Source organism: Saccharopolyspora hirsuta (assembly GCF_008630535.1).
Lineage (GTDB): Bacteria > Actinomycetota > Actinomycetes > Mycobacteriales > Pseudonocardiaceae > Saccharopolyspora > Saccharopolyspora hirsuta.
This window is the reverse complement of sequence record NZ_VWPH01000011.1, coordinates 1-55,301: the sequence shown is the minus strand read 5'-3', so window position 1 is coordinate 55,301 and position 55,301 is coordinate 1. Positions and strand designations below refer to the sequence as shown.

The window sequence follows — 55,301 nt, the reverse complement described above, 5'->3', positions numbered from 1 at the left end:
GACCGAGTCGGTGCCCAGGTCCACCGCCAGCACGAACCGGCCCGCGGGGTCGGGCAGCACCTGGTGCGCGTGCGGGCCCTCCTGGCGCTGCGGGTTCGGACCGCTGCCGCTGTGCTGCACCACGTGGCACGGCTCGCGCAGCACGCCACCGGCGTCGATCGGGTGCACCACCACGTTGCCGGACTGGTAGTTCGCGGTCAGCAGGTACTTGCCGGACGGGTGCACGCTCAGGTGGCACGGGGCCGCGCCGAGCGTCGGCTGCGAGTTGAGCTCGCGGAGGGTTCCGTCGTCGCGGACCTCGAGCGAGAAGACCCGGCCGTCGGGCTGCTCGCTGACCGCGAACAGCGTCGACCCGTCCGGGGCGAGCGCCAGGAACGACGGGTCGTGGACCTCGGCGACGCTCTCGGTGCACCGCAGCGCACCCGTGCCGTCCGCAGTGGCCAGCCGGATGCCGTCGGCAGCGGAATCCGCGCCCGTGTAGGCACCCAGGTACACCCGGTACTCGTCCGGCATGGACGTCCCACCTCCCGCAGCCGCGGACCACCCGCCGCCCACATGATGTCAGTTCTCCCGCCAAAACAACGAACGGACGATGTGGACGCCCAGCACGCAACGAAGTGCCGCCGCAAGCACGCCTCGCGGCTGAAATCTCCGCTGCCCGCGACATAACCTTGTGTCCATGACTGCCGTTCCGTCGCACCTCGAGACCTCGTCGAAGGCCGCCGACCTCCGCGCCCTCGACGATCAGTACAGCGCGCACAACTACCACCCGCTGCCGGTCGTGATCTCCGAGGCGTCCGGCGCCTGGATGACCGATGTGGACGGACGGCGCCACCTGGACTTCCTGGCCGGGTACTCGGCGCTGAACTTCGGCCACCGGCACCCCGCGCTGGTCGCCGCCGCCACCGAGCAGCTCGGCCGGGTCACGCTGACCAGCCGCGCGTTCCACCACGACCAGCTCGGCCCGTTCTGCCGCGAGCTCGCCGAGCTCACCGGCACCGACCGGGTGCTGCCGATGAACTCCGGCGCGGAGGCCGTCGAGTCCGCGATCAAGATCGCCCGCAAGTGGGCCTACCAGGTCAAGGGCGTGCCGGAGAACCAGGCGGAGATCATCGTCGCCGGGTCCAACTTCCACGGCCGCACCACCACCATCGTGTCGTTCTCCACCGACCCGGTCGCGCACGACGAGTTCGGGCCCTACACGCCGGGCTTCCGCATCACCGACTACGGCGACGCGGCCGCGGTGGAGGCCGCCATCACCGAGCGCACCGCGGCGATCCTGGTGGAGCCGATCCAGGGCGAGGCGGGCGTGATCGTGCCACCGGCCGACTACCTGCCGCGGTTGCGGCGGCTGTGCGACGAGCACGGCGTGCTGCTGATCGCCGACGAGATCCAGTCCGGGCTGGCCCGCACCGGGGAGCTGCTGGCCAGCGAGCACGACGGCATCCGCGCCGACCTCTACACCCTCGGCAAGGCGCTCGGCGGCGGCATCCTGCCGGTGTCCGCGGTGGTCGGCCGGGACGACGTGCTCGGCGTCCTGCGCCCCGGCCAGCACGGTTCCACCTTCGGCGGCAACCCGCTGGCCTGCGCCGTGGGCCGGGCGGTGGTCCGCCTGCTGAGCACCGGCGAGTTCCAGGAGCGCTCGCGCGAGCTCGGCGCGCACATGCACGCCCGCCTCGGCGAGCTCGTCGGCCGCGGGGTGCTGGAGGTCCGCGGCCGCGGCCTGTGGGCCGGGGTGGAGCTCGCCCCTGGCGGGCCGACCGGCCGCCAGGCCAGCGAGGCCCTCCTCGAGCGCGGCGTCCTGTGCAAGGAGACCCAGGACACGACGCTGCGCCTCGCCCCGCCGCTGGTGATCACCCGCGACGAGCTGGACACCGGTCTCGACGCGATCACCGAGGTCCTGGCCCGCTGACACCGCTCCCGTGAGCAACTTCGGCCGAAGTTGCTCACGGGTCCGGTCAGGAGGTGGCGAGGTCGCGGGAGAGGGCCGTCAGGCGGCTGATCGCGCGGAGGTACTTCTTGCGGTAGCCGCCGTGCAGCATCTCCTCGGTGAACAGCGCCGACAGCGGTTCGCCCGAGACCCGCACCGGGATCGAGCGGTCGTAGAGGCGGTCGGCCAGCGCCACCAGGCGCAGCGCCACGTCCTGGTCCGGCGCCGCGTGGACGCCGCTGAGGTGGACCGCGGTCACGCCGTCGACCAGGCGGCCGTACTTCGAGGCGTGCAGCCCGGCGAGGTGGGCGCACAGCTCGTCGAAGTCGTCCAGCGTCGAGCCGTCGGTCGCCTCCGCGAGGCGGACCAGCTCGTCGTCGCTCATCGGCGGGGGCGCCTCGGGCAGCCCGCGGTGCCGGTAGTCCGGGCCGTCCACCCGCACCACGCCGAACCGCGCCGACATCGCGTGGATCTCGCGGAGGAAGTCCGCCGCCGCGAACCGGCCCTCGCCGAGCTTGTCGGGCAGCGTGTTGGAGGTGGCCGCCACGTGCACGCCCGCGTCGGTGAGCTTCGCGATCAGCTGGGTGACCAGCATCGTGTCGCCGGGGTCGTCCAGCTCGAACTCGTCGATGGCCAGCAGCTTGTGCTCGGACAACCGCCGGACGGTCTCGGCGAAGCCCAGCGCCCCGACCAGCCCGGTCACCTCGACGAACGTGCCGAAGGACTTGCGGCCCTCGGTGGCGTGCCACAGCGAGGCGAGCAGGTGGGTCTTGCCGACGCCGAACCCGCCGTCGAGGTAGAGCCCCCGCTTGCCGCCGTCGGCCTTCTTCCGGCCGAACATCCCGCGCAGCCACGACCCGCCGCCGTCGGCGTTGATCCGCTCGGCGAACGCCGCGCACTCCCGCACCGCCGCCGCCTGGCTGGGCTCGTCGGGGTTCGGGATGTAGCTGTCGAAGCTCACCGCGTCGAACATGGGCGGCGGGGTCATCGCCTCGACCAGCTCGTCCGGAGTCAGCTCAGGACGGCGGTCGGAAAGGCGCGGAAAGCTCATGCGCCGACTCTATAACCGGGTGCCCCGCCGCCCGGGCGTGCGGGCACGTGCTCCTGCTCACCCGCCGAGGCCCCGGACGTGGTGGGATTGACGCGTGGTGGACGAACTCTGGCCGGTGGACGGCGCGCGGCAGGTGGACGACGAGCTGGAGCGTTTCTACGCCTACCCCGAGCAGCTGGAACGACCGTGGGTGCGGGTCAACTTCGTCTCCAGCCTGGACGGGGCGGTCACCGTGGGCGGCCGGTCGCGCGGCCTGTCCGCGCCGGTGGACCAGCGGGTGCTGGGGCTGATCCGGGACCTCTCCGACGTGGTGCTGGCCGGGGTGGGCACCGCGGTGGTCGAGGGCTACCGCGGGATCAAGCGCACCGAGGTCCGCGCGGAGCGCCGGAAGCGCCACGGCCTGTCCGAGGTCCCGCCGATCGCGCTGGTCACCGCCCGCGCCTCGCTGCCCCCGGACTCGCCGCTGCTGACCGACACGGTGGTGCCGCCGATCGTGCTCACCACCGAAGCCGCGCCCGCGCAGCGCCGGGCCGAGCTCGCCGACGCCGGGGCCGACGTCGTGGTGACCGGCGACGCCGAGGTGGACCTGCGGGTGGCGCTGGACGCGCTGGCCGAGCGCGGGCTGCGCCGCATCGGCTGCGAAGGCGGCCCGCGGTTGTTCGGCTCGCTGGTCGACCAGGACCTCGTCGACGAGCTGTGCCTGACCCTCTCCCCCCTGCTGGCCAGCGGTGACGCCGGGCGGATCGCCGCGGGCGCCGGTGCCGAGCCGCCCCGGGCGATGCGGTTGGAGTCGGTCCTGCACGCGGAATCGCTGCTTCTGCTGCGTTACGCGAGAATGCGCGAGTGACTGTTGGGGCCAGCACCGACGAGGCGCTCGTGGCCGCCGCGCAACGCGGCGACCCGACCGCCTTCGACCAGCTGGTGCGCAGGCACACCGCCACCATGTACCGGGTCGCGTTCCGGATCCTCGGCAACTCGGCGGAGGCCGAGGACGCGGTGCAGGAGGCGTGGGTGTCCGCCTGGCGGGGGCTGGCCCGGTTCCGCGGCGACTCCGCCCCGACGACCTGGTTGTACCGGGTGGTCACCAACGCGGCCCTGGCCCAGGTGCGGCGCCGCAGGCCCACCGTGCCGCTCGAACCGACCGCCGAGCTGATCTCCGACGGCGGCACGGTCGACCCCGAGGGGCAGGCGGTCCGCAACGAGGAGGCCGCGCTCGTGCACCGGGCCATCGAGACGCTCGAGCCCTCGCAACGCGTGCCGCTCGTGCTGCGGGAGTTGGAGGGCATGAGCTACGAGGAGATCGCGGAGGTGCTCGAAGTGCCGGTGCCCGCGCTGCGCTCCCGGCTGCACCGGGCGCGCACGACGCTGCTGGCCAGGTTGCGGGAGATGCGCGATGGCTGATCACTCCGCCGCGGCACTGCCCTGCGGCCACACCGACGCCGAACTGCTCGACGTGCTCACCGACAGCGCCTCGCCCGAGCTCGCCGAGCACGTCCGGACCTGCCCGCACTGCCAGGCCGAACTCGCCGAGCTGGAAGCGGTCTGGGCACCCGTGCAGCGCGCCGCGCGAATCCCAGTCGAACCACCGCACGGCCTGGTGGAACGCGCCCTGATGACGGTCCGCGGCGTGCGCGGCGGACTCGGCGCCGCACCGGTCGAGCTCGCACAGGAGGGCGGCACGCTGCGCATCCACCCGCAGGCGGTGGTGCTGCTGACGCGCCAGCTGTGCGCGGAGATCCTCACCCGCCACCCGGGCACGCACCTGCGCGGCTGCGTCGGGGACGCCGACGAGGTGCAGGTGGACCTGGCGGTCCGCTACCTGCTCCCGGCGGCCCTGGCCGAGGAGGTCCAGCAGGAGCTGGCCGCCGCGCTGCAGGACGTCCTGGGCGCGGGAGCGCCCGCGGTGTGGGTGCGCATCGCCGACGTCGAACCGCCGAGGACGACATGACAATGGTGATGTGGCCCACAGCCGCGCAAGATCAGGTCGGGTGCGCGCATCCGATTCGTACCAGATCACGCCGGGCCGCTGCGGCCCCGGCGCAACCGGGAAGGAGCGTCATTTCCATGGCCCAGAACAGCGGCAGCACGCAGAACGCGCAGTCCACGACCGAACGCGGCACCGAGGACCGGCGGATCCCGGAGACCCGGACCGGCACGGCACCGGCCCGGCTGGCCGACGACACCGCCCAGGGCAAGACCACCATCGCGGCGTCGGTGGTGCAGAAGATCGCCGGGATCGCGGCCCGCGAGATCTCCGGGGTGTACGCGATGGGCGGCGGGGTCTCCCGGGCGTTCGGCGCGATCCGGGAGCGGATCCCGGGCGGCAGCGGCACCTCCTCCACCTCCGGCGTGCAGGTCGAGGTCGGCGAGAAGCAGGCCGCGGTCGACCTGGACATCGTGGTCGAGTACGGGGCGTCCATCGTGGACCTCGCGCGCGCGGTGCGGCGCAACGTGATCACCGCGGTCGAGCGGATGACCGGGCTGGAGGTCATCGAGGTCAACATCGCGGTCAACGACATCCACCTGCCCGACGAGGACGGCGAGGAGAGCGCCCAGCCCGCCGCCTCGCGCGTCGAATGACCGCGCGGTAGCGCCGGAAACGCCCGGTGGCCCGGTCGTGGACCGGGCCCCGCCACCCCCAGGAGGACGTCCACCGAATGCCGGAGCAGGTTTTCGCCAGCGAACTGGCCGACCGGGTGCTGGCCCACCCCGCGGTGGTGCGGTTGCACGGCGGGCAGTTCGGCGAGATCGCCACCTACCAGCCCGGGCGGCGGATCACCGGGGTGCGGGTGGGCGACCGCGCGGTCGAGGTCGCGGTGGTGCTGCGGCTGGACCGGCCGCTGCCGGAGGTGCTGGCCGAGCTGCGCGGCGAGCTGACCGCGGCCGCCGGCGGGATCCCGGTGGACATCACCGTGGCCGACGTGATCACCCCTGCCGATCCGCCGGAGGGCGCATGATGGTCGCTGTGCCGCAGGATCCGGACACCCGCCGCGCGATCCGCGCGTTCGCCCGGGCCCACCACCCCGATGTCGGGGGCGACCCGGAGGTGTTCGCCGCCGGGCTCGCCGAACTGCGCGCGGGCGCGACCCGCGACCGCTACGACGCGCCGGTCGTCGTGGTGCACCGCCCGCGCGGGATCCGCGGCCTGGCGCACCGGTTCCGCGACTGGCGCGCCCGCCGCACCCGACCGCCCCGGGTCCGCTGAGCGGACCCCCGACAAGCCGACAACCGAGCCCTTGGAGGGTTTGCCAGATGAATTGGACACAGACCGGTCTGCTCGCCGGGCTCATCCTCGGTGCGGCCGCCGCGCTCGGCGGATTCACCGGCTTCCTGATCGCCCTGCTGGTCGGCGCGCTCGGGCTGGTGGTCGGTCGGCTGCTGGACGGCGAGCTGGAGATCGGCGACATCCTCGGCCGCGGGCGGGACCGATGAGCACCGAGGCCGCCGAGCGCGCCGACCCGGGCGAGCGGGGCCGGTTGCACATCAGCCGCTCGGTCCTGCGCAAGATCGCCGAGCACACCGCCGAGCAGGACCCGGGTTGCGCGCGGACGCGCCGCCGGATCGCCGGGCTCGGCCTCGGCGAGCACGGCGCGAGCGCCCAGGTGTCCGGCCCGGACGACGCGCTGCGCGTCCGGCTGGACGTCGCGCTGCGCTACCCGGCGCCGGTCCGCGACGCCGTCGCGGCGCTGCGCACCCGGATCGGCGAGGAGCTGACGCGCCTGGCCGACTGCCAGGTGCGCACCGTCGACGTGACCGTGTCCGCCTTGGTCGCCGCGGACGCGCCACCGCGGGTGGAGTGAGGACATGCGCTTTCTGGTTCGCCTGATCACGACGTTGCTCGGCCTCGCCGTCGCCGCTGCCGGGGCGCTGCTGGCGATCGAGGCGGTTGCCGCGCTGGTCCGACCCGGTGCGGGCGGTCTGGTCGTCCCCTGGGAGCGGGTCCACGCCGCGCTGAGCGTGGTGTCGTGGGACGACGCGCCGGTCCGGGTGAGCGCCGCGGTGCTGGTCGTGGTCGGGCTGCTCCTGCTGCTGATCGCGACCACCTCCGGTCGGCGGGACATCCGGCTGCACGACCCGGCCCCGGAGGTCACCGTGACGACCGATCCGCGCTCGCTGGCCCGGCTGGTCGGCCACCAAGTGCGCGACCAGGACGGGGTCGCCACCGCCTCGGTGACCGCGAGCGCCAAGCGCGTGCAGGTCAGGGCCAGCTCCCAGTTCCGCGAGGCCGGGGACCTGCGCGGCCGGTTGACCGAAACCGCCGAGCACGCCGTCCAGGACCTGCCGCTGCGCAGCACCCCGAAGGTGCTCGTGCAGGTGAGCACGCCCAAGGAGCGGCGATGACACCCCTGGTACCGAGTCCCGCTCAACCGCACCTCAGGGGACCGTGATGCAAACCAGCCACAAGAAACCCCGAAACGCGAGATCAACCTGGACGCAACCACCGCTGAAAGGCGAGGAGGGGCGGGACAGCGGGACGGGACGGCCCGAGATCAAGCCGAGCACCACCCCCACCGGGCGCGGCCTGGGCTTCGAGCGCGGCGTGGTCGTGGTGGTCGCGCTGCTCGCCGTGCTGATCGGCGCCGCCGTGCTGCTGGTCGGGACCGGCTGGCTCGGCCTGTTCCGGGCGCAGCGCCCGCTGGCCGACCCGATCCTGGTCGAGTGGCTGAGCGCCAACTCCCGGCTCGCCCTCGCGGTCGCGATCGTGCTCGGCATCGTGCTGTTCGTCCTGGGCCTGTGGTGGGTGGTCCGGGCGCTGCGCCCGGAATCCCGGCCGGACGTGCGGCTGGAGCGCGGCAGCGGGGAGCTGACGGTGACGGCCGCGGCGCTGACCGAGGCGGTGCGCGCGGACGCCGAGCAGGTCACCGGCGTCAACCGGGCGCGAGTGCGGATGGCCGGTTCCGAGCAGCGCCCGTCGCTGCGGCTGACGCTGTCGCTGCAGGAGGGCACCAACGTCCGGCAGGTGTGGGAGGAGCTCGACGGGAAGGTGCTCTCCCGCGCTCGCGAAGCGCTGGGCACGGAAACGCTGCCCACGGCGATCCGCCTGCAACTGGACCGGGCGCCGCGCCAACGCGTCCGCTGACCGAGGAGGTCCGCTGTGCTCCCCCTGCAGCCGCCGGTGAAACCGATGCTGGCCAGCCCGACCGACGGCATCCCGCGCCGGGGCGACCTGCTGTTCGAGCCCAAGTGGGACGGCTTCCGCTGCCTGGTGTTCGCCGACCCGCAGGCCGACACCCCGGTGCGGCTGCAGTCCCGCACCGGCCGGTCGCTCGACCGCTACTTCCCCGAGGTGCTGACCGCCGTCGCCGAGCACCTCCGGCGGCCCGCGGTGCTGGACGGCGAGCTGGTGGTGATCCGGCGCGACGAGGTGGGCGACCGGCTGGACTGGGACGCGCTGGGCGAGCGCATCCACCCGGCCGCCAGCCGCGTCCGGGTGCTCGCCGAGCAGACCCCGGCCACCTTCATCGCCTTCGACCTGCTCGCGCTGGACGACCGCGACCTCACCGGAGCCCCGCAGACCGAGCGCCGCGAGCTGCTCGCCGGGCTCGGCCTCGACCACGCCCGGCTGCGCACCACGCCGGTCACCGACGACCCGGACACCGCGGCGGAGTGGTTCCGGGTGTTCGAGGGCGCGGGCCTGGACGGCATCATCGCCAAGCCCACCGGCGGCACCTACCAGCCCGGCAAGCGGACCATGCTCAAGATCAAGCACTCGCGCACCGCCGACTGCGTGGTGGCCGGGCTGCGCTGGCACGCCAAGACCGAACCCGGCACCGCGGTGGGGTCGCTGCAGCTCGGCCTGCACGACGAGCACGGGGTGCTGCACCACGTCGGCGTCGTGGGTGCGTTCCCGGCCGCCCGGCGGCGCGAGCTGGCCACCGAGCTCGCCGAGCTCATCACCGACGGCGAGCACCCGTGGGTGGGCCCGAACGCGACGGGCCGTCGGCTGCCGGGCTCGGTCAACCGCTGGAACAGCAGCGAGCAGCCGTGGGTGCCGCTGCGACCGGAGCGGGTCGTCGAGGTCTCCTACGACCACACCGAGGGCGGGCACCCCGCCCGGTTCCGCCACACCACCCAGTTCGTGCGGTGGCGACCGGACCGCGACCCGGAGTCCTGCCGCTACGACCAGCTGGACGAGCCCGCGCGCTACGACCTGGACGCGGTGCTGCTCGGCGACGTGGACCGCGAAACTCGTTCGAACGGGTAATGTCCGTGCCGTGCACATCGCGGTGATCGGTTCGGGCGGTATCGGCGGGGTTCTCGCGGCGGCGGCGCACGCCGCCGGGCACGAGGTGACGTTGTGCGTGCGGACCCCGTTCGACCGGTTGACGGTGGAGACCCCGGAAGGCACCGGGGAGGTCCCGGCGGCGGTGGTGACCGACCCCGGCGCGGTGGGCCCGGTCGACTGGGTCCTGCTGACCACCAAGGTCCAGGACGTGCCGAGCGCGGCGGGCTGGCTGCAGCGGCTCGACGACGGCCGCGCGCCGATCGCGGTGGTGCAGAACGGAGTCGAGCACCGCCAGTCGGTCGCCGGGATGGGCCTGCGCGGCCCGGTGCTGCCCGCGCTGATCTACGTCGCGGCCGAGCGGGTGCGCCCCGGCCACGTGGTGCGCCGCTCCCCGGTGACCGTGCAGGTCGAGGCCGGGCCGGTCGGCGAGCGCTTCGCGGAGCTGATCTCCGGCGGACCGCTGACCGTCCGCACCACCGGGGACTTCCGCACGGCGGCCTGGCGCAAGATGCTGACCAACCTGGGGCCGAACCCGATCACCGCGCTCACCCTGCGCCGCCTCGACGTGCTGGCCGACCCCGACGTCCAGGAGCTGTGCGCCGGGGTGCTCGCCGAAGCCGTCGAGGTCGCGCGCGCCGAAGGTGCCGAGCTGACCCAGGCCGACGCGAAGCAGGTGCTCGCGGACTACATCGAGAAGTTCCCGCCGACCAACGGCACGTCGATGCTCTACGACCGGATCGCGGGCCTGCCCACCGAGCACGAGCACATCACCGGCGCCCTGGTCCGAGCGGCAGCCGCCCACGACCTCCCGGTCCCGCTCAACAAGACCCTCCTGACCCTGATGCGGGCCCTGCGCCCGACGAAGCTCCCGGCGGTGTGACTCCACGCGATTTCCATTGAGGTTTTTCCAGCCTCGTTCTGCGTGGCGGTGCCGGTGGCGGTGCAAGCTGCGAGGGTGGGCTATGCGCCTAGCGGCGCATGCGACACCTGCCGACCGGTGCCGGACGCCCTTCGCAGCTGCGGTCCACGGACAGGATGAACAAGTTCAATGGAAATCGGACCTCCGATTTCCATTGAAATCGCGTTCCGGGCGGTCAGTTGGCGCCGGTGTCCTCGGGTTTCGGGCCGGACTTCGTCGTGCCGACCGAGCCGACCGAGGCGATGACCACGCAGGCGATCGCCACCCACTGCCAGGTGCCGAGGAGCTCGCCGAGGACCAGCAGACCCGCCAGGGCCGCGACCGCCGGTTCGAGGCTCATCAGCACGCCGAAGACCCGCGGGGGCATGCGGCGCAACGCTTCGAGCTCCAGCGAGTACGGGATCACCGAGGACATCAGCGCCACCACCAGACCGGCGACGAGCACCGCCGGGTGCAGCAGCGACGTGCCCGCCTCGGCGATGCCGAACGGCGCCGCCACCAGGGCGCCGAACGCCATGCCCAGGGCGAGACCGGAACCACCGGTGGTCCGGCTGCCGAGCTTCGCGCCGACCAGGATGTACCCGGCCCACATCGCGCCCGCCAGCAGCGCGAACCCGACGCCGATCGGGTCCAGGCCGCCCTCGACGCGCGCCAGCAGGAACACGCCGAGCCCGGCCAGCACCGCCCACAGCACGTCCAGCTTGCGGCGCGAGCCGAACACCGCCACCACCAGCGGGCCGAGGAACTCGATGGTCACCGCCGCGCCCAGCGGGATCCGCTCGAAGGCCTGGTAGATGCAGACGTTCATGCCCGCCAGCACCGCGCCGTACCCGGCCACCACCGCCAGCGTCCGCCGGTCCATCCGCAGCGACGGGCGCCAGACCGCCAGCAGGATCAGCGCCGCGAAGGTCAACCGCAGCGCCACCACCCCGGACGCGCCCGCCATGGTGAACAGCTGCTTGGCGAAGGCGGCACCGACCTGCAGGCTGATCACGCCCACCAGCACCAGCATCGGCGGCGGGATCGCCCCGAGAGCTCGCGCCGGGGCCTGCCCCCAGCTGAACAGCGGTCGCCTGCCCGACGATGCGCCCGAGCCGATCTGCGCGACGTGCACGTTGCCCCTTCGCACTCCGAGATTCGCCTACTGCCGCACGTTAACGCGGCGGATCCCGGACGCCCAGCGGATTGTCAGGCCCCTCACCGGGGCCTCACCTCGATCATGCGATGCTGACCGGGTTCCGCCACCGCGCTTCGCCGAGGAGTACCCGTGCCGCGCACCACTCACCGGGCCGGGGCCGCGCTGCTGCCGTTGCTGCTGGTGGTCCTCGCGGCGTGCTCCGCCGGCCCGTCGGACCGCCCGGCGGTCGCCTTCCAGGACGGCGATCAGCAGGTCGCACCCGCGCCGCAGCCGCCGAAACCGGCCCCCGTCCCGGAGCTCGGCGGACCCAGCGACGACATGCTGCTCTGGTCGGACTGCACCGACCAGACCCGCGCGGAACTCGGCGGTCTGCCCCCGGGCATGACCGCCAGCTGCTCGCAGCTGCTCAGCACCCTCGACTCGCCGGAGGCCCCGGAGCGCGGCACCGCGCGCAACGCGCTGCTGCGCATCGGCTCCGGCGAGCGCGTGCCGCTGGTGGTGGTCGGCGACGTCGGCGGCGAGCCCGGCACCACGTTCGCCGCGCGCATGGCCACGCAGCTGCCCGAGCTGCTGAACACCTTCGACATCATCGGCATGGACCGGCGCGGGACCGGCGAGTCCGATCCGGCCGCCTGCGTGCCGCAGCCGCAGCGCGAGGCCATCGTCGACTTCGACGCCCGCGCCACCGACCGCGCCGACCTGGACCGGCTGCTGGACTCGGTGCTGCAGGCCAGCCAGGAGTGCCTGCTCGACCTCGACGAGCGGCTGCAGGCCTACGACACCTGGCGGGCCGCGTCCGACCTCGAAGAGCTGCGCCTGGACCTGGGCGTGCCGAAGCTGCACGCGATCGGCCGCGGCGAGGCCTCCCGGCTGCTGACCACCTACGCCGAGCGCTTCCCGACGTCGGTGGGCCGGATGGTGCTCGACGGCGCGCCGGACCCGACGCGCGATGCGATCGGGCAGGCAGAGCACCAGGCGCAGACCGCCGAGCAGGTCTTCGACGTGTTCGCGGCGGACTGCGTCAGCCGCGGCTGCCCGCTGGGTCCGGAGCCGCGCAAGGCGGTCAGCGACCTCGTCGAGCGCACCCGCCACCAGCCGCTACCGGCGCCGGGGACCTCGGTCGGCAGCGGCCGCGTGGTGCAGGCGATCCTGCTCGGGCTGTCGGACCGCAAGACCTGGCCCGCGCTGGCCGACGCGCTTGCCGCGGCGAACCGCGGGGACGGCGCGGGGCTGGCGGGGATCAGCGCGCCGCTGGTCACCGCGCAGGGCAGCAACCCGCCGTGGCTGGACGGCGAGCTGATCACCAGCTGCAACGACACCACGCTGCGGGTGCCGCCGCAGCGCAGCGGCGAGCTCGCGACGGACTGGGTGAACAGGTTCCCGCTGTTCGGCGGGGCCGCCGTGCAGCGGCTCGTGTGGTGCGGGTCGTGGCCGGTTCCGCAGCAACCGCTGCCCGCGCCGCGCCGCCCCGACCTGCCGCCGATCCCGGTGATCAGCACCGCGAACGACCCGCTGGTCCTCGAGGCGGGCAGCGAGCACATGGCCGAGCAGCTGCCCACCGGGGTGCTGGTCCGCTGGCAGGGCTCCGGGCACGGCGCCGTCGGCCGCTCCCGGTGCGCCACCGACGCTGTCACGCGCTTCCTGCAGCAGGGCACCGTGCCGACCGACGGCATGGCCTGCCCGGAGTGATCCCGCAAGCACCCCGGGCAGACCCGCGCCGCTCAGCCGCAGCTGGAGCAGCAGCCACAGGAGGGACCGGTGCAGCTGCCGCAGCAGCTGCAGCCACCCTGGGCTTGCGGAGCGCGCTCGACTTCGGTGCGGACCATGTTGGCCTCCCGCTTCGTGGCGAATACCAGCAGTTGCGATGGTGCTCGCCAACGGAGCAACGCCGATACCGCTGCCCGAGCGAACCGGTGTCCGCCAACGAGCTGATCAGGATCTATCAATCCATTGCAATCCGTAGTCGGTCACGAAACGCGCGCGACGAATCGGACATCCGGGTGACATGATCGGGTCCCCGACCGAAGGAGCGCCGTGCTCGACCGCGCCATCCTGCTGATCACCGGCATCCAGGCCGCAGGCAAGTCCACGATCGCGCAAGGCATCGCCGAACGGCTGCCGCGCTCGGTGCACCTGCGCGGCGACACCTTCCGCCGCATGGTGGTCGGCGGCCGCGAGGAGATGTCCGGGGCGCCGTCCGACGAGGCGCTGCGCCAGCTGCGGCTGCGGTACCGGCTGACCGCGCAGACCGCGGACGCCTACTTCGCCGAGGGCTTCGCGGTCGTCGCCCAGGACGTCGTGCTCGGCGAGCACCTGGCCGAGCTGGTCGAGCAGGTCCGCAGCCGCCCGCTGCTGGTGGTCGTGCTCGCGCCCGACGTCGAGGCGATCGCCGAGCGCGAAGCGGGCCGCGGCAAGTCCGCCTACGGCACCTGGGCGATCACCGAGCTCAACGAGGTCCTGCACGAGCAGACCCCGCGGCTGGGCCTGTGGCTGGACACATCCGACCAGACGCCGGAGCAGACCGTCGAGGAGATCCTGCGCCGCTGGCCCGAAGCCGTGGTCTGACGGCCCGCTCAGAACGGGGCCGCGTACTGGACGTCCTCCGGGTAGTGGTCGTAGGGCGGGTAGGTGGTCTGCACCGCGCCGTTGCCGATCAGGCCGAGCACGCCCAGCACGATGAACACGACCAGCAGCACCCGGCCGCCCTTGGACATCACCAGCGGCCGCGTGCCGGGCGACTGGCGCGGCGGGTTCTCCTCGGCCTTCGCCTCGCCGAACAGCATGCGCGGGTAGGCGCCGGTGAGCAGGTAGAAGTAGGCGTTGGTGCGGTAGCCCCAGCGCAGCACCGCCGCGGTGGCGTCGAACACCGGGCGCGGGGTGCGCCCCAGGACCAGCACGACCAGCCAGATGAAGAACGCCAGCACGGCCCAGCCGTGGGCGACGACCGCGCTGACGACCGCGGCCGGGATCACCAGGACGATCCGGAACAGCACCGCCCACCGGTTCAGCTCCCCCGGCCGGAGGTCCACCCGGACCGGGTAGTCCGGCTCGTCCAGCAGGAACGGCGGGTAGCGGTCGACGAGCAGCAGCTGGGAGGCCGACACCCGCGTCTGGTACCCGATGTAGAGATTCAGGAACTCCGCGATCCAGCCCGGCAGGCGGCCCAGCACCAGCGCGGCGAACCAGCCGATGATCACCACCACCGCGGCCGCGATCGAGACGAACCACAGCACGACGAAGTGCGGGATCAGCAGCAGGATCCGGAGCAGGACGGTCCAGCGCCGCTGCCGCTCGGGCGGCACGACGTCCAGCTCCGGCCGGAACAGGTCTGCTGGCTGCGCGGTCATCGGCACCTCCCGTCCTAAGTGGAGCGAACAGCAGCGTACCCAGCGACACCGGAACCGGCAGATCGTTCGCGGGGCGTCCCGGAGGCGCTACGGTGTTGCGCGTGGAGCGCGGCGAGCGGGACGACCAGACCGACGACCTCGACGGGCTCGACCCGGAGGATCCCGAGGTCCAGGCCTTCGCGGCGCACCGCGACCGGATGCGGCGGCCGAACTCCGAGGCCACCGTCGAGGGCATGCTGCGCGGCGTGGACGACTTCGCCCAGAGCGCCAACCGCGCCGACGGCCACCGCCGCCTGGTGGCAGTCCTGGTGGTCGCCCTGATCCTGCTTGGCGTCCTGTACACGATCTGGAACGCCCTCGCCTTCGTCGTCACCACCTTCGCGGGCTGACCCCGCGGTGGTGTTCGACTCGATCTGGGCCCGCGGCGGTGCAGTCGATCTCGGCACGGATTAGCGTGGAAGCATGGATGCAGGTACCCCGAAGGTCAGCAAGACCGATCAGGAGTGGCGGGAGCAGCTCAGCCCGAACGAGTACGCGGTGCTGCGCCAAGCCGCCACCGAACCGGCGTGGCAGGGCGAGTACGTCGACACCAAGACCACCGGGGTCTACGAGTGCCGCGGCTGCGGCGCGGAGCTGTTCCGCAGCGAGACCAAGTTCGAGTCGCACTGCGGCTGGCCGTCCTTCTACGACCCGGCCGACAGCGACGCGGTGATCCTCCGCGAGGACCGCTCGCTCGGCATGGTCCGCACCGAGGTCCTCTGCGCGGCCTGCCACGGCCACCTGGGCCACGTCTTCGAGGGCGAGGGCTACCCCACCCCCACCGACCAGCGCTACTGCATCAACTCCATCGCCGTCCGCCTGGTTCCGGAGGGCTCCTGAACCCCTCCAGTTGCGGAATCGCAACGTGAGATTGTCCGCACCTGGAGCAGCCGAACGGGGTGTTGTGCCAGCGTTTGGCGCATGAGTTGGGAGCAGCTGGTCACCTGGATCGCCGCGGGACTGGCAGTCGTCGCCGTCGGGATCGCCGGGTGGCAGCTGTGGTTGGCCCGCCGCGAGGCCCGCGCGGCCGTGCAGCGGTCGGAGGCGATGCGGCGCTTGGTGGCCGCATCCGAAGCCCACTCGGAGAAGGCGACCAAGGCCGCGCAGAACGCCCGCGCGCAGGCCGAGCGGGCGTGGGAGCAGATCAAGCTGGCGCAGGCTCAGCTGGACGAGGCGAGGCAGGAGCGCCGGGCCAGCACGCAGACCGAGCAGTGGGAGTGGGCCTACGCGGTGACCACCAGCGCCCGCGAGCTCGTCGACAGCAGCCAGGAGCTGATCCGCACCGCGCTGGACGCCCAGGTCGCGCCGCACTACCGGGTGGCCGCCGACCGGCACTACCGGCAGACCGCGCAGCGCTGGCAGGAGACCGTGATCAAGGCGGTGGCGCGAACCTCACCGCCGCTGGAGACGCAGCAGCAGATCGTCAAGTTCGTCGACGTGCACCAGCGCCTGCACGGGCAGCTCGGGGTGCTGCTGCGCGCGGTCGAGACCGACACGCTGTCCGAGGGCGACGCGCTGAGCCGACAGGTCCTGGGACTGCGCCAGGAGCTCAACAGCGTGCACCGGCACCTGCAGCGCACCATCAGCGCGAGCCTGTCCACCCCGGACACCCCGACCCAGCAGATCGCCCCCGCCAAGTGACCGGGCGGGGCCGGAGCCCGCAGGCCGCCGACGCGACGATCAACCGACGACTTCGACCTTGCACGGCAGCTTCGGCGCGCGGGACAACTCCGCATCGGCGGTCAGCAGCGGAACATCGAGGCTGGCGGCCAGTGCGACGTGCAGCGCGTCGCAAAAGCTGATCGCCCCGCGCAGCTCCCGTGCTGCATCAGCCAGGGCGGACGTGGGAGCAACGGCGGTCCACCAGGCTGCGCACCGCACGGATCACCGATGAAGCGACCTCTTCGGCGTCGATGAGGTGGGGCGCATGGCCTTCGGCTTCGCTCGAACGCGCTACTTCGGCGCCAACCCTCAGGGCAGGCGGGTGACCAGGTCGGTGACGTCGACCCGGTGGCCCGTGTAGAACGGGATCTCCTCGCGGACGTGCAGGCGTGCCTCGGTGCCGCGCAGGTGGCGCATCAGGTCCACGATGCGGTGCAGCTCGTCGGCCTCGAACGCCAGGATCCACTCGTAGTCGCCCAGCGCGAAGGACGCCACCGTGTTCGCCCGGACGTCCGGGTAGTCGCGGGCCTCCTTGCCGTGGTCGGCGAGCATCTTGCGGCGCTCGTCGTCGGGCAGCAGGTACCACTCGTAGGAGCGCACGAACGGGTACACGCAGATGTACTTGCGCGGCTCCTCACCGGCCAGGAACGCCGGGATGTGGCTCTTGTTGAACTCCGCGGGGCGGTGCAGCGCCACGTTGCTCCACACCGGCTCGGACGACTGGCCGAGCGGGGTCTCGCGGCGGAACCCGGTGTAGGCGGCCTGCACCTGCTCGATCTGCTCGGCGTGCCACCAGATCATGAAGTCCGCGTCCGCCCGCAGGCCGGAGACGTCGTAGACGCCGCGGACCACGACGCCGGACTCGGCGAGCGAGTCCAGGTACTCCTGGGTGACCTGGGCCGCCTTGGCCCGGTCCTCCGGCAGGGTGCCCTGCTCGATCCGGAACACCGACCACATGGTGTAGCGGATGGTGTCGTTGAGCTCGTTGTAGTTCAGCCGCGCCATGTCCTCATCGTCCCACTTCTCGAGGGTCCCCCGGCACGAGGGCCCGCGTGATCTCCATCGCCGCGGCCTCCCCCGTCGCGACGCACGCCGGGACCCCGACGCCGTGCAGCGCCGCCCCGGCGACGGCCAGGCCGGGCACCTCGGCCACCGCCCGCTCCACGTCGGCGACCAGGTCCAGGTGGCCCACGCCGTACTGCGGCAGCCCGCCGCCCCAGCGGACCACGACCGAGTCCACCGGTCGCGCCGCGATCCCGGTCAGCTCGGCGAAGTCGGCCAGCACCCGGCGCTGCACCTCGGCGTCGTCCAGCCGCAGGTCCGCGGTCTCGCCGAAGCGGCCGACCGAGCCCCGCACCAGCAGCTCGCCGTCGGCGCCGCGCAGGTGCGGCCACTTGTTGCTGGAGAAGGTGAAGGCCTTCGCGGTGAACGGGGTCCCGTCCGCGTGCCGCTCGCCGCGCGCGATCAGCACGCCCGAGGCGTTCGGCAGCTCGACGCCCGCGGGGAGCGCGAAGCCGACGACGATCATGGACGCCAGCTCGACCTCGCCGAGCTTGACCGCCGCCGCCGGTGCGACGTCCTGGAGCAGGCGGCGCGCCGAAGGCGCGGGAACCGCCAGCACGACCCCGTCGACGTCGAGGCACTCCGGGCTCGGTGCGGCGCCGATCTCCAGCCGCCACCCGGACCCGGTCCGGGCCAGGGCCCGCACCGGCAGCCCGAGCCGGAGCTGCGCGTCGGCGGCGATCAGCAGCTGGTCGATCAACCGGCGGTAGCCGTTGTGGAAGGCGCCGAACACCGGCAGCTTCGGGGCGTCCGGCTTCGGCGCGGGCAGCGCCGAGGCGGCCGCGGCGGTGATCGACTCCGCTCCCGCGTCCAGCGCCGCCGCCAGGGCCGGGATGGTGGCCCGCAGCCCGAGCCGGTTCGAATCGCCCGCGTAGACACCGCCGAGCAGCGGCTCCACCAAGCGGTCCACGACCTCGTCGCCGACGCGACCGCGCAGCAGCTCGCCGACCGACGCGTCCGCGCCCTCGAGCCGCAGCGGCGGCAGCTCCGGCTCGGCGCGGACAACCGACAGCCCGGAGTCGGACAGCACGTCCCGCACCGACTCGGGCCCGGCCGGAACGCCCATCACGGTCCCGGTCGGCAGGCGGCGCGTGCGACCGCCCGCGTGCACGGTGGCCGACACGCCGCCCGGGTGCACGACGTCGGCCGCCACCCCGAGCTCCTCCGCGAGGCGAAGCACCTCGGGGCGCCGCGCGAGGAACGCCTCCGCCCCGACGTCGTAGGCGCGCCCGGCCAGCTCGACCGTGCGGAGCTTGCCGCCGATGCGGGAGGACTGCTCGACCAGGACGATCTCGGCCTGCGGCCCGAGCTCCCGGCGCAACCGGTGGGCGGCGGCCAGCCCGGCGATGCCGCCGCCGACGACCGCGACTCGAGGTGCCATCACCGCTGCTTGCTCGTGGTGTGGACGAGCTCGACGACCCGGGTCAGCACCTCCGGGTCGGTGGTCGGCAGCACCCCGTGCCCGAGGTTGAAGATGTGCCCGCCAGCTGCTTCGCCCTCGGCGAGGATCCGGCGCACCTCGCGCTCCACCGCGTCCCACCCGGCGAACAGCACCGCCGGGTCGAGGTTGCCCTGCACCACCGGCTCGCCCGCCCCCGGGACCGCCGCGCGCAGCCGCGCGGCGGCGTCGTCCAGCGGCACCCGCCAGTCCACGCCGACCACGTCGGCCCCGGCCGTCCGCATCGCGCCGAGCAGCTCCCCGGTGCCCACCCCGAAGTGGATCTTCGGCACGTCCGCGATCTCGGCGACCCCGGCGAAGATCCGCTCGCTGTGCGGCAGCACGAACTCGCGGTAGTCGCGCAGCGACAGGGCACCGGCCCAGGAGTCGAACAGCTGGATCGCGTCGACCCCGGCCGCCAGCTGCGCCTTCAGGAACTCCAGCGTGGTCTCCGACAGCTTCTCCAGCAGCGCGTGCCAGGTCTGCGGGTCGGAGTGCATCAGCGCCTTGGTCCGCTCGTGGTTGCGGCTCGGGCCGCCCTCGACCAGGTAGGAGGCCAGCGTGAACGGCGCCCCGGCGAACCCGATCAGCGGCGTGCTGCCCAGCTCGCCGACCAGCAGCCGGACCGCTTCGGCGACCGGCGCGACCGCGCCCTGGTCCAGCTGCGGCAGCGCGGCGACGTCGGCGGCGCTGCGGACCGGCTCGGCCACCACCGGCCCGGTGCCCGCGACGATGTCCAGCCCGATGCCCGCGGCGTAGAGCGGCAGCACGATGTCGCTGAACAGGATCGCGGCGTCCACCCCGTGCCTGCGCACCGGCTGGAGGGTGATCTCGCTGACCAGCTCCGGGGTCAGGCACGCCTGCAGCATCGGCACGCCTTCGCGGACCCGCCGGTACTCGGGCAGCGACCGGCCCGCCTGGCGCATGAACCAGACCGGGGTGTGCCGGGGGGTGCCACCGCGGGCGGCGACGAGGAAGGGGGCGTCGGCGAGGTCTCGGCGGGCCGAAACCGGTGCGGGATTCGTCATCGGGGGTCTGCGTCCGTACGTCGATCGATCCCGGGAGTACCGCACGGGCGCTGCCTCGGCGGCGGACCGGGCTTGCGCGGCAATCTTCGCACGTCGCCTCGAACGCCTCGCTGGCGAACTCGGTTTGCGCGACGGCCCCGGCGCACCGCTTCCGGTGCCGAGTTGATCGGCGTGCCTCCGCCACAGGTGTGACGCGGCCGCATAGAGTCGGCGGCGTGACGGAGATGGCGGCGGCGCCCGAGGTTTTTCGGCAGGCAGTTGCCACGTTGACGTCGGGCCGCCCGCGCTCGGAGATCGAGCTGTCCGAGGTCGGTCCGCCCAAGCGGCTCGCGCCGTGGGCGCACGCGCTGGCCGCCGAGGCGAACGGCCCGGCCGGCGAGCTGGCCACCGCCCGGCTGGTCCTGCTGCACGACCCGGAGGGCCAGGAGGCGTGGGACGGCGTGCTCCGGCTCGTGGTGTACCTGCGGGCCGAGCTGGACCCGGAGCTGGCGACCGACCCGCTGCTGCCCGCGGTCGGCTGGTCCTGGCTCACCGATGCGCTGGAAGGTTCCGGGGCGGCGTGGACGGCGCTCGGCGGCACGGTCACGCTGACCTCCTCGGCCCGCTTCGGCGACATCGCCGGGCCGTCCCGCAGTCACGACCTGGAGCTGCGGGGGTCGTGGACGGCCACCGACGCCGACCTGGGGCCGCACGCGGCGGCCTTCCACGAGCTGATGGCGAGCGCGGCGGGACTTCCCCCGGAAGGGGTCTCGGTGCTCGGCCGTCGGTCGAACGGCGTTGCGCCGCGCGACTGATCCGACTTCGTCCGATCACCGGCTGTATCGGCTGACTGCACCGCGTAAGGTGCTGCGACAAGCCCGGTGCGCGACACGCCCAAGCCGCGTTTCCATTCGCGAAGTTCCGTCAGAGGCCGCGAAACGGTTGATCACGCAAGTTTTTCACGATACGCATTCACGTTACGTCGATCGGCCACGCTCCGACGTTACGGCGATCGCTCATAGTCACCCAAAAGTGCGACGTGATCATGCTCAGGTAACAACTCGATCGGGATAGATACCCGATTGATCGTCCCGCTGACCCGCTTGGGCGGTTACGCTGCCACCCGACGACACCACTTTCGGTCGATCAGTGGCGCGGCTGATTGGTCGAGAGTCCCGGTGCCGGTCGGGGGGGCACGACCGACTCCAGGGAGGTAGTGACGTGGCTGCCGTCGGCTTAGGTCAGGCCGCTCGAACCACGCCCGCCGGCACGTTGCCGGCCAACATGGTCCCGCACCCGCGGGAAGAGCTGTTCACGGTGCTCGTGGTGGACGACCATCCGCTGCTCCGGGAGGCGATCGCCGCCCGGTTGCTGCAGATGGGCGCCGGCACGGTGCACGAGGCCGCATCGATGGCCGAGGCCAGGGCTCGCGCCCTGGCAACCGGTCCGTGCGACCTCGCGATCCTCGATCTCGGGCTTCCGGACGGGACCGGTATCGAACTGGTCACCGAGCTCCGGAGCCAGGGATGGCCGCGGATCGTGGTGCTCGCATCGTCTGATGACCCGTACGCGGTGCGGGCCGCCTTCCAGGCAGGTGCGCAGGCGTACCTGCTGAAGTCGGCCTCGCCGATGGTGGTCACCGACGGCGTGCGCCGCGTGCTCGACGGCGGGGTGTACGCCGACCCGAGCGTGGCTCCGGTGCTCGCCGCCGGGACCCGCGTGCCGGGGACGGACAACACCCCTCGCGAGCTGTCCGGGCGCGAGGTCGAAGTGCTCCAGTTGGTGGCCGATGGCCGTTCCAACAAGGAGATCGGTGAGGCCCTGAACCTCTCCGCGCTCACGGTGAAGAGCCACCTGTCGCGGATAGGGCGCAAGCTGGGCACCGGCGACCGAGCGCAGATGGTCGCGCTGGCCATGCGGGCCGGCGTGATCCGCTGATCCGGGCGCTGACGCACCTGCACCGGAGCGGTCGGCCCGACGAGCTCGGGCGGAGTGGCCCCACGGCGCGGACCAAAGCACGTAAGGTCTGGTAGCCGTGGAAGCTGCAAGCCCCGAGACCGTCGGGTCCGACCGCCCGGAACCGGTGTTGTTGACCGAACCCACCGACGGCGTGCCGCCGGTGGTGGACACGTCGGCGGCCCTGCACGCCGCCGCGACCGCGCTCGCCGCGGGCACCGGACCGGTGGCCGTGGACACCGAGCGCGCTTCGGGATACCGGTACTCCCAACGCGCCTACCTGGTGCAGCTGCGCCGGGAAGGCGCCGGGACCGTGCTGGTGGACCCGATCGCCCTGGGCGGCGAGCTGGATCCGCTGGTGCCGGCGCTGGCCGACACCGAATGGGTGCTGCACGCCGCCTCGCAGGACCTGCCCTGCCTGGCCGAGCTGGACCTGCGCCCGGCGAAGCTGTTCGACACCGAGCTGGCCGGTCGGCTGGCCGGGTTCGAGCGCGTCTCGCTCGGCGCCCTCGTGGAGCGCATGCTCGGCTACCGGCTGGAGAAGGGGCACAGCGCCGCCGACTGGTCTCGACGCCCGCTCCCCCAGGACTGGCTGGTCTACGCCGCCCTCGACGTCGAGCTGCTGATCGCCCTGCGCGACGCGATGCACGACGAGCTGGAGAAGCAGGGCAAGCTGGAGTGGGCGCTGGAGGAGTTCGAGGCGGTCCGCACCGCCGAACCCGCACCCCCGCGCGCCGAACCGTGGCGCCGCACCTCGGGCATCCACCGGGTGCGCAACCCGCGGCAGCTGGCCGCCGTCCGCGCGCTCTGGCAGACCCGCGACAAGTTCGCCCGCGACCGCGATCTCGCCCCGGGCCGGGTGCTGCCCGACTCCTCGATCGTCCAGGCCGCCCAGGCCAACCCCAAGACCGAGGCCGACCTGGTCGCGCTGCCGGTGTTCGGCGGTCGGCAGCAGCGGCGCCGGGCCTCGATGTGGCTGCAGGCGCTCCGCTCCGCCCGCCGCCTGGAGAACGACGAGCTGCCCGCCCCCGCCTCGCCCAACGACGGGCCGCCCCCGACGAACCGGTGGGCCGACCGCGATCCGGACGCGGCCGCGCGGCTGTCCGCGGCCCGCGCGGCGCTGGCGGAGATCGCCGAGGCCAACCGGCTGCCGGTGGAGAACCTGCTGCTCCCGGACCTGGTCCGGCGGACCTGCTGGGCGCCGCCGGAGGACCGGAGCCTCGCCGCGGTCACGGAGCTGCTGCGCGAGAAGGGCGCCCGCGAGTGGCAGCTCGCGCTGACCGCGGAGGCCATCACCGAAGCGCTGCACGCGACGGCGCCGCCCGCGGAGTAGTTCTCCGCAGCGGAACCTGACGACGTCGACGATGATCGACGCCGTCGGCGCCGCGCGATCAGCATGTGAGACACCCGACAGGGGTGGGCGTGTGGTTACCGGCGGGTAATAAGCGCTAGAGTGCGGTTACCGGCCGGTAAGTCTCCGCGCGGACCCGGCCGAGCACCATCCACCAAGCCAGTGAGGAGCACGCCGTGGCCGCACCTGCGTCGGCACCCGCCGACAGCCGCAGCCGCCCAGCGGTTCGGGACGTGGTCTTCGTCGACGGCGTACGCACGCCGTTCGGCAAGGCCGGTTCCAAGGGCATCTACGCCGAGACCCGCGCCGACGACCTGGTCGTCAAGGTCATCCGGGAGCTGCTGCGGCGGCACCCGGAGCTGCCGCCGGAGCGCATCGACGAGGTCGCCATCGCCGCCACCACCCAGATCGGCGACCAGGGCCTGACCATCGGCCGCAGCGCCGCGCTGCTGGCCGGGCTGCCCAAGTCGGTCCCCGGCTTCGCCATCGACCGGATGTGCGCGGGCGCCATGACCGCGGTGACCACCGTGTCCAGCGGCATCGCCTTCGGCGCCTACGACGTGGCGATCGCGGGCGGCGTCGAGCACATGGGCAACCACCCGATGGGCGAGGGCGTCGACCCCAACCCGCGCTACGTGTCGGACAAGATCGTCGACCCGTCCGCGCTGATCATGGGCTCGACCGCGGAGAACCTGCACGACCGCTTCCCGACGCTGACCAAGCAGCGCACGGACGCCTACGCGGCCCTGAGCCAGCAGCGCTACGACGAGGCGCTGCGGGCGGGCAAGATCACCCCGGACCTGGTGCCGGTGTCCACCCGCTCCGCCGAGCAGGGCTGGGGCCTGGCCACCACCGACGAGCCGCCGCGCCCGGGCACCACCGTGGACGCGCTGGCCGGGCTCAAGACCCCGTTCCGCCCGCACGGCCGGGTCACCCCGGGCAACGCCGCGGGCCTCAACGACGGCGCCACCGGCTGCCTGCTGGCCGACGCCGACACCGCCGCCGCGCTGGGCCTGCCGGTCGGCATGCGGCTGGTCGGCTACGCCTTCGCCGGCGTCGAGCCGGAGGTCATGGGCGTCGGTCCGGTGCCGGCCACCGAGAAGGCGCTGGAGCGCGCCGGGCTGAGCATCGACGACATCGGCCTGTTCGAGATCAACGAGGCGTTCGCGGTCCAGGTGCTGGCCTTCCTGGAGCACTTCGGCATCGCCGACGACGACCCGCGGGTCAACCCGTGGGGCGGCGCGATCGCCTGCGGCCACCCGCTGGCCTCCTCCGGCGTGCGGCTGATGACGCAGCTGTCCCGCCACTTCGCCGAGCACCCCGAGGTCCGCTACGGGATCACCACCATGTGCATCGGCTTCGGCATGGGCGGCACGGTCATCTGGGAGAACCCGAACTACAACGCTGGAGGCGAGCAGTGACCGAATTCGCCGCGCTGTTCCCGGACGAGGTGGTCACCAAGGCGCACACCCGCCTCGTGGACGTACCCGGCCTGTCCGGCAAGCTCGCGCTGATCACCATCGACAACGGCCACGACCACACCCGGCCGTCCACCTTCGGCCCGGGCGGGCTGGAGAGCCTGAACGCCGCGCTGGACGAGGCCTTCGCCGCCGAGCCCGCGGCCATCGCGGTCACCGGCAAGCCGTTCATCTTCGCCGTCGGCGCGGACCTGTCCGGCATCGGGCGGATCACCGAGCGCGAGCACGCGCACCTGATCGCCAAGACCGGGCACGACGTGTTCCGCCGGCTCACCGAGTCGAAGATCCCGACCTTCGCGTTCGTCAACGGCGCGGCCCTGGGCGGCGGCCTGGAGCTGGCGCTGTCCTGCCACTACCGGACGGTGTCGAAGTCCGCGGGCATGGTCGCGTTCCCGGAGTGCTTCCTCGGCCTGTTCCCGGGCTGGGGCGGCACCCAGCTGCTGCCGAACCTGATCGGTCCGGACGCCGCGGTCACCGTGATCATCGAGAACGCGCTCAGCCAGAACCGGATGCTCAACCCGAAGAAGGCCCAGGCGCTGGGCATCTTCGACGAGCTGCTGGACAGCCCGGACTTCCTGGAGGAGTCGATCCGCTGGGCGGTCCGCGTGGTCAACGGCGAGCAGACCGTCTCGCGCCCGGAGATCGACCGCGGCAAGGGCTGGGACGACGCGGTGGCCCGCGCCAAGGGCATCGTCGAGTCCCGCACCCACGGGGCCTCCCCGGCGGTGACCAAGGCCGTCGAGCTGATCGAGCTGGCCCGCGGCAACGACCTCGACGCCGGTTACGCGGCCGAGACCGAGGCGCTGGCCGACGCGCTGATGTCCGACGAGCTGCGCTCCGGCCTGTACTCGTTCGACCTGACCCAGAAGCGCGCCAAGCGCCCGGCCGGTGCGCCGGACAAGTCGCTGGCCCGCGAGGTCAAGAAGGTCGGCGTGGTCGGCGCCGGGCTGATGGCCGGGCAGCTGGCGCTGCTGTTCGTGCGCCGCCTGGAGGTGCCGGTGGTCATCACCGACATCGACCAGGAGCGCATCGACCGCGGCGTGGCCTACATCCACGGCGAGATCGACAAGCTGGCCGCCAAGGGCCGCCTGTCGCCGGACGCGGTCAACAAGCTCAAGGCGCTGGTCACCGGCTCGCTGGACAAGGCGGCGTTCGCCGACGCCGACTTCGTCATCGAGGCCGTCTTCGAGGAGATGTCGGTCAAGCAGCAGGTGTTCGCCGAGCTGGAGGAGCACGTCTCCGCCGAGGCGATCCTGGCGACCAACACCTCGTCGCTGTCGATCACCGAGATGGCCTCGAAGCTGCAGCACCCGGAGCGGGTCGTCGGCTTCCACTTCTTCAACCCGGTCGCGGTCCTGCCGCTGCTGGAGGTGGTGCGCGGCGACAAGACCGACGACGCGGCCCTGGCCACCGCGTTCAAGGTCGGCAAGCAGCTGAAGAAGTCCTGCGTGCTGGTCAAGGACGCCCCGGCGTTCGTGGTGAACCGGCTGCTGACCCGCTTCATGGGCGAGGTCATCGCCACCGTCGACGAGGGCACCCCGTTCGAGGTCGCCGACAACGCCCTGGAGCCGCTGGGCCTGCCGATGACCCCGATGGTGCTGCTGCAGCTGGTCGGCCCGGCGGTCGCCCAGCACGTCAACGAGACGATGCACGCGGCCTACCCGGACCGGTTCGGCATCAGCGCCAACATGCAGCGGTTCGTCGAAGCCCGCAAGACCGCGGTGTGGACCACCGACGACTCCGGCAAGCAGGTCGTGGACCCCGAGGTCGCGGCGCTGTGGGAGCAGGGAGACAAGCCGTCCACGGCCGAGCAGGTCCGCGAGCGGGCGCTGAACGCGCTGGCCGAGGAGATCCGGATCATGCTCGACGAGGGCGTGGTCGCCGAGGCGCAGGACATCGACCTGTGCATGATCCTCGGCGCGGGCTGGCCGTTCTGGCTGGGCGGCATCACGCCGTACCTGGACCGGGCGGGCATCTCGGAGAAGGTCAACGGCAAGCGCTTCCTCGACCCGGGCGTGGCCTCAGTCCCCGCCTGACCGGAGTGAGCTGAAGCGGGGCCGGGACGGATACGTCCCGGCCCCGCTCCGCGTTCGGATGGCGTTTCTGCTGTGCAGACCCCACCAATCAGCCAAAGCTGAGCCCTACGAGCGCGGGTGGGGCGGAGTGTCGCTGGCAGGGTGGATTTCGATACCTCCGCCGTCATTCAGGACGACTTGGCGTCCTGGGTAGGCGCGGCGGGCGATCTCGACGTCACGTTCGTCGAACTCGCCGCTGAAGATCAGGATGCCCGCCACGAGTTCGGCCTTCTCCGCTCCGCTGGGCCAGCGGTATGCCCAGGCGTCGATGTCGAACAGCTCGTCCGGCGGCGGCAAATCCGGTCCTGGCACGAAATCTCCTTCGCAGCACGGCCTTCTCAAATCGAGAGGCCATTCCAGCTTCCGCTTGGGGTATTCGGACGCTGCTCAGTTCGGCCTTATCGCCGTACCGGGGTAGACCCGGCCTCAGGGCGCGGCGGGGAGTTGGACGGTCACTGCCAGGCCTCCGGTGGGGAGGGCTTCGGCGTGGACCCGGCCGTGGTGGGCTTGGGTCGCTGCTTGGACGATCGACAGGCCGAGGCCCGCTCCGCTGCGGGCGGTTCGCTCGACCCCTGCTCGGCGGAACGGTTCGAAGAGGGCGTCCACCTGGTCCGCCGGGATCCGCTGGCCGGAGGAGGCCACCCGCAGGGTCGTCCACCGCGGATCGCTGCCGATGGTGATCTCCACCCAGCCGCCGTCGACGTTGTGCCGCACCGCGTTCTCCAGCAGGTTCCCGGCCACCCGCTCCAGCAGCGCCGGGTCGCCCACCGCGAAGGCCGGTTCGCCGCTGCACGTCACGCGCAAGCCGTGCTGGCGGACCTCCGGCTCCACCGCGCGGCGCGCTCGCCCCACCACCTCGGTGAGGTCCACCGGTTCGCGCACCGCCAGCTCGACGCCTTCCGTGCGGGCCAGCAGCAGCAACGCCTCCACCAGGCGTTCCGCGCGGGCGGTGGCCTCGCGGACCACCTCGGCCATCCGGCGCAGCTCCGCCTCGTCGGCGTCCGGGTCGGAGAGCGTGACCTCCAGCTCCGTGCGGATCACCGACAGCGGGGTGCGCAGCTCGTGGCTGGCGTTGGCGACGAAGCGGCGCTGGGAGTCGAAAGCCGCCTGCAGCCGGTCGAGCATCTCGTCGAAGGTGTCGGCGAGCCGGGCCACCTCGTCGCGCGGACCGCTCAGTGCGATCCGCTCGTCCAGCGACTCCGCCGAGAGCTGCCGCGCGGTGGCGGTGACCTCGTGCAGCGGTCGCAGGACCCGGCCGGTCACCGTCCACGCCAGCAGCGCGGCGGCCAGCACCACGGCCACGAACGCTCCCCCGCCGATCAGCAGGACCTGCTGGCGCGCGGAGTCGCGCAGCGCTTCGCCCAGCAGCGGCGCGGGCACGTCCACGCCGTGCACCCGGACCACCGTGCCGTCCGGCAGCTGCGGCACCGCGGCCACCACGTTGCCCACCAGCACCCAGCCCAACCACAGCAGCAGGCCGCTGACGGCGGCGACCAGCCCGGTCGCCAGCAGCGTCAGGCGGAGCCGGAGGCCGGGCCCGCGGCGGGAGAACGATCGGGCGGCCGCGCGCATCCGGTCAGCCCCGCGCGTGCTCGGCGCGCCCCGCCGACGGCACGCGGTAGCCGGAGCCGACCACGGTTTCGATGATGCCCGGCTCCCCCAGCTTCTTGCGCAAGGTCATCATGGTGACCCGCACCGTGGTGGTGAACGGGTCGGCGTTCTCGTCCCAGACCCGCTCCAGCAGCTCCTCGGAGCTCACCACCGCTCCCCCTGCCGACAGCAGGACCTCCAGGACGCCGAACTCCTTGCGGGTCAGCTCGATCTCGCCGTCGCGGCGGCGCACCGTGCGGCGCGCCGGGTCCAGCTCCAGCTCCTGCGCGGTGAGCAGCGGCGGCTGGGCCGGGGTCGCGCGCCGCCCCAGCGCCCGCACGCGGGCGACCAGCTCGGCGAAGGCGAACGGCTTGGCCAGGTAGTCGTCGGCGCCCAGGGACAGCCCGGCGACCCGGTCGGCGACCGTGCCGCTCGCGGTGAGCATGAGCACCCGGGTCAGCGCGCCGGAGTTGATCAGCTGCTGGCACAGCTCGTCGCCGGACATGCCGGGCAGGTCCCGGTCGAGCACCACCACGTCGTAGCGGGTGATCGACGCCTTCTCCTGACCGCTCTCGCCGTCGTAGGCGACGTCCACGGCCATGCCGTCCCGGCGCAGCCCGCGAGCGATCGCGTCGGCCAACGGCTTCTCGTCCTCGACGACCAGGATTCGCACGCCCTCACCCTGCCACAACGCGCAGACCCGCAGATCGAACTCGTCGTGAGCGGCGGGTTCTCACCGCCGCTCACGACGGATCAGCCGTTGGCGGCCGGGCGCTCCGCGTCCGCCGCGACCCGCAGCGGGACGCGCGGGCCGCCGAACTTGGCCAGCCACCCGGTGATGCGGTGTGCGATGTCCTGCTCGGTGAGGCCGAGGTCGGCCAGCACCTCCTCGCGCGAGGCGTGGTCCAGGAACTCGTTCGGCACCGCCAGGTCGCGCAGCGGGACGTCCAGCTCCGCGTCGCGCAGCGCGGCGGCCAGCGCCCAGCCGAAACCGCCGTGCCGACCGCAGTCCTCCAGGGTGACCACCAGCCGGTGCCGGGACGCCAGGTCGACGACCTGCTCCGGGACCGGCACCACCCAGCGCGGGTCCACCACGGTGACCTCGACGCCCTGCGCGGCCAGCCGCTCGGCCGCGGCCACCGCGAGCTTGCCGAACGCGCCGACCGCGACCAGCAGCACGTCGCCCTGGCCGCGCCGCAGCACGTCCACCCCGCCGATGCGCTCGACGGCGGGCACCTCCTCAATCACCGAGCCCTTGGAGAAGCGCACCACGGTCGGCCCGTCGTCGACGGCGACCGCCTCGCGCAGCTCCTCGCGCAACGTCACCGCGTCGCGCGGCGCGGCGACCCGGATGCCGGGGACCAGGCCCAGGATCGACAGGTCCCACATGCCGTTGTGGCTGGCGCCGTCGTCGCCGGTGATGCCGGAGCGGTCCAGGGTGACCGTGACCGGCTGCTTGTGCAGCGCGACGTCCATCAGCAGCTGGTCGAACGCGCGGTTGAGGAACGTCGAGTACACCGCGAACACCGGGTGCAGCCCGCCCATCGCCAGCCCGGCCGCCGAGGTCATGCCGTGCTGCTCGGCGATGCCGACGTCGAAGCAGCGGTCCGGGTAGGCCTCGCCGAACTTGCGCAGCCCGGTCGGGCCGAGCATCGCCGCAGTGATGGCCACCACGTCGGGCCGCTCCGCGCCGATCTTCACCAGCTCGTCGGAGTAGACGTCGGTCCAGCTCTTCGGGGCCGGCTTGGTCGGCAGCCCGGTCTCCGGGTCGATGACCTTGACCTGGTGCATCTGCTCGGCCTCGTCGTTCTCGGCCGGGGCGAAGCCGTTGCCCTTGCGGGTCACCGCGTGCACGATCACCGGCCCGCCGAAGGACTTGGCCATCTGCAGCGCGTGCTCCATCGCGCGCAGGTCGTGGCCGTCCACCGGGCCCAGGTACTTGATGCCCAGGTCGGAGAACATCACCTGCGGGGCGAAGGCGTCCTTGATTCCGCTCTTGGCCGCGTGCAGCCCGGTGTAGAGCGAACGGCCCACCACGGGCAGGTTGCGCAGCGTGCGGCGGCCGCTCTCCAGCGCCTTCTCGTAGCTCGGGTTCAACCGCAGCGCGGCGAGGTGCTCGGCCAGACCGCCGATGGTCGGGGCGTAGGAACGGCCGTTGTCGTTGACCACGATCACCACCGGGCGCTCCTGGTCGGCGGCGATGTTGTTCAACGCCTCCCAGCACATCCCGCCGGTCAGCGCGCCGTCACCGACCACGGCCACGGCGTGCCGCTGCTCACCGCGCAGCTGGAAGGCGCGCGCCATGCCGTCGGCGTAGGACAGCGCGGTCGAGGCGTGGCTGTTCTCCACGTGGTCGTGGTCGCTCTCGGCGCGCGACGGGTAGCCGGACAGGCCGTCCCGCTTGCGCAGCCGGTCGAAGCCGTCCTGCCGACCGGTGATGATCTTGTGCACGTAGGCCTGGTGGCCGGTGTCGAACACCACCGCGTCGCGCGGCGAGTCGAACACCCGGTGCACGGCCAGGGTCAGCTCCACCGCCCCCAGGTTCGGTCCCAGGTGACCACCGGTGCGCGAGACCTTCTCGATCAGGAACTGCCTGATCTCCTCGGCCAGTTGCGCCAGCTCAGCGTGCTTAAGGCGCCTGACGTCGGCCGGACTGCGCACGGACCCCAGCAGCGTCACCGCTCCACCTCACTCATCGTGCTGGTCGGGTTCACTCGCATGCCGGGGCCGGGCTGGCTGCCTGGCTCCGCCGCGATACATGGTGCGCCCAGTCTACGGAGCGGGCTACCGGCAGCCCGGCGCGGTGTGCACCCCCTCCCGCCACCCGCCGGCTAAACGGAACCGGTTCGTACCGGTACCGCCGAACGGCCGCTGTTGCTAGCGTTCGGCAATCAGTCGAGGAGGCGCGATGACCGATCCCGGGGGCCGCAAGGCCGAGCTGGAGGCCCGCAACGCGGCCATGCGCGAACAGGTTTCGTCGCTGCTGGAGGGCCTGCAGCGGCAGACCGCGCAGCTGCGCGAAGCGCAGGACGCGGCGATGGCGGCGACCGGCGAGGCGACGTCGGCCGACGGCCTGGTGACCGTGCGGGTCAACGCTGTGGGCATCGTCACCGACGTGCAGATCTCGCCGTCGGCGTTCCGGTCGAGCACCCCGGAGAAGCTGGCCCGCAGCTTCCGCGAGGCGGCGCAAGCAGCCGCGCACGACGCGCGCGGCAAGGCGGACGCGGCGCTGGCCCCTGTGCAGGAGAACGTCCCGGACCTGCCGGACCTCTTCCCCGGCACCCCGTCGCTGAAGGACCTGATGCCCGCCCCGCCGCCGGAGCCGACCACCCGGGTCCAGCCCGACGATCCGGACGACGACTGGGAGCCCCCGTCCGCCTTCCGGAAGGACCCGTGGTGAGCGGTTTCGACGTCGACCCCGAGGCGTTGCGCGGCGCCTCCCCCAAGTTCGACGCGGCAGCCGACAAGCTGCAGTCCGCGCTGGACAAGCTGAACGCCGCGCTGCAGGCCGAGGGCAAGTGCTGGGGCGGGGACCAGGCCGGGCAGGAGTTCGGCAAGGACTACGAGCCGGGCTCCACCTCGGCCCTCGACACCTTCTCCGGGCTCAACGGGGCCCTGCACCAGATCCGCGGCGAGCTCGACGCCACCGCGAACGACTGGGACGCGGTCGACGAGGGCAACGCCGACAGCTTCCGCTGAGCACTGGGGGGACCCGATGGGCATCGAGATTCCGGACGCGGTGAAGTGGCTGACGCCGATCGTGGTGGGCGCCGACTGGCCGGAGGGCGACGAGACCGCGCTGCGCCGGGTCGCCGAGGCGTGGACGGCCGCGGGCAAGGACGTCGAGGACGTCATCCAGGAGACCGAGGCCGCCGTGCAGGCGGCGCTGGGCACCATGCAGGGCCAGACGCACGACGCGTTCGAGCAGTTCGCGAAGAACTACGTCAACGGCGACGCCGGGCACCTGCCGGACCTGAAGAAGCTCTGCGAGGCGCTCGGCGAAGGCGCCGACGGCGCCGCGCTGGAGATCGAGTACACCAAGATGAGCATCATCGCGGCGCTGCTCGTGCTGGCCGCGCAGATCGCCGCGATGGTCGCCTCGGCGGTGGCCACCTTCGGGGCGAGCACGGCCGGGATCCCGGTCGCCCAGGCGGCCACCCAGCTGACCGTGCGGATGTTCTTCCAGCAGCTGCTGCAGAAGATCGGGCAGCAGGTCCTGCTCAACGTGGCGATCAACGTCGGCATCGACGCCGGGATCCAGGGCGTCCAGGTCGCCAAGGGCGACCGGCGCAGCTGGGACTGGTCCAACACCGGCAACGCCGCGGTCTCCGGTGTCGCGGCGGGCCTGGCGGGCGGTCTGGTCGACGGCGTCGCGCCCGGTGTCGGCCAGCAGGTCGGCCGGGACCTGATGGGCAACGCCACCAAGAACTTCACCGAGGCCGCCGCCTACGGCGCCGCGCGGGGCGCGCTGTCCGGGATGCTCGGCAACACCATCAACAAGGGCATGCACGGCGAGCTGCCCAGCTGGGGCGACTTCACCTCGGGCGCCATCTCCGGCGGTGTGGGCGGCGCGACCGGCGGCATGCAGGGCAGGCACGAGGGCTTGAACGCGACGTGGGAGGGCAACGGTCGCGGCGACGCTCCGGGCGGCGGCGAGTGGACCTCGGGCTCCAACACGCAGGGCTGGCGGTTCCGGACCGACGAGGGATCGGTGGCCGGGGCCAATGTGGACAGCCCCTACAGCAGCGGGTACAACTCCGGGACGGCCGGTCAGCACATCAACGTCCCGGGCGGCCCGAACAACGTCAACAGCAACGACTACGGCCAGGTCGGCGAAACTCCCCAGCGGCCGCCGGAGAAGCTCGACCTCCCGGAACCGCCGAAGGAGTAGGGGCGGCGCTCACCGCCAGGGGCGCCATCCCCGGACCGGGGCGAAGTCCGGGCGCGGATCACCCCAGGGCGGGCTGTCCGGCGGGAGCTGCTGGAGCTCGGCGAACTCCAGGCGCTTGCGCACGCGCAGCCACGCGACGACGAAGTAGCCGCCGAGCGCCAGGAGAACGGCTCCGGCGATCCACACCCCGAAGTCGGTGAGCCCCCGGCCGATCGCGCTGGCCAGGAGGCCCGAGCCGAGCATCGCGGCCGCGAAGCCCACCAGCGCCCGGAACGCCGGGTAGGCCTGGGTCTGCCTGCCGCTGCGGAAAGTCTTGGTGCGCGCAACGGCCCACTTGCGCAGGGCGTGCCAGGCGTCGACGCTCTGCGGACCGGTGCGCTGCGGCCAGGCCGCGGTGGCACGGCGCCGCGCGATGGCGGCCACCAGTCTCGGATCCTCGACCGGCAGCACCCACTGCTGTCGGCCAGCGACCAGCCGCACCGCCGGACCGCGACGCAGGCGGATCCCGGCACCGCCCGGCAGCGGCCACCAGGCGTCGTCCGCGTCGACCTCGCCGGGCTGGGCGAGGGTGAGCTCGGCCAGCGGCAGCGCGTGGTCGACGTGCCCGCCGCCGGACCTGGTGCTCTGCGCCAGCACCGCCCGGTCCCGGCCGATCCGCAGCTTCCCGGTGCCGACCGGGAAGGCGATCTCCACGTCGAGCTCGGCGAGGTCCAGCGCGGGCTCGGTGCACCGGCGCTGCGCCACCCGCGCCAGCACCGGCCCGACGACCAGCAGCGCCAGCCCGACCGGCACGCCGAAGATCAGGTCGACGACCGCCGGGGGCACCGCGGCCAGCAGCGCCCAACCCGGCCACCGGCGCGGAGTCCGCTGGTCCAGCAGCCAGCCCGCAGCGGCGAGCACGACCCACCCGGCCGACCAGGCCAGCAGGAACCCGGGCACGGCGCGCAGCCCCAGCAGCAGCGTCAGCGCGGGCAGCAGCACGACGGCCAGCCCGCCCAGGACCAGCGCCACCGGACGTCGACCGGGCACGGATTCCCGCGCCGCACCGGGGTTCCCGGGCACGGGCTGCGTCTCGGCACCCGACTCGGGCGGTGCGGGCAGCACCTCCGGCAGGTGTTCGCGTCGTGTCATCTCGCGGTTCCCACTCCTCGAACGGTCAGCACCCACCGGGGTCGAGGCGCACCGGTGCCCGCCCGCGCATGGCGACGCGGGCGCTCAGAACGTCGGCGAACTCCGGATCGACCGGCAGCAGCTGCTCCTCGTGCCGGGTGCGGACCACCACCACGTCGCCGGGCGGCACGGACACCCCGCGCCCGTCGGCGAGCCAGGCCCAAGCCCGGTCCTCCGGCGTGCTCGGCCGCGCCCCGACCTCGGTGATCGCCGAGAGCTCGATGTCCTTCGTGGACGGTTGCCGGGCCGGTCGCCCCGCGGCGGTCCGCACGGTCAGCCGCAGCCGATCCTCGGTCAGCAGCAGGGAATCCTCCCCACCGCCCTGCGGGGAGCGCAGCGGCAACCGCAGCACGAACTCGCTGCCGCCCAGCTCGCTCAGCGGCGGCCGGAGCACCGCGCGGCGGGCCGCCTCGGTGGCGAGCACCGGGATCGCGGTCCCGACCACCAGCACCACCACCGGCTGCCACCACGACAGCACGCCGTTGCCGACCACCGAGATCAGCGCCAGCAGCAACCCGAGCGCCTGCAGCGGCGCGACGACGGCGGAGTACAGGTGCCAGCCGTGCGGCTTGCGGCGCCAGTCGATCCCGTCCGCCGCGCGCCTGGCCAGCCACACCGCGGCTGGGATCGGCAGCACGACGAGCACCGCGGCGAACGCCCAGCCCACCAGGTCCTGGGTGCCGCGCGGTCCGGCCACCGGCATCGCCGAGCCCTCGGCGACCAGCGACCAGGCCAATCCCAGCACCGACAAGACCAGCTCGGCGACGCAGAAGAGGGCCGCCACCCGCAGCCAGGTCCGCGCTCGGCGCCACCGCTGCTCGACCGCAGCCCGGGAACGCGGATCGATCCGGCCGGGCACCTCGTCAAGCCACACCGCGCCTCCCTCCCGCTGCGACCAGCACCTTAATCCCCGGCCGATCCGATCCCCCACCACGACAAGCGGGACCGCAGTATCAGTTGACACTGCGGTCCGGCGGGAGGAGGGGCCGCGGCTACTCGCCGGTGGTCTCCAGCAGGGCGATGCACTCGAGGTGGTGGGTCATCGGGAAGGCGTCGAAGGCCTCCAGCTCGCGCAGGCGGTAGCCGCGCTCCGCGTACAGGCCGACGTCGCGCGCCAGCGCCGCCGGGTCGCAGGCCACGTGCACGATCCGCGACGGCCGTCGCGCGGTCACCGCGTCCACCACGGCGCGCCCGGCGCCCTTGCGCGGCGGGTCCAGCACCACGACGTCGGGCACCGGCAGCTCCTCGTCCGCGGTCACCCGCTCCACGGTGCCCGCCCGGAACGACACCTGCGGGAGGTCCCGGAGGTTCGCCACCGCGTCCTCCACCGCGCGCTTGGACGACTCCACCAGCAGCACCGATCCGGTCGGCCCGACCTGCTCGGCGAGCACCGCGGCGAACAGCCCGACCCCGCCGTAGAGGTCCCAGGCCACGCCACCGGACGGCACGGCGGCCAGCCGGGCGACGGTCTCGCTGAACACGTCCGGCGCAGCCTCGTGCACCTGCCAGAAGCCCTGCACCGACACGTCGAACGCGCGGCCCCGCGCGGACTCGTGCGCCACCTCGCCGCCGCGGACGTGCCGGGCCACGGGACGCGCGTGCCGCCGCTGCGGCTTGTGGTCCACCGCGGTCACGTGCACCTCGCCGCGCGAGTCCTCCACCACGGTCAGCTCCGCGCCCGGCCGCCAACGGCGGTCGGTGACCTCAGCCATCGCGCCCGCCGCGGTGATCGGGCAGTCCTCGACCGGGATCACCCGGTGGCTGCGGTGCGCCCGGAACCCGGCGTTGCCGCGGCGGTCCACCGCCAGCCGCGCGCGGGTGCGCCAGCGCAGCAGCCCGCCGGGCAGCTCGCGCACCTGGACCGGCCAGTCGATCCCGGCGATCCGCTGCAGCTGCTCGGCGACCACCGCCGCCTTCAGCTCGCGCTGGGTCTCCCCCGAGGCGTGCTGCCAGTCGCAACCGCCGCACCTGTCGCGGCCCAGCGCCATGTCGGCCAGCGGGCAGGGCGGGCTCACCCGGCCCGCGGCCGGGGTCAGGACCTCGATCGCGTCCGCGCGGCAGAACCCGCCCCCGGCGTCCTCGGTGACCTCCGCGACCACGACCTCGCCGGGCAGCGCGTGCCGGACGAACACCACCCGGCCCTCGTGCCGCGCCACGCAGTGGCCGCCGTGCGCGACGGCGCCCACCTCGACCTCGAGCCGCCTACCGGTCCAGTCCGGTTTTCCGGTCACCGCTTCCCTTCCCGTTGATCCCCAGCCCGCGCCGCGTCGCGCCCGGCATGGAGGCCAGCTGCTGCTTCTTCTTCTGGCGGATGCGGTCGGAGGACTCCAGCTGCCACGGCACGCTGGTGACCATCACACCCGGCTGGAACAGCAGCCGGCTCTTGAGCCGCAGCGCGCTCTGGTTGTGCAGCAGCTGCTCCCACCAGTGCCCCACCACATACTCCGGGATGAACACGGTGACCACGTCGCGGGGGCTGTCCCGGCGGATGCGCTTGACGTACTCCAGCACCGGCCGGGTGATCTCCCGGTAGGGCGATTCCAGCACCTTCAGCGGCACCGGCAGGTTCTCCGCCTCCCACTGCGCGGTCAGCGCCCGGGTGTCGTTGTCGTCGACGTTGACCGTCACGCCCTCCAGCACGTCGGGCCGGGTGGCGCGGGCGTAGGCGATGGCCCGCATCGTCGGCAGGTGCAGCTTGGAGACCAGGATCAGCGCGTGGTTCCGGGAGGGCAGCACGGCGTCGGCCTCCTGCTGCTTGAGCTCCTCGGCCACCCGGTCGTAGTGCCGGTGGATGGCGGTCATCAGCACGTAGATGGCGGCCATCGCGGCGATGGCGATCCAGGCGCCGTGGGTGAACTTGGTGATCAGCACGATCACCAGCACGCTGGCCGTCATCAGCAGCCCGAAGGCGTTGATGGACTGCGCCCGGCGCATCCGCTGCCGGGTCTGCGGGTCCTCCTCGGTGCGCAGCTTGCGGTTCCAGTGCCGGATCATGCCGCTCTGGCTGAGCACGAACGACACGAACACGCCGACGATGTAGAGCTGGATCAGCCGGGTCACCTCTGCCTCGAAGGCGAACACCAGGATGACCGCGCCGGTGGCCAGGAACAGGATGCCGTTGGAGAACGCCAGCCGGTCGCCGCGGGTGTGCAGCTGCCGCGGCAGGAACCGGTCCTGCGCCAGGATCGAGCCGAGCACCGGGAAGCCGTTGAACGCGGTGTTGGCCGCCAGCACCAGGATCAGGCCGGTGAAGAACACCAGGTACCACACGCCGGGCGGGAATCCCGCGAACACCGCACCGGCCAGCTGCGCGACCAGCGTCTTCTGCTGGTAGCCCTCCGGCGCGCCGATGAGCTGGTGCGCCGGGTCCTCGGCGACCACGGCGCCGGTGACCCCGGCCAGCCACAGCAGGCCCAGGAACATCACCACGGCGATGGTGCCCATCAGGGCCAGCGTGGTGGCGGCGTTGCGCGACTTCGGCTTGCGGAACGCCGGAACGCCGTTGCTGATCGCCTCCACACCGGTCAGCGCCGCGCTGCCGGAGGAGAACGCCCGCAGCACCACGAAGGCGAACGCGACCCCGGCCATCTGGGTCTCGTCGGGCACCAGCCCGAAGTCGGCGCTCTCGGCCCGCAGGTCCGCGCCGAGCACGTAGGTCTGGAACAGGCCCCAGGCGATCATGCCGAGGACGCCGATGACGAAGGCGTAGGTCGGGATGGCGAACAGCGAGCCGGACTCCCGGACGCCGCGCAGGTTCAACGCGGTCAGCAGCACGATCGCCCCGACCGCGAACAGCACCTTGTGCTCGGCCACGAACGGGATCACCGAGCCGATGTTGGCCGCCGCGGAGGAGATGGAGACCGCGACGGTGAGGATGTAGTCGACCAGCAGCGCGCTGGCCACCACCAGCCCCCACCGGCGCCCGTGGTTGACGGTGGCCACCTCGTAGTCGCCGCCGCCGGAGGTGTAGACGCGGACGTTCTGCCGGTACGAGGCGACCACCGCGATCATCACGACGGCGACCAGCAGTCCGATCCACGGGCTCATCGCGTACGCCGAGACGCCCGCGACCGAGAGCACCAGCAGGATCTCTTCGGGGGCGTAGGCGACGCTGGACATGGCGTCGGAGGAGAACACCGGCAGGGCGATGCGCTTGGGCAGCAGCGTGTGCGCGAGGCGGTCGCTGCGGAACGGCCGACCGACGATCAGCCGTTTCGCCGCGGTTGCGAGCTTGGACACGGCACAGAGCGTAAGCGGTAGGACCGGTCGACCGGGTGGTTCGGCCGTCCGTTTTGCTCGCAGGTCACATCCCGGGGCCACCCGTGCCCGCATCCGCACCTCACCCGGTACGGTGCAGCAGCCCGGAGCCGTCCGTCGCGACCCGCCTCGGATCCGCGGCCGTCCAGGTACCGTCAGCAGGCGATCGCGAGGTCGTCGCGACGCCAGCACATCCCCGCAACGAGGAGACGAAGGTCGTGCACGTGGTGATCATGGGCTGCGGCCGGGTCGGGTCGTCCCTGGCCGCCGCCCTGCAACGGCTCGATCACACGGTGGCCGTGGTCGACAAGAACCCGCAGGCGTTCCACCGCCTGGGCAAGGACTTCCGCGGCCAGCAGATCACCGGCAACGGCTTCGACCGGGACATCCTGGTCGAAGCGGGCATCGAGCAGGCGGCGGCGTTCGCGGCGGTGTCCAACGGGGACAACTCCAACATCGTCTCGGCGCGGGTGGCCCGCGAGACCTTCGGCGTGGAGCACGTCGTCGCCCGGATCTACGACCCCAAGCGCGCCGAGGTCTACCAGCGGCTGGGCATCCCCACCGTGGCCACCGTCCCGTGGACCACCGACCGGTTCCTGCGGATGCTGCTGCCCGAGGGCGTGGCCACCGCGTGGCGGGAGCCGTCCGGCACCGTCGCGGTCCTGCAGCTGCCGCTGCACGAGGCCTGGGTCGGGCACCGGGTGTCCGAGCTGGAGTCCGCCGTCGGGGCGCGGGTCGCGTTCATCACGCGGTTCGGCAACGGCGTGCTGCCGGACGCCAGGACGGTGGTCCAGGCTGACGACACGGTCTACGTGGCGGCGCTGTCGGGCACCGTCACCGACGTCACGGCGGCTGCCCGCCGAACCCCCGAGGAGAGCGAGTGATGCGCATCGCGATCGCGGGCGCCGGCGCGGTCGGCCAGTCCATCGCGCGGGAGCTGCTCGAAGGCGACCACGAGGTCCTGCTGATCGAGCGCAGCGTGCAGAACTACCACCCGCGGAACATCCCCGGCGCCGAGTGGATGCTGGCCGACGCCTGCGAGCTGGCGTCGCTGGAGGAGGCCGGGCTGGAGTCCTGCGACGTGGTCATCGCGGCCACCGGCGACGACAAGGTGAACCTGGTGGTCTCGCTGCTGTCGAAGACCGAGTTCGCGGTGCGCCGGGTGGTGGCCCGGGTCAACGACCCGCTCAACGAGTGGCTGTTCACCGAGGCCTGGGGCGTCGACGTCGCGGTGTCCACGCCGCGGATGCTGGCCGCGATGGTCGAGGAGGCGGTCAACGTCGGCGACCTGGTCCGGCTGATGACGCTGCGCCAGGGCCAGGCGAACCTGGTCGAGGTGACGCTGCCGGAGGGCACGCCGCTGGCCGGGCGGCGGGTCCGCGAGCTGAAGCTGCCCGCGGACGCGGCGCTGGTGACCATCCTGCGCGGCGGCCGGGTCATCGTGCCGCAGGCCGACGACCCGCTGGAGGTCGGCGACGAGCTGCTCTTCGTGGCCACCGCGGACGTCGAGCAGCAGATCCGAGCGGTCATCCACGACCACGAGGCCTGACTCCTGCGATTTCAACGAGGTCTTCCAACCTCGCCCTGCGTAGCGGTGCCGGTAGCGGAACCTCAGCGGTGCAAGCTGCGAGGGTGGGCTATGCGCCTGCGGCGCATGCGACACCTGCCGACCGGTGCCGGTCATCCGTCGCGGCTGCTGTCCACAGACAGGGATGAGCGATTTCAATGGAAATCGGACGTCCGATTTCCATTGAAATCGCGGGGTACGGCACCGGCGCGTCGGACGCGCTACGTCCGCACGGGGTCGGTCAGCTGACCGACGGGTCCGGGTTGGAGCGCGCCGCGGGCACCTCCGCGGCGGCCTTCTCCTGCTCCGCGACCTTCGCCGCGCGGCGGATCGCCCACACCGTGACGATCAGCGCCAGGCCGGTCAGCGGGTAGCCCATCGCGATCCGGGCGAACGCCAGCCAGCCGGTCTGGTCGGCGTCGTAGAGCCACTGCTGCACCACGTACTTCGCCGCGAACACCGCGACCCACGCCAGCGTGGCCAGGTCGTAGCCGCGCAGCGCGCGCCGCTGCTTGCGCCAGGAGAAGCCCAGGCCGTTCAGCGCCGACCAGGCCACACCCACCAGCGGCCAGCGGGCCAGCACGGACACCAGGAACACCCCGCCGTAGATCAGGCTCGTCCAGATGCCCAGCAGGAAGAAGCCCTTGGCGTCGCCGGAGCGGTAGGCGATGAACGAGCACACCGCCACCCCGAGCACGCCCGAGATGGCCGGTTGCAGCGGCTCCTTGCGCACCAGCCGGAAGATCGCGATGGCCACCGCCACCCCGATCGCCGACCAGATCGCCGTCATCAGGCTGACGAACGAGCTGATCAGCACGAAGACCACGATGGGCACCGCGGAGTAGGCCAGTCCGCTGACCCCGCCCATCTGCTCCAGCAAGGTGTTCTCGGCGGCGGCAGCGCGCTGCTCGCCGTCCGACTGCTTCTCGGCCGTGTCCTGGGCGGTCGGCCCGGCAGCCGCTGCGTCGCGTTCGCTCATGCGGTGTTCTGCAACTCGTAGTAGGGGTTGTAAAGCACCTTCCGGCCGTCGCGAACCGCGATCCGACCGCTGGCCTTGATGATGCGACCCGGTTCGATGCCGGCGATCCGGCGGCGTCCCAGCCACACCAGCGTGACGTCCTCGGTGCCGTCGTACAGCTCGGCCTCCAGCGTCGGCGCCGAGGCCTTCGGGCACAGCCCGACGCTGCGGACCCGTCCGAGCACCACGGCCTCCTGCCCGCACCGGCAGTCGCTGGCCGGCTGCGCCCCGCCGGCCTGCGACCGCTCCGAGAGGTCGTCGGCGTCCAGCTCGGCGACGTCACTGGTCAAGCGCCGTACGAGGCGACGCCAGTAGCCGCCCTCGCTCTTGCTCATCTAGCGCTCCTGTGCGCCCTCGGGGCTCGACTCGCGCAGCCCGTGCACCCCCAGCGTAGCGGCCGACGGACCTCGGGTCGCGCCCCCGGCGCGAATGCGCACTTGATCGCTCGATCGGATCAATTGGCGGTTGCGGCGGCTAGTTCTGGGACAGCGCGAGCGCGCCGCCGAGGCCGATCAGGGTGCCGCCGCTGACCACCTGCTGCCGCCGCCACCAGCGCGGATTGCGGGCCAGCCGGGCAGCCAGCGGGCCCGCGAACGCCGCGACCAGCAGGTCCGCCCCCAGCGTGAACAGCACGAAGACCGATCCGAGCAGCAGGAACGCCGGCGTCGCCGACCCCTGCTCCGGGTGCACGAACTGCGGCAGGAACGCGAGGAAGAACACCGCGGTCTTCGGGTTGAACAGCTCGGAGAAGAACCCCTGCACCACCGCCGAGCCGCGCTGCCGCGGCGAGCCCTCCCCCGGCTCCGCGGAGCCCTTGCGCAGCTCCCAGAGCGCGCGCACGCCCAGGTAGACGAGGTAGGCCGCACCGATGAGCTTCACCACGGTGAACGCCACCGCCGAGGCCATCAGCAGCGCCGACAGCCCGACCGCCGCGGCCAGCACGTGCACCGACGCACCGAGGCTGTTGCCGAACGCCGAGCGCACCCCCTCCCGGGAGCCACCGCGGATGCTCCGGGCCAGCACGTAGAGGATCCCCGGGCCCGGCGCGAAGGCGATCAGCAGCGCGGCCCCGAGGTAGACCCACCATTCAGCGGCGTTCGGCACCCGTCCAACCTAGCGCGGCTCGGACGTCGCCCCGGTCGCGGTACGGCGCCCGAGCCCGGTCACTGCGCCGCCTGGCCGTTGCCCTGGGCCTGCTGCGCCTGCTGGATGTGGCGCAGGATCGCCTCCGGCAGCTGGATGGGCAGCGGGGTGCGCACCGGCATCGGGTCGCTGCCGCGCACCACGATCGTCTCGTCGAGCACCGCGTAGAGCAGCTTCGCGCAGTCCTCGGCGGTCTCCGCCGGTCCGGCCGCGACCCCGCGCAGCAGCCAGCGGGGGCCGTCCACGCCGATGAACCGCAGCGCGGCCTTCGGCGAGTCGGCCACCAGCTCGGTGCCCCAGTCGCCGTCCTCGGTGTGCACCCGCGCGCCGTCCTTGCGCAGCTGCTCGGCCAGCTCACCGCTGACCTCGCGCCACAGGCCGCTGCTGCGCGGCGCGGCGAACGCGCTCACGGTCAGCCGCCCCACCGGGGTGACCACGTGCACCGCGCGCACCGGGCCCGCCGGGTCGACCTCGACCTGCAGCTGACCGCCCTCGGGCACCGGAATCCGCACCGACCCCAGGTCGAGGCGCTCGACCTGGTCCTCCGGCGCTTCGCTCTCGTCGTACGGCCCGCGCTCCGGGACGTCCGCGGGTTCCGCCGACTCCTCAACCACGTCGTCGGTGCGCTTGCCCCGACCGCGGCCCCATCCGAACATCCCCTCAGCCCTCCGTCCTGTGACCGGTCTCGGCCCCCGAGACCGCCAGCACCTCGTGCCCGCCGGTGGACCCGTAGCCCCCGGCGCCCCGCTGCGACGCGGGCAGCTCGTCGACCTCCTGGAACACCGCGCGCTCGACCTGCTGCACGACGAGCTGGGCGATCCGGTCGCCGCGCCGCAGCGACAGCGCGTTGTCCCGATCATGATTGATCAGGCAGACCTTGATCTCACCGCGGTACCCGGAATCGACCGTGCCGGGCGCGTTGACCACGCTCAACCCGGCCTTCGCGGCCAGTCCGGAGCGCGGGTGCACGAAACCGGCGTAGCCCTCGGGCAGCGCCAGCGCGATGCCGGTGCCCACCACCGCGCGTTCGCCGGGCTCGAGCACCAGGTCGCTGGTGGTCACCAGGTCCGCGCCGGCGTCGCCGGGTTTGGCGTAGGACGGCAGCGGCACGTCGGGGTCAAGTCGGGTCAGCAGGACCTTCACGTTCGACACGGGCGGCGAGACTACCCTGAAGTCGTGTCGGAAAGCGTAGAAGCGGCCAGCACGACCGGGGACACGCCCGGTCAGGCGAACTCGACGGAGCGCCCGGTGTTCCGGGAGCGGCTGTACGCGGCCTGGTGGTCCTGGCCGCTGCCGTTGATCGGCGCCGTGCTGATGGCCGCGCAGGTGCACATGGGCTACCCGGGCATCCGGGCGTGGCTGCCGTACGCGGTGCTGGTGCCGCTGGCGATCGCCATCCCGCTGTGGCTGGGGCGCACCAAGGTCGAGGTCACCGGCGGTGAGCTGTGGGTGGGTGACGCGCACCTGCCGCTGCGGTTCGTCGACGAGGTCGAGGTCATCACCCCGCAGGAGCAGCGCCGCGCGCTGGGACCGGACCTGGACCCGGCCGCGTTCATGGTGCACCGCTCCTCGATCCGCACCTCGGTGCGGATCTGGCTGGACGATCCGGACGACCCGACCCCGTACTGGGTGGTCAGCACCCGGCGCCCCGAGGAGCTGGTCAAGGCGCTGGGCAAGGGCTGACCGGGAAAGACAACTGGGCACACGCCCCGCGTGTGCCCAGCCACTCCCCGGTTTCGTCGACGTCTGCTCGCCCGAGCTCAGGCGGCGCAGTCGCGGCAGATCAGCTGACCGTTCTTCTCCTCGGCCAGCCGGCTGCGGTGATGGACGAGGAAGCAGCTCGCGCACGTGAACTCGTCCGCCTGCTTCGGGAGGACCTTGACGGTCATCTCCTCGCCGGACAGGTCCGCGCCCGGGAGTTCGAAGTTCTCCGCGATCGCCCCTTCGTCCTCGTCGACGACGCCCGATTGCGCATCGTTGCGTCGCGCCTTCAGCTCCTCCAACGAGTCCTCGGCCAAGTCGTCGGACTCGCGGCGCGGAGCGTCGTAGTCGGTCGCCATCGTGATTCACCCCTGCGTTTGTGGAGACTGCAATGGTGTGCCGCTGGTAAACGTTCCAGGACCAGGATTTGTGCCCGGTGGGGCAGTGATCGTGGTCTCGCCCTGCAACGCGTTCAGTTCCCCCGTTATGAGCGACTTGCCTCATCCGGCACTCCGTGAGGCGCCGAGAGGGTAGCTCATGGCGAATCCGCACATGCACCAGGTCACCCATAGGTGTGGTGTTCACTGCATCCACGACTCCCCGAAGATCAAACCGGCGCGATCCCCGGCCGTCGCCATCGGTTGCCCGCTCAACGGCTCCGCGATGCCGTGCGCTGGCGGTTCAGGCGGACCACATCGATTCAGCGGCGATGCGGCGTCGACCGCGACACAGCAGCGGTGTCCGGCACCGCACGACGCGAGTTCAGCGCATAGGCTTGATCGCAGTGCACGGACAGAGCATCCAAGGAGGGGCGGGACGTGGCAGCCGTTGGTGCAAGGGGGGGACGACGTGCCGGGTACCGGCGCCGTCGGCCGCTGCCCGCTCTGCTGGTGCTGGCCTGCCTCGTGGTGGCGGCCGGGTTCCTGTGGACCCGGGTCTTCGATTCCGTACAGGACATCGAGACCGCCACCACCTGCAACCCGCCGACGCCGCCGACCGCGGCCCCGGCCGGTGAGGAGATGCCCGAGCAGGTGGCGCTGGGCAGCATGCTGAAGCGCGACGCGCTGGACTCGACCAACCCGATCCCGCCGCAGGACGTGCAGGTGCGGGTGCTCAACGGCAACGGGGAGAGCCGACAGGCCACGCTGGTCAGCGACGAGCTGGCCAGCCTCGGCTTCGCCAAGGGCGGCGCGGACAACGACCCGGTCTACGTCAACTACGACCTGAAGTGCCACGGCCAGATCCGCTTCGGCGGCGCCGGGGTGAGCGCGGCCCGCACGCTGAGCCTGATCGCGCCGTGCGCGCAGCTGGTCCGCGACGAGCGGCCGGACGCCACCGTCGACTTCGCGCTCGGCAAGAAGTTCGACGACATCAAGACCACCTCGGAGGCCAAGCAGGTGCTCCAGGAGCTGGAGAACTGGGTGCCGCAGCGCGACCAGCAGGGCGGCGCGCACCAGGAGGTCTCGCCCCCGCAGATCGACAAGGAGCTGCTGACCAAGGCCCGCGACGTGCACTGCTGAGGTGCGCGCGGACCGGCGCCCGGCCGGTCCGCGCACCCCGTCGGCTCAGACCCGGCCCGCGTCGACCTCCTTGAGCGCCCCGGTGAGCTCCTCGGCGATGCCCGGGGCGGCGCAGATCAGCATCCCGTCGCCCAAGCCGTCGGTGCTGCCGCGCTCGGGCAGCCGCAGCTGCGCACCGGCCTCTTCCGCGACCAGGGCCCCGGCCGCCCAGTCCCACCGGTTCAGGCCGACCTCGTACATGCCGTCCAGCCAGCCCGCGCCGACGGCGCACAGGTCCAGCGATGCCACCCCGGCGCGGCGGATGTCGCGCACCTGCCCCAGCAACCGGCTCACCACGGCCGCCTGCGCCTTGCGCCGGTCGACGTCGTAGGCGAAGCCGGTGCCGATCAGCGACAGGTCGAGCCGGTCGGCGGCCGACACCCGCAGCCGCTGCCCGTCCAGGAACGCGCCGTGCCCGGAGGCCGCGCTCCAGACCCGCCCGGACACCGGCTCGACCACCGCACCGGCCACCGAACGACCGTCGAGCTGCGCGGCCAGCGACACCGAGTACCACGGGAACCCGTACAGGTAGTTGACCGTGCCGTCGATCGGGTCGACGACCCAGCGCAGCCCCTCGAGCGCGTCCTCGCCGCCCTCCTCCTCGCCGAGCACCGATTCGCCGGGCCGCAGCTCGGCCAGCCGCTCGCGGACCAACCGCTCCACCGCGCGATCACCGGCCGTGACCACATCGGTTTCGGTACTCTTCGTGTCAACACCACCAGTGATGGCCTCATCACGCACAGTGCGGGCCAAATCGGCGGCCTCGCGCGCGATCCGCACCGCGACCTCGCGCAACGCCATTGCGTCTACCTCAGTTGCCAATCCCACGCCCACATCGCAACACAACCCGGTTAAGGTCTGCACACCTCGGTCTGAATCGAATAGGAAGGATCAGCCATGGGGACTGCCCGCGGTTTCGGCGTGGATATCGGCGGGTCCGGCATCAAGGGATGTCCGGTCGACATCGAAGGCGGCGTGCTGGCCGAGGAGCGCATGCGGATTCCCACCCCGCAGCCCTCGACCCCGTCCGCGGTGGCCGACGCCGTGGCCGAGATCGTGGAGAAGTTCTCCTGGACCGGCCCGGTCGGCATCACCCTGCCCTGCGTCATCAAGGACGGCACCGCGCTGACCGCGGCGAACATCGACAAGGGCTGGATCGGCACCGACGCGCAGGAGCTGTTCGCCGAGCGGCTCGGCCGCCGCCGCGAGGACGTCGTGGTGCTCAACGACGCCGACGCCGCCGGGATCGCCGAGATGCGCACGGGCGCCGGTGCCGGGCACCGCGGGCTCGTCGTGGTGCTGACCTTCGGCACCGGCATCGGCAGCGCCATGTTCATGGACGGCAAGCTGGTGCCCAACACCGAGTTCGGGCACATCGAGGTCGACGGCCACGACGCGGAGACGCAGGCCGCGGCGTCGGTCAAGGACAACCTGGAGCTGACCTACCCGGAGTGGGCCCCGCGGGTCACCCGCTACATCCAGGCGCTCGAGCAGTTCCTGTGGCCGGACCTGATCATCGCCGGCGGCGGGGTCAGCAAGAAGGGCCACAAGTGGATCCCGCTGCTGGAGACCCGAACTCCCGTCGTCGCCGCGGCGCTGCGCAACGACGCGGGCATCGTCGGCGCCGCCACCGCCGCGACCAGCGGCAACGCCTGACCCGGGGGCCACCTAGCACACGACGGGGCGCGCGGACTCCGCCTTGCAGCGGAACCGCACCCCCGCATCGCAGTTACAATGGAACACGGCCCACTTGGTTCGAGGCCCTTCGGCAAGGAGAAAACACCGATTTCACCTGGTGTTCTTTCCTTTCGCGAGGGACTGGAATCCGGTGGGTTGTTCCCCGACCTTTGGCGGCCGAGGTTTCGCGCCCTCCGGCCAGCCCTGATCGACCGTCGCGAAAGGGCGTACGTGGCAGCCGCAGAAACCGCAACCCGACGCTCCAGCTCCGCCGCAACCGGCGGTGCCCAGCCCGAGTCGGGCCAGTCCCAGGCCACCCCAGCTTCGGAGGCGGCTGCTTCGTCTGAGCAGACGAAGACCACCGCCGCGCGGAAGAGCACCAAGAGCTCGACGGGGGCGAAGTCGACGACCCGCAAGACCGCCACGAAGACCGCGGCGGCCAAGAAGGGCGCCAAGGCCCCGGCCAAGAAGTCGACCAAGTCGGCTGCGGCCAAGGGCAGCGGCGAGGGCATGGAGATCGACGAACCGATCGAGACCGACCTGACCTCCCCGGACGTCGGCGACCTGGCCGAGGTCGAGGTGGAGATCCCGGAGGAGCCGGTTCCGGACGAGGACTCCAAGGAGTCCGGTGACTTCGTCTGGGACGAGGAGGAGTCCGAGGCGCTGCGCCAGGCGCGCAAGGACGCCGAGCTGACCGCCTCCGCCGACTCGGTGCGCGCGTACCTGAAGCAGATCGGCAAGGTCGCGCTGCTCAACGCCGAGGAGGAAGTCGAGCTGGCCAAGCGCATCGAGGCCGGGCTCTACGGCGCGGAGCGGCTGCGGCAGGTCGAGGAGTCCGGCGAGCAGCTGACCACCCAGATGCGGCGCGACCTGCGCTGGATCGTGCGGGACGGCGAGCGCGCCAAGAACCACCTGCTGGAGGCCAACCTCCGACTCGTGGTCAGCCTCGCCAAGCGCTACACCGGCCGCGGCATGGCGTTCCTGGACCTGATCCAGGAGGGCAACCTCGGCCTGATCCGCGCGGTGGAGAAGTTCGACTACACCAAGGGCTACAAGTTCTCCACCTACGCGACGTGGTGGATCCGGCAGGCGATCACCCGCGCCATGGCCGACCAGGCCCGCACCATCCGCATCCCGGTGCACATGGTCGAGGTCATCAACAAGCTGGGCCGCATCCAGCGCGAGCTGCTGCAGGACCTGGGCCGCGAGCCCACGCCCGAGGAGCTCGCCAAGGAGATGGACATCACCCCGGAGAAGGTGCTGGAGATCCAGCAGTACGCCCGGGAACCGATCTCCCTGGACCAGACGATCGGCGACGAGGGCGACAGCCAGCTCGGCGACTTCATCGAGGACTCCGAGGCCGTGGTGGCGGTCGACGCGGTGTCGTTCACGCTGCTGCAGGACCAGCTGCAGTCGGTGCTGGCGACCCTGTCCGAGCGCGAGGCCGGCGTGGTCCGCCTGCGCTTCGGCCTGACCGACGGCCAGCCGCGGACGCTGGACGAGATCGGCCAGGTCTACGGGGTGACCCGCGAGCGCATCCGGCAGATCGAGTCGAAGACGATGTCGAAGCTGCGCCACCCGTCCCGCTCCCAGGTGCTCCGCGACTACCTGGACTGAGCGGCAGGAAGCACCGGAGGGCCGTCGACCACCTGGTCGACGGCCCTTCCTGCTTCTCCCGGCGCGCTCGGGCGTCCATCCGGCGGCGGGAGCGGTCCGCCTGGTGGGATTCGGTGTTCGCTTCCAGCGGAAACGGTGCTCGCCGACGTCCGCCCGTTCTGTGATCTGAAACACCGGATGTCCGGATTCCGATCAGCTCGCCGACCTGCCGCCGATCCCGACGGCGGCCGCATTTTCCCTCGTCACAAGGTTTTTCGCGGATTCGATCACGTTCCGCGAGCAGCGCTGCTGCAACCGGGTGCTTCATGGTGACGACCGTCGCTGGTCGGCGCGGGAACACTGACTGGGGCCCGAGCGTCTGGAAGAGTGGAGCCACGAGCACCGACCCCGCAGCCAGTGGGCCACCGGTGGTCGTAGCAGGATCGAGGGCGTCGGATCATTCCGGCGCCGGGACGGAGGGAGATCACGATGCCGGGAACGCTCACCCGCCCCGAGCTGACCGCCGCCGACCGCTGCGACCGCTGCGGGGCCGCTGCCAAGCTCCGCGCCGTATTGCCATCCGGTGGGGAGCTTCTGTTCTGCGGGCACCACGCCCGCGCTTACGAAGCCGGGCTGCGCGAGGTGCAGGCCGACCTCCAGCAGGACGAGCAGTAAACACCCGTCAGACGAGATGACCGCGCCCCCGCAGGGCTCCCCTGCGGGGGCGCGGTCCTTTTCCGGGCCTCGGCCACGACACGCCGCTCGGACCGCGATTTCAATGAGGTTTTTCCAACCTCGCTCTGCGTGGCGGTGCGGGTGGCGGAACCTCAGCGCCCGCCTGGCTGTGGGTGCCCTGACTGATGTATGACCCGATACACGGCGTCAGGGCCGTCCTCGCCAGGCGAACGCTGAGAACCCGCGGCGGTGCAAGCTGCGAGGGTGGGCTATGCGCCTGCGGCGCATGCGACACCTGCCGACCGGTGCAGTTCGCCCTTCGCAGCTGCGGTCCACGGACGGGGATGAACAATTTCAATGGAAATCGGACGTCCGATTTCCATTGAAATCGCGGGGACGGGTCAGGCGGCGAGGTCGGCGAGGGCTTCGAGGAGGCGGCGGACGTCGGACTCGTTGGTGTAGTGCGACAGGCTCGCCCGGACACCGCCCTCCGGGCCGATGCCGAGGGCGTGCACCGCCTCCCAGGCGTAGGAGTGGCCGTGGGAGACGTTGAGACCCCGTTCCGCCAGCCGTTCGGCCACCGCCCGGGGCTCCATGCCGGGGAGCCCGAAGAACGCCGTGGGCGTGCACGGGCCCTGCGGGGCGCCGTAGCGCACCACCCCGTCCAGCTCCGCGAGACCCTCGAACAGCGTTCTGGCCAGCGCCTCCTCGTGCGCCACCACAGCGCGGCGGGAGACTGCCAAGCGGTCGGCCCGGCTGCCGTCGGCGTCGGAGTCCAGCCCGGCCAGGTGCTCCACGGCCGCGACCGCACCGGCCATGGCGGCGAACGGGTTGGTGCCCAGCTCGAAGCGGTCCGGCGAGGTGTCCGGTGACGGCTTGAGCTTGTCCGGGTGCAGGTTCTCCAGCGACCACGGGTCCCCGGCGACCACCGCCGCCAGGTGCGGGCCCGCCCACTTGTAGGCGCTGGTCGCGTAGAAGTCCGCGCCCAGCTCCGCGAGCTGCACGTGCGCGTGCGGGCAGTGCTGCACGCCGTCGACGTAGGAGAGGGCGCCGACCTGGCGGGCCCGGTCGGTGATCGCCCGCAGGTCCGGGATGGTGCCCAGCACGTTCGACGCGGCGGTGACGGCGACCAGCTTGGTGCGCTCGCCGATGAGGTCGGTGACGTGCTGCGCGGGCAGTTCGCCGGTCGCCGGGTCCAGCTCCGCCACCCGCACCGTCGCGCCCGCGCGCTGCGCGTGCTGGATCCACGGCCGGACGTTGGCGTCGTGGTCCAGCTGGGTCACCACGACCTCGTCCCCGGGCCGCCAGCCGTCGGCCAGCACCGCGGCGAACCGGTAGGTCAGCGCGGTCATGCTCGGCCCGAACACCACGCCCGCCGGGTCCGGCGCCCCGACCAGGTCGGCCACCGCCGCCCGCGCCTCGGCGACGATCCCGCCGGCCCGGCGGCTCGACTCGTACGGTCCCCCCACGTTGGACATCCCGACCCGGTAGGCGTCGGCCACCGCATCGATCACCGGCTGCGGCACCTGGGTACCGGCCGCTCCGTCCAACCACGCCCTGCCGTCGGCCAGCGCCGGGTACTGCGCCCGGACCTTCTCCACGTCGAAAGCCATGCACCGAACCCTAGGAGAACGGACGCCGCCGATCACCCTCCAACCGGTTTCGCTTCCACCGCCGCGCGACCGCCGGTGAAGGCCTCGGCGGTGACGTCGCGGACCAGCTCCACCACGCTCGGCCCGTAGGTGCTCGACTCCAGCACGCGCAGGACCAGGCAGAACCGCCCGCGGACGCCGTGCTTGCGCATCAGCGCGCGGTGGTTGACCACCAGGTAGCGGCAGGCCGCCCGGTTCGAGATCGAGGTCTGGCCGCAGATCAGGAAGGCCGGCCGGGCCAGCTCCGCCCGGACCATCTTGGCCAGCACCACGTACTCGACCCGGCCGTGCTCCGCGGCGTAGTCCTCGCCGCCCACCGAGATGGTGGGCACGGCGGGCTCCTCGCCCGCTGCGACGTGGACGCCCGGCAGCACCGACCGCAGGTGCGCCTCGGTGCGCCGGTTCGCCGCCGGTCCGCCGATGCAGAACTCCGGTTTGTCGGCCAGCCCCTGGTAGACCTGGTCGTGGAAGATCACCTCGGGCCGGGCTCGGCAGTCCCCCAGCACCGAGGACAGCTCGAGCATCGCGGCCGCGTCGTTGCGGTGCACGCTGCGGGCGTTGTCGGCGGAGACCATCCGGGGCATCACCAGCAGGCACTCGACCTCGGTGGACATCCCGAAGAAGTCCTGCATGCGGCGCAAGCGGCGGCGGGCCAGCAGCCTGCCGGAGATCCACACCGCCGAACCGGTGATCACGCTGGCGATGATGTTGAGCGCGATGTTCCACGCGTCGCCCGCCACAGCCCGCTCCAAGATCGTCTCGCGTTACCGCGACAGGCTAGCGGGAGATCGCCGCCCGGGTCACCTGTTCGGGGTCACCAGGAGCGGAGGGTGGCGATGCGCTCCTCGAGCTGCTCGACGGTGGCCATCGCCGTCGGCGGGCCGCCGCAGGTCTTCTGCAGCTCGTTGTAGATCTTGCCGTGCGGCTTGCGCGTGCGGTGGTGGTGCAGCGACACCAGCGTGTTCAGCTCCTTGCGGAGCTTCTGCAGCCGCTCCTGCACGCTCTGCGGCTTCGCGTTCGCGCGCTGCTCGGCCTGCTCGGCGGCCTTCGCCGCCTTCGCGTCGGCCTCGCGCTTGGCGACGTCCTCGAGCTGCTGCGACTGGCGCTGCCGCAGCAGCGCCCGCACCTGGTCGGGTTCCAGCAGACCGGGCAGGCCGAGGTAGTCCTGCTCCTCCTCGGAGGTGCTGAAGGCCGCCGTGCCGAACGACGATCCGTCGTAGATCACCTGGTCCAGCTCGGCTTCGGCGCCCAGCGAGGTGAACGCCTTCTCCTCCTCGCCTGGTTCGTCCTCCTTGCGGTTGGCCTGGGCGAGCAGCTCGTCGTCCCAGCCGTCCTTCTCCCGGTGCGGCTTGCCCAGCACGTGGTCGCGCTGGGTCTCCAGCTGGCTGGCCAGCTCCAGCAGCACCGGCACGCTCGGCAGGAAGACGCTGGCGGTCTCCCCCGGCCGCCGGGATCGCACGAAGCGGCCGATGGCCTGCGCGAAGAACAGCGGCGTCGAGGCGCTGGTGGCGTAGACGCCGACGGCCAGCCGCGGCACGTCGACGCCTTCGCTGACCATCCGGACCGCGACCATCCACCGGTCGTCGGACTCGGAGAACTCGGCGATCCGGCCGGAGGCCTGCGGGTCGTCGGAGAGCACCACCACCGGCTCGGTGCCGGTGATCTGGTGCAGGGTCTTGGCGTAGGCCTTGGCGGTGACGTGGTCGGTGGCGATCACCAGCCCGCCGGCGTCGGGCATGCCGCCCTTGCGCAGCTGCGCCAGCCGGGTGTCCGCGGCGCGCAGGACGGCCGGGATCCACTCCCCCGACGGGTCCAGGGCGGTGCGCCAGGCCCGGGCGGTCTGCTCGGCCGTCAGCGGTTCGCCGAGGCGGGCGCTGAACTCGTCACCGGCGCTGGTGCGCCACCGCGCCTCGCCGGAGTAGGCCAGGAAGACCACCGGCCGGACCACGCCGTCGTTGAGCGCGTCCGAGTAGCCGTAGGCGTGGTCGGGGCGGCTGCGCAACGAACCGTCGGCGTCGGGCTCGTAGCTGATGAACGGGATCGGCGAGTCGTCGCTGCGGAACGGCGTACCGGTCAGCGCCAGGCGCCGCACGGCCGGGGTGAAGGCCTCCCGGATCGCGTCGCCCCAGGACTTCGCGTCACCGGCGTGGTGCACCTCGTCGAGGATCACCAGCGTCTTGCGGCGCTCGGTGCGCACCCGGTGCAGCGCCTCGTGCGCCGCGACCTGCGCGTAGGTGACGACCACGCCCTGGTAGTCGCTGGAGGTGATGCCGTCGGCGTTGCGGAAGTTCGAGTCCAGCGCGATGCCCGCCCCGGCGGCCGCTAACGCCCACTGGTGCTTGAGGTGCTCGGTGGGGGCGACGACGGTCACCGCCTCGACCGTGCGGTCGGCGAGCAGCTCCGCGGCGACCCGGAGTCCGAAGGTGGTCTTGCCCGCGCCCGGCGTCGCGACCGCCAGGAAGTCCTGCGGCTTGGTCGACAGGTACTTGGTGAGCGCTCTGCGCTGCCAGGCGCGGAGCGGTCGGGAAGTGGCTTGCGAGGGGTCGCTGAGCACTGATCGGACGGGATTGTCGAGTTGCGCTTCGGACACGCCGGCTCGCCGCTCCTTCCTGGGTCTCCCCTACCTGAATGGCGCGGGCGAGTCGTCGCACCGCCCTGCGAACGCCCGCGCACCCCGACGTTCGATCGACTCGATGCGGGCCGCCGTGCAGCTTACCTCCGCTCGTCGATCTCCACCGGCAAGGCCGCTGGAGACGAATGCGACACACCGTTTTTCCGGGTCGGCGCTCATCGCCGGGGCCGATGCAGCATCCTTGTGGGTGCCATGGGTTCGCCGAGTTCGCCAGAAAGCCGGGGGCGCAGTGCCGCCGCACCACGGGACGCCCCGGTGCGACGAGGGCCGCTGCGCCTGATCGCGCGCACCCTGGACAAGGCGTGGTGGGACAACATCTTCTCCGAGTCGGCGGCCGCCGCGTTCTGGCAGACGCTGTCCATGCCGCCGCTGCTGCTCGGGCTGCTGGGCAGCCTCGGCTTCCTCGGCGACTGGTTCGGCCCGTCGGTCGTCGACGCTGTGCACGACAAGATCCTGGCCTTCTCCCGCACCGTGTTCACGCAGAACGTGGTGGACCAGATCATCGGCCCGACGGTGAACGACATCCTGACCAAGGGCAAGGGCGAGATCGTCTCGGTGGGCTTCCTGCTGTCGCTGTGGGCGGGGTCCTCCGCGCTGGCGTCCCTGGTCGACTCGATCACCATGGCCTACGACCAGTACCTGGTGCGCAACAGCGTGTGGCAGCGGATCTTCGCGCTGCTGCTGTACCTGGTGTGCCTGGTGCTGGCGGTGTTCGGGCTGCCGATTATCGCGCTCGGCCCGGACTGGCTGCCGACCATCTTCCCGCGGGACTACCAGGACGACATCGCCTGGCTGATCCAGGTCTTCTACTACCCGGCGACCGCGATCGGGCTGGTCGTGGCGCTGGCGACGCTGTACAAGGTGGCGGTGCCGCGGAAGCTGCCGTGGCACCGGGGCCTGCCCGGCGCGCTGCTGGCGATGGCGCTCTTCCTGTGCTCGAGCATCGGCCTGCGGCTCTACATCACGTGGGTGACCAGCACCGGCTACACCTACGGCGCGCTGGCCACCCCGATCGCCTTCCTGCTGTTCGCGTTCTTCATCGGCCTGGCGATCATCATGGGCGCGCAGTTCAACTACGCGATCCAGGAGATGTACCCGGCCAAGATGACCCGGCGGGAGCGGCGGCGGTGGCGGCGGCTGGAGATGCGGCGCCTCGAGCAGCGCATGCACACCGAGGAGGGCTACCGCGCGTGGCGCAACGGCCAGGCCGCGGAACCGGTCGAGGACACCGGGACACCGGCTGAGCACGAGGTGCCGGAGGAGCGGGGCGGCGCGGAGGAGCTACCGCGCAACGGCGTGCCGCTGCCGGAACCGCCGCGCAAGCAGACCGAACCGCGCGGTGGCTGAGACCAGACCACCGCGCGGTTCGAACCGCGAGTCAGTCCTTGCCGCCGGGCGGCAGCGACTCGAAGATCTCCTTGCACTCCGGGCAGACCGGCGAGCCCGGCTTCGGCGACTTGGTGACGGGGAACACCTCACCGCACAGCGCCACCA

At 72.4% G+C, this 55,301-nt stretch carries 61 protein-coding genes (1 of these 61 running past the window's edge); 34 read left to right on the top strand and 27 right to left on the bottom strand.

Going from position 1 to position 55,301, the window contains the following annotated elements; translation table 11 throughout:
• A protein-coding gene (locus F1721_RS23245) for a lactonase family protein (RefSeq protein WP_150068883.1) crosses the window boundary here: on the bottom strand, window positions 1-513 show its 5' portion. The gene continues 537 nt to the left of window position 1, outside the view; 513 of the gene's 1,050 nt are visible here — the first part of the coding sequence; the start codon lies at window positions 511-513; its stop codon lies beyond the left edge, outside the window.
• A 166-nt stretch (window positions 514-679) separates the two neighbouring features.
• Here F1721_RS23245 and rocD point away from each other — a divergent pair, with 166 nt between their 5' ends.
• Window positions 680-1,912, top strand: a complete 1,233-nt coding sequence (gene rocD, locus F1721_RS23240; RefSeq protein ID WP_150068882.1) for an ornithine--oxo-acid transaminase — start codon at window positions 680-682, stop codon at window positions 1,910-1,912.
• 46 nt (window positions 1,913-1,958) lie between these two features.
• Here the strand turns inward: rocD and zapE are convergent, their stop codons facing one another.
• Window positions 1,959-2,981 carry a cell division protein ZapE gene (gene zapE, locus F1721_RS23235; RefSeq protein ID WP_150068881.1) on the bottom strand — a complete coding sequence of 341 codons (1,023 nt, stop codon included), beginning with the start codon at window positions 2,979-2,981 and terminating at the stop codon, window positions 1,959-1,961.
• A 94-nt stretch (window positions 2,982-3,075) separates the two neighbouring features.
• Between zapE and F1721_RS23230 the strand changes: the two genes are divergently transcribed.
• From F1721_RS23230 to F1721_RS23175, 12 genes are all read left to right on the top strand, one after another.
• Window positions 3,076-3,828, top strand: a complete 753-nt coding sequence (locus tag F1721_RS23230; RefSeq protein WP_150068880.1) for a pyrimidine reductase family protein — start codon at window positions 3,076-3,078, stop codon at window positions 3,826-3,828.
• The gene (locus F1721_RS23225) at window positions 3,825-4,382 is read left to right on the top strand and encodes an RNA polymerase sigma factor (protein ID WP_150068879.1); all 558 of its coding nucleotides are present in this window, start codon (window positions 3,825-3,827) and stop codon (window positions 4,380-4,382) included. Before F1721_RS23230 ends, F1721_RS23225 begins: the two co-directional genes overlap by 4 nt.
• Window positions 4,375-4,929: an anti-sigma factor family protein gene (locus F1721_RS23220; protein WP_150068878.1), complete on the top strand. Its 555-nt coding sequence runs from the start codon at window positions 4,375-4,377 to the stop codon at window positions 4,927-4,929. The genes F1721_RS23225 and F1721_RS23220 overlap by 8 nt, the downstream gene beginning before the upstream one ends.
• Before the next feature lie 116 nt (window positions 4,930-5,045).
• On the top strand, window positions 5,046-5,561 hold the full coding sequence (locus F1721_RS23215) for an Asp23/Gls24 family envelope stress response protein (protein WP_150068877.1): 516 nt from the start codon (window positions 5,046-5,048) through the stop codon (window positions 5,559-5,561).
• Between the two features lie 77 nt (window positions 5,562-5,638).
• Complete coding sequence (locus F1721_RS23210; RefSeq protein WP_150068876.1) at window positions 5,639-5,938, top strand: hypothetical protein; 300 nt, start codon at window positions 5,639-5,641, stop codon at window positions 5,936-5,938.
• Entirely contained in the window at window positions 5,935-6,186 is a 252-nt protein-coding gene (locus tag F1721_RS23205) for a hypothetical protein (protein WP_246155261.1), read from the top strand. Before F1721_RS23210 ends, F1721_RS23205 begins: the two co-directional genes overlap by 4 nt.
• Window positions 6,187-6,233: 47 nt before the next feature.
• A complete protein-coding gene (locus tag F1721_RS23200) occupies window positions 6,234-6,413 on the top strand; it encodes a hypothetical protein (RefSeq protein WP_093157530.1) in 180 nt (59 codons plus the stop codon).
• Complete coding sequence (locus tag F1721_RS23195) at window positions 6,410-6,781, top strand: Asp23/Gls24 family envelope stress response protein (protein WP_150068875.1); 372 nt, start codon at window positions 6,410-6,412, stop codon at window positions 6,779-6,781. The genes F1721_RS23200 and F1721_RS23195 overlap by 4 nt, the downstream gene beginning before the upstream one ends.
• Before the next feature lie 4 nt (window positions 6,782-6,785).
• Entirely contained in the window at window positions 6,786-7,322 is a 537-nt protein-coding gene (locus F1721_RS23190) for a DUF6286 domain-containing protein (protein ID WP_150068874.1), read from the top strand.
• Window positions 7,323-7,368: 46 nt separating this feature from the next.
• Entirely contained in the window at window positions 7,369-8,061 is a 693-nt protein-coding gene (amaP, locus tag F1721_RS23185; RefSeq protein ID WP_150068873.1) for an alkaline shock response membrane anchor protein AmaP, read from the top strand.
• Window positions 8,062-8,076: 15 nt separating this feature from the next.
• Window positions 8,077-9,186, top strand: a complete 1,110-nt coding sequence (locus tag F1721_RS23180; RefSeq protein ID WP_150068872.1) for an ATP-dependent DNA ligase — start codon at window positions 8,077-8,079, stop codon at window positions 9,184-9,186.
• 10 nt (window positions 9,187-9,196) lie between these two features.
• The gene (locus F1721_RS23175) at window positions 9,197-10,087 is read left to right on the top strand and encodes a 2-dehydropantoate 2-reductase (protein WP_170301580.1); all 891 of its coding nucleotides are present in this window, start codon (window positions 9,197-9,199) and stop codon (window positions 10,085-10,087) included.
• Window positions 10,088-10,301: 214 nt separating this feature from the next.
• Here the strand turns inward: F1721_RS23175 and F1721_RS23170 are convergent, their stop codons facing one another.
• Window positions 10,302-11,240: an EamA family transporter gene (locus F1721_RS23170; RefSeq protein WP_425474415.1), complete on the bottom strand. Its 939-nt coding sequence runs from the start codon at window positions 11,238-11,240 to the stop codon at window positions 10,302-10,304.
• Between the two features lie 153 nt (window positions 11,241-11,393).
• Between F1721_RS23170 and F1721_RS23165 the strand changes: the two genes are divergently transcribed.
• Both F1721_RS23165 and F1721_RS23160 read left to right on the top strand, forming a co-directional pair.
• Window positions 11,394-12,953, top strand: coding sequence for an alpha/beta hydrolase (locus F1721_RS23165; protein WP_150068871.1), 1,560 nt, complete (start codon window positions 11,394-11,396; stop codon window positions 12,951-12,953).
• Window positions 12,954-13,298: 345 nt separating this feature from the next.
• The gene (locus F1721_RS23160; protein ID WP_211840587.1) at window positions 13,299-13,829 is read left to right on the top strand and encodes an AAA family ATPase; all 531 of its coding nucleotides are present in this window, start codon (window positions 13,299-13,301) and stop codon (window positions 13,827-13,829) included.
• An 8-nt stretch (window positions 13,830-13,837) separates the two neighbouring features.
• Here F1721_RS23160 and F1721_RS23155 read toward each other — a convergent pair whose 3' ends face one another.
• A complete protein-coding gene (locus F1721_RS23155) occupies window positions 13,838-14,611 on the bottom strand; it encodes a DUF4389 domain-containing protein (protein ID WP_150068870.1) in 774 nt (257 codons plus the stop codon).
• A 92-nt stretch (window positions 14,612-14,703) separates the two neighbouring features.
• On the opposite strand from F1721_RS23155, the gene F1721_RS23150 reads away from it, so the two are divergent.
• The 3 genes from F1721_RS23150 to F1721_RS23140 all read left to right on the top strand — a co-directional run bounded on the left by F1721_RS23150 (window position 14,704) and on the right by F1721_RS23140 (window position 16,291).
• Window positions 14,704-15,000 (top strand): hypothetical protein, encoded by a 297-nt coding sequence (locus tag F1721_RS23150; protein WP_387510174.1) that lies wholly within the window; start codon window positions 14,704-14,706, stop codon window positions 14,998-15,000.
• A 73-nt stretch (window positions 15,001-15,073) separates the two neighbouring features.
• Complete coding sequence (msrB, locus tag F1721_RS23145) at window positions 15,074-15,490, top strand: peptide-methionine (R)-S-oxide reductase MsrB (RefSeq protein ID WP_150068869.1); 417 nt, start codon at window positions 15,074-15,076, stop codon at window positions 15,488-15,490.
• Between the two features lie 81 nt (window positions 15,491-15,571).
• Window positions 15,572-16,291: a YfgM family protein gene (locus F1721_RS23140; RefSeq protein ID WP_150068868.1), complete on the top strand. Its 720-nt coding sequence runs from the start codon at window positions 15,572-15,574 to the stop codon at window positions 16,289-16,291.
• A gap of 39 nt (window positions 16,292-16,330) precedes the next feature.
• Here the strand turns inward: F1721_RS23140 and F1721_RS23135 are convergent, their stop codons facing one another.
• The 4 genes from F1721_RS23135 to hemE all read right to left on the bottom strand — a co-directional run bounded on the left by F1721_RS23135 (window position 16,331) and on the right by hemE (window position 19,840).
• Complete coding sequence (locus F1721_RS23135; protein ID WP_150068867.1) at window positions 16,331-16,531, bottom strand: PIN domain-containing protein; 201 nt, start codon at window positions 16,529-16,531, stop codon at window positions 16,331-16,333.
• A 90-nt stretch (window positions 16,532-16,621) separates the two neighbouring features.
• Window positions 16,622-17,317 (bottom strand): hydrogen peroxide-dependent heme synthase, encoded by a 696-nt coding sequence (gene hemQ / locus F1721_RS23130; RefSeq protein ID WP_150068866.1) that lies wholly within the window; start codon window positions 17,315-17,317, stop codon window positions 16,622-16,624.
• Window positions 17,318-17,321: 4 nt separating this feature from the next.
• Window positions 17,322-18,755 carry a protoporphyrinogen oxidase gene (hemG, locus tag F1721_RS23125; protein WP_150068865.1) on the bottom strand — a complete coding sequence of 478 codons (1,434 nt, stop codon included), beginning with the start codon at window positions 18,753-18,755 and terminating at the stop codon, window positions 17,322-17,324.
• On the bottom strand, window positions 18,755-19,840 hold the full coding sequence (hemE, locus tag F1721_RS23120) for a uroporphyrinogen decarboxylase (protein ID WP_150068864.1): 1,086 nt from the start codon (window positions 19,838-19,840) through the stop codon (window positions 18,755-18,757). The genes hemG and hemE overlap by 1 nt, the downstream gene beginning before the upstream one ends.
• A gap of 215 nt (window positions 19,841-20,055) precedes the next feature.
• Here hemE and F1721_RS23115 point away from each other — a divergent pair, with 215 nt between their 5' ends.
• From F1721_RS23115 to F1721_RS23095, 5 genes are all read left to right on the top strand, one after another.
• On the top strand, window positions 20,056-20,634 hold the full coding sequence (locus F1721_RS23115) for a DUF3000 domain-containing protein (protein ID WP_170301579.1): 579 nt from the start codon (window positions 20,056-20,058) through the stop codon (window positions 20,632-20,634).
• Between the two features lie 406 nt (window positions 20,635-21,040).
• Entirely contained in the window at window positions 21,041-21,757 is a 717-nt protein-coding gene (locus F1721_RS23110; RefSeq protein ID WP_010695004.1) for a response regulator, read from the top strand.
• Window positions 21,758-21,854: 97 nt separating this feature from the next.
• Window positions 21,855-23,108 (top strand): ribonuclease D, encoded by a 1,254-nt coding sequence (locus F1721_RS23105; RefSeq protein ID WP_211840586.1) that lies wholly within the window; start codon window positions 21,855-21,857, stop codon window positions 23,106-23,108.
• A gap of 194 nt (window positions 23,109-23,302) precedes the next feature.
• Window positions 23,303-24,547: a thiolase family protein gene (locus F1721_RS23100; protein WP_195141563.1), complete on the top strand. Its 1,245-nt coding sequence runs from the start codon at window positions 23,303-23,305 to the stop codon at window positions 24,545-24,547.
• Entirely contained in the window at window positions 24,544-26,640 is a 2,097-nt protein-coding gene (locus F1721_RS23095; protein WP_150068862.1) for a 3-hydroxyacyl-CoA dehydrogenase NAD-binding domain-containing protein, read from the top strand. The genes F1721_RS23100 and F1721_RS23095 overlap by 4 nt, the downstream gene beginning before the upstream one ends.
• Window positions 26,641-26,745: 105 nt before the next feature.
• On the opposite strand, the gene F1721_RS23090 is transcribed toward F1721_RS23095, so the two are convergent.
• The 4 genes from F1721_RS23090 to dxs all read right to left on the bottom strand — a co-directional run bounded on the left by F1721_RS23090 (window position 26,746) and on the right by dxs (window position 30,948).
• Entirely contained in the window at window positions 26,746-26,991 is a 246-nt protein-coding gene (locus F1721_RS23090) for a hypothetical protein (RefSeq protein WP_150068861.1), read from the bottom strand.
• Window positions 26,992-27,105: 114 nt separating this feature from the next.
• Window positions 27,106-28,251 (bottom strand): sensor histidine kinase, encoded by a 1,146-nt coding sequence (locus F1721_RS23085; protein WP_150068860.1) that lies wholly within the window; start codon window positions 28,249-28,251, stop codon window positions 27,106-27,108.
• Between the two features lie 4 nt (window positions 28,252-28,255).
• Window positions 28,256-28,942: a response regulator transcription factor gene (locus F1721_RS23080; RefSeq protein ID WP_150068859.1), complete on the bottom strand. Its 687-nt coding sequence runs from the start codon at window positions 28,940-28,942 to the stop codon at window positions 28,256-28,258.
• 80 nt (window positions 28,943-29,022) lie between these two features.
• The gene (gene dxs / locus F1721_RS23075) at window positions 29,023-30,948 is read right to left on the bottom strand and encodes a 1-deoxy-D-xylulose-5-phosphate synthase (protein ID WP_150068858.1); all 1,926 of its coding nucleotides are present in this window, start codon (window positions 30,946-30,948) and stop codon (window positions 29,023-29,025) included.
• Window positions 30,949-31,177: 229 nt separating this feature from the next.
• Between dxs and F1721_RS23070 the strand changes: the two genes are divergently transcribed.
• From F1721_RS23070 to F1721_RS23060, 3 genes are read left to right on the top strand one after another with little or no spacing between them, the layout of a single operon-like run.
• Window positions 31,178-31,669, top strand: a complete 492-nt coding sequence (locus F1721_RS23070) for a YbaB/EbfC family nucleoid-associated protein (protein WP_150068857.1) — start codon at window positions 31,178-31,180, stop codon at window positions 31,667-31,669.
• Window positions 31,666-31,968 (top strand): WXG100 family type VII secretion target, encoded by a 303-nt coding sequence (locus F1721_RS23065; protein ID WP_170301578.1) that lies wholly within the window; start codon window positions 31,666-31,668, stop codon window positions 31,966-31,968. Before F1721_RS23070 ends, F1721_RS23065 begins: the two co-directional genes overlap by 4 nt.
• A gap of 16 nt (window positions 31,969-31,984) precedes the next feature.
• A complete protein-coding gene (locus F1721_RS23060; protein ID WP_150068856.1) occupies window positions 31,985-33,160 on the top strand; it encodes a WXG100-like domain-containing protein in 1,176 nt (391 codons plus the stop codon).
• Between the two features lie 9 nt (window positions 33,161-33,169).
• Here the strand turns inward: F1721_RS23060 and F1721_RS23055 are convergent, their stop codons facing one another.
• The 4 genes from F1721_RS23055 to F1721_RS23040 form a co-directional block, all read right to left on the bottom strand.
• Complete coding sequence (locus F1721_RS23055; RefSeq protein ID WP_150068855.1) at window positions 33,170-34,291, bottom strand: hypothetical protein; 1,122 nt, start codon at window positions 34,289-34,291, stop codon at window positions 33,170-33,172.
• 25 nt (window positions 34,292-34,316) lie between these two features.
• Window positions 34,317-35,204 carry a hypothetical protein gene (locus F1721_RS23050; RefSeq protein WP_150068854.1) on the bottom strand — a complete coding sequence of 296 codons (888 nt, stop codon included), beginning with the start codon at window positions 35,202-35,204 and terminating at the stop codon, window positions 34,317-34,319.
• 118 nt (window positions 35,205-35,322) lie between these two features.
• Complete coding sequence (locus F1721_RS23045) at window positions 35,323-36,561, bottom strand: class I SAM-dependent RNA methyltransferase (RefSeq protein ID WP_150068853.1); 1,239 nt, start codon at window positions 36,559-36,561, stop codon at window positions 35,323-35,325.
• Window positions 36,533-38,569 (bottom strand): APC family permease, encoded by a 2,037-nt coding sequence (locus tag F1721_RS23040; RefSeq protein ID WP_150068852.1) that lies wholly within the window; start codon window positions 38,567-38,569, stop codon window positions 36,533-36,535. The genes F1721_RS23045 and F1721_RS23040 overlap by 29 nt, the downstream gene beginning before the upstream one ends.
• A gap of 236 nt (window positions 38,570-38,805) precedes the next feature.
• Here F1721_RS23040 and F1721_RS23035 point away from each other — a divergent pair, with 236 nt between their 5' ends.
• On the top strand, window positions 38,806-39,471 hold the full coding sequence (locus tag F1721_RS23035) for a potassium channel family protein (RefSeq protein WP_150068851.1): 666 nt from the start codon (window positions 38,806-38,808) through the stop codon (window positions 39,469-39,471).
• On the top strand, window positions 39,471-40,136 hold the full coding sequence (locus tag F1721_RS23030) for a potassium channel family protein (RefSeq protein WP_150068850.1): 666 nt from the start codon (window positions 39,471-39,473) through the stop codon (window positions 40,134-40,136). Before F1721_RS23035 ends, F1721_RS23030 begins: the two co-directional genes overlap by 1 nt.
• A gap of 259 nt (window positions 40,137-40,395) precedes the next feature.
• On the opposite strand, the gene F1721_RS23025 is transcribed toward F1721_RS23030, so the two are convergent.
• From F1721_RS23025 to dut, 5 genes are all read right to left on the bottom strand, one after another.
• Window positions 40,396-41,133 carry a DUF3159 domain-containing protein gene (locus tag F1721_RS23025; RefSeq protein ID WP_150068849.1) on the bottom strand — a complete coding sequence of 246 codons (738 nt, stop codon included), beginning with the start codon at window positions 41,131-41,133 and terminating at the stop codon, window positions 40,396-40,398.
• A complete protein-coding gene (locus F1721_RS23020) occupies window positions 41,130-41,507 on the bottom strand; it encodes an OB-fold nucleic acid binding domain-containing protein (protein WP_150068848.1) in 378 nt (125 codons plus the stop codon). Before F1721_RS23020 ends, F1721_RS23025 begins: the two co-directional genes overlap by 4 nt.
• A gap of 139 nt (window positions 41,508-41,646) precedes the next feature.
• Entirely contained in the window at window positions 41,647-42,276 is a 630-nt protein-coding gene (locus tag F1721_RS23015) for a LysE family translocator (protein ID WP_150068847.1), read from the bottom strand.
• A gap of 59 nt (window positions 42,277-42,335) precedes the next feature.
• A complete protein-coding gene (locus tag F1721_RS23010; protein WP_150068846.1) occupies window positions 42,336-42,971 on the bottom strand; it encodes a DUF3710 domain-containing protein in 636 nt (211 codons plus the stop codon).
• Window positions 42,972-42,975: 4 nt separating this feature from the next.
• Window positions 42,976-43,467, bottom strand: a complete 492-nt coding sequence (gene dut / locus F1721_RS23005; protein ID WP_150068845.1) for a dUTP diphosphatase — start codon at window positions 43,465-43,467, stop codon at window positions 42,976-42,978.
• A gap of 24 nt (window positions 43,468-43,491) precedes the next feature.
• Between dut and F1721_RS23000 the strand changes: the two genes are divergently transcribed.
• Window positions 43,492-43,998, top strand: coding sequence for a DUF3093 domain-containing protein (locus F1721_RS23000; protein WP_150068844.1), 507 nt, complete (start codon window positions 43,492-43,494; stop codon window positions 43,996-43,998).
• Between the two features lie 77 nt (window positions 43,999-44,075).
• Here F1721_RS23000 and F1721_RS22995 read toward each other — a convergent pair whose 3' ends face one another.
• Window positions 44,076-44,375: a DUF4193 domain-containing protein gene (locus F1721_RS22995; protein WP_150068843.1), complete on the bottom strand. Its 300-nt coding sequence runs from the start codon at window positions 44,373-44,375 to the stop codon at window positions 44,076-44,078.
• A gap of 459 nt (window positions 44,376-44,834) precedes the next feature.
• Between F1721_RS22995 and cei the strand changes: the two genes are divergently transcribed.
• A complete protein-coding gene (cei, locus tag F1721_RS22990) occupies window positions 44,835-45,536 on the top strand; it encodes an envelope integrity protein Cei (protein WP_170301577.1) in 702 nt (233 codons plus the stop codon).
• A gap of 45 nt (window positions 45,537-45,581) precedes the next feature.
• Here the strand turns inward: cei and F1721_RS22985 are convergent, their stop codons facing one another.
• Window positions 45,582-46,376, bottom strand: a complete 795-nt coding sequence (locus F1721_RS22985; RefSeq protein ID WP_150068842.1) for an inositol monophosphatase family protein — start codon at window positions 46,374-46,376, stop codon at window positions 45,582-45,584.
• 96 nt (window positions 46,377-46,472) lie between these two features.
• On the opposite strand from F1721_RS22985, the gene ppgK reads away from it, so the two are divergent.
• The 3 genes from ppgK (at window position 46,473) to F1721_RS22970 (ending at window position 49,523) form a co-directional block, all read left to right on the top strand.
• Complete coding sequence (ppgK, locus tag F1721_RS22980; RefSeq protein WP_150068841.1) at window positions 46,473-47,231, top strand: polyphosphate--glucose phosphotransferase; 759 nt, start codon at window positions 46,473-46,475, stop codon at window positions 47,229-47,231.
• 252 nt (window positions 47,232-47,483) lie between these two features.
• Window positions 47,484-48,869 carry an RNA polymerase sigma factor gene (locus F1721_RS22975; protein WP_150068840.1) on the top strand — a complete coding sequence of 462 codons (1,386 nt, stop codon included), beginning with the start codon at window positions 47,484-47,486 and terminating at the stop codon, window positions 48,867-48,869.
• A gap of 468 nt (window positions 48,870-49,337) precedes the next feature.
• The gene (locus tag F1721_RS22970; RefSeq protein ID WP_085982109.1) at window positions 49,338-49,523 is read left to right on the top strand and encodes a DUF7455 domain-containing protein; all 186 of its coding nucleotides are present in this window, start codon (window positions 49,338-49,340) and stop codon (window positions 49,521-49,523) included.
• Window positions 49,524-49,924: 401 nt separating this feature from the next.
• Here the strand turns inward: F1721_RS22970 and F1721_RS22965 are convergent, their stop codons facing one another.
• From F1721_RS22965 to F1721_RS22955, 3 genes are all read right to left on the bottom strand, one after another.
• Window positions 49,925-51,136 (bottom strand): cysteine desulfurase-like protein, encoded by a 1,212-nt coding sequence (locus F1721_RS22965; RefSeq protein WP_150068839.1) that lies wholly within the window; start codon window positions 51,134-51,136, stop codon window positions 49,925-49,927.
• 32 nt (window positions 51,137-51,168) lie between these two features.
• Window positions 51,169-51,915, bottom strand: a complete 747-nt coding sequence (locus F1721_RS22960) for a hypothetical protein (RefSeq protein ID WP_150068838.1) — start codon at window positions 51,913-51,915, stop codon at window positions 51,169-51,171.
• Window positions 51,916-51,989: 74 nt separating this feature from the next.
• Window positions 51,990-53,765, bottom strand: a complete 1,776-nt coding sequence (locus F1721_RS22955) for a DEAD/DEAH box helicase (RefSeq protein WP_150068837.1) — start codon at window positions 53,763-53,765, stop codon at window positions 51,990-51,992.
• A gap of 234 nt (window positions 53,766-53,999) precedes the next feature.
• Between F1721_RS22955 and F1721_RS22950 the strand changes: the two genes are divergently transcribed.
• Window positions 54,000-55,154: a YihY/virulence factor BrkB family protein gene (locus F1721_RS22950; protein WP_150068836.1), complete on the top strand. Its 1,155-nt coding sequence runs from the start codon at window positions 54,000-54,002 to the stop codon at window positions 55,152-55,154.
• A gap of 31 nt (window positions 55,155-55,185) precedes the next feature.
• On the opposite strand, the gene F1721_RS22945 is transcribed toward F1721_RS22950, so the two are convergent.
• Window positions 55,186-55,301, bottom strand: a 116-nt coding sequence (locus tag F1721_RS22945) for a DUF3039 domain-containing protein (protein WP_150068835.1), incomplete at its 5' end; no start/stop codon positions are given.

Excerpts from the sequence above, each read along its gene's own strand:
- F1721_RS22950 (WP_150068836.1), top strand. The coding sequence starts at position 54,000 with ATGGGTTCGCCGAGTTCGCCAGAAAGCCGGGGGCGCAGTGCCGCCGCA.
- rocD (WP_150068882.1), top strand. The coding sequence starts at position 680 with ATGACTGCCGTTCCGTCGCACCTCGAGACCTCGTCGAAGGCCGCCGAC.
- hemE (WP_150068864.1), bottom strand. The coding sequence starts at position 19,840 with ATGACGAATCCCGCACCGGTTTCGGCCCGCCGAGACCTCGCCGACGCC.
- F1721_RS23205 (WP_246155261.1), top strand. The coding sequence starts at position 5,935 with ATGATGGTCGCTGTGCCGCAGGATCCGGACACCCGCCGCGCGATCCGC.
- F1721_RS22995 (WP_150068843.1), bottom strand. The coding sequence starts at position 44,375 with ATGGCGACCGACTACGACGCTCCGCGCCGCGAGTCCGACGACTTGGCC.
- amaP (WP_150068873.1), top strand. The coding sequence starts at position 7,369 with ATGCAAACCAGCCACAAGAAACCCCGAAACGCGAGATCAACCTGGACG.
- F1721_RS22965 (WP_150068839.1), bottom strand. The coding sequence starts at position 51,136 with ATGGCTTTCGACGTGGAGAAGGTCCGGGCGCAGTACCCGGCGCTGGCC.
- F1721_RS23200 (WP_093157530.1), top strand. The coding sequence starts at position 6,234 with ATGAATTGGACACAGACCGGTCTGCTCGCCGGGCTCATCCTCGGTGCG.
- msrB (WP_150068869.1), top strand. The coding sequence starts at position 15,074 with ATGGATGCAGGTACCCCGAAGGTCAGCAAGACCGATCAGGAGTGGCGG.
- F1721_RS23020 (WP_150068848.1), bottom strand. The coding sequence starts at position 41,507 with ATGAGCAAGAGCGAGGGCGGCTACTGGCGTCGCCTCGTACGGCGCTTG.
- F1721_RS23155 (WP_150068870.1), bottom strand. The coding sequence starts at position 14,611 with ATGACCGCGCAGCCAGCAGACCTGTTCCGGCCGGAGCTGGACGTCGTG.
- F1721_RS23220 (WP_150068878.1), top strand. The coding sequence starts at position 4,375 with ATGGCTGATCACTCCGCCGCGGCACTGCCCTGCGGCCACACCGACGCC.
- zapE (WP_150068881.1), bottom strand. The coding sequence starts at position 2,981 with ATGAGCTTTCCGCGCCTTTCCGACCGCCGTCCTGAGCTGACTCCGGAC.
- F1721_RS22985 (WP_150068842.1), bottom strand. The coding sequence starts at position 46,376 with ATGGCGTTGCGCGAGGTCGCGGTGCGGATCGCGCGCGAGGCCGCCGAT.
- F1721_RS23070 (WP_150068857.1), top strand. The coding sequence starts at position 31,178 with ATGACCGATCCCGGGGGCCGCAAGGCCGAGCTGGAGGCCCGCAACGCG.
- F1721_RS23085 (WP_150068860.1), bottom strand. The coding sequence starts at position 28,251 with ATGCGCGCGGCCGCCCGATCGTTCTCCCGCCGCGGGCCCGGCCTCCGG.
- hemG (WP_150068865.1), bottom strand. The coding sequence starts at position 18,755 with ATGGCACCTCGAGTCGCGGTCGTCGGCGGCGGCATCGCCGGGCTGGCC.
- F1721_RS23025 (WP_150068849.1), bottom strand. The coding sequence starts at position 41,133 with ATGAGCGAACGCGACGCAGCGGCTGCCGGGCCGACCGCCCAGGACACG.
- F1721_RS23010 (WP_150068846.1), bottom strand. The coding sequence starts at position 42,971 with ATGTTCGGATGGGGCCGCGGTCGGGGCAAGCGCACCGACGACGTGGTT.
- F1721_RS23195 (WP_150068875.1), top strand. The coding sequence starts at position 6,410 with ATGAGCACCGAGGCCGCCGAGCGCGCCGACCCGGGCGAGCGGGGCCGG.
- F1721_RS23060 (WP_150068856.1), top strand. The coding sequence starts at position 31,985 with ATGGGCATCGAGATTCCGGACGCGGTGAAGTGGCTGACGCCGATCGTG.
- F1721_RS22970 (WP_085982109.1), top strand. The coding sequence starts at position 49,338 with ATGCCGGGAACGCTCACCCGCCCCGAGCTGACCGCCGCCGACCGCTGC.
- ppgK (WP_150068841.1), top strand. The coding sequence starts at position 46,473 with ATGGGGACTGCCCGCGGTTTCGGCGTGGATATCGGCGGGTCCGGCATC.
- F1721_RS23055 (WP_150068855.1), bottom strand. The coding sequence starts at position 34,291 with ATGACACGACGCGAACACCTGCCGGAGGTGCTGCCCGCACCGCCCGAG.
- F1721_RS23190 (WP_150068874.1), top strand. The coding sequence starts at position 6,786 with ATGCGCTTTCTGGTTCGCCTGATCACGACGTTGCTCGGCCTCGCCGTC.
- F1721_RS23215 (WP_150068877.1), top strand. The coding sequence starts at position 5,046 with ATGGCCCAGAACAGCGGCAGCACGCAGAACGCGCAGTCCACGACCGAA.
- F1721_RS23140 (WP_150068868.1), top strand. The coding sequence starts at position 15,572 with ATGAGTTGGGAGCAGCTGGTCACCTGGATCGCCGCGGGACTGGCAGTC.
- hemQ (WP_150068866.1), bottom strand. The coding sequence starts at position 17,317 with ATGGCGCGGCTGAACTACAACGAGCTCAACGACACCATCCGCTACACC.
- F1721_RS23210 (WP_150068876.1), top strand. The coding sequence starts at position 5,639 with ATGCCGGAGCAGGTTTTCGCCAGCGAACTGGCCGACCGGGTGCTGGCC.
- F1721_RS23030 (WP_150068850.1), top strand. The coding sequence starts at position 39,471 with ATGCGCATCGCGATCGCGGGCGCCGGCGCGGTCGGCCAGTCCATCGCG.